The organism is Psychrobacter sp. M13, from assembly GCF_030718935.1.
In the GTDB taxonomy this organism is placed as follows: domain Bacteria; phylum Pseudomonadota; class Gammaproteobacteria; order Pseudomonadales; family Moraxellaceae; genus Psychrobacter; species Psychrobacter immobilis_G.
This window is the reverse complement of sequence record NZ_CP132194.1, coordinates 576,715-634,385: the sequence shown is the minus strand read 5'-3', so window position 1 is coordinate 634,385 and position 57,671 is coordinate 576,715. Positions and strand designations below refer to the sequence as shown.

Here is a 57,671-nt window from a genome sequence, read left to right as displayed (position 1 = left end):
GCAATAAGTTCATGGCAAGCTTGTAGGTGCGTTTCCCGCAAGCGACCTTCCCTGGCAAATCTAATTGAACAAATTCAAGGTTCTGCAATTGATCCAATAACCGATACATACTAGGCACAGGCACATCTAACGTTTCTGCTAAGTCGCTGACACTTAATGGCCGTTGCGAAGCGGCGAGAACCTCTACTATCTGCAAAACGCGCTCAACGCTTGAACCTTTCTTTTTAGTATTACTCATTACTTACTCTAAACCTCTAGCTGATTCTCAGCGAATAAATTTATTTATTATAACGATAAAATTAATCTTTTTGCGTCTTGCTATTACAAAAATATTCTGTTAACTTTTACATATCGATAAAATATTTATCGTTATACGAATTTTTTATCTAAATACCGTCTACTTTGGTGAGTGGTTTGTACTATAAATCAGCGATTTACTAAGACCTCATTTATAGTCATTAATGCAAGGATGAGTCACTATGTCACACAGTATTGTTTTACCCAGAACCATGGAGATTGGACGCGAGGCTTGTCAAAACCTGCCCACGATATTAGCCAGTTTAGGTATAAAAAAGCCGCTCATCATTACTGACGAGATGATGGTCAAGCTTGGCTATGTCGATAATGTACAAGCTATTTTGAAAGCGGTGAATATCGTTGCCGATGTCTTCTCAGACACCGTGCCAGAACCTACCGAAAGCTCTATCGCAGCTGGAGTGTCGCTAGTAAAAGCTCAAGACTACGACGGACTCATTGCCTTAGGCGGCGGCAGTCCTATCGACAGTGCAAAAGCCATCTCTATCCTAGGAAAGTTCGGTGGTGTCATGCGCGATTATAAGTTTCCTCGTCAAGTGAACGAGGCAGGCTTACCTATTGTCGCGATACCAACGACAGCTGGCACAGGCTCAGAGGTGACCCGTTTTACTATCATTACCGATGACGCTAATAACGAAAAGCTGTTGTGCGTGGGTATGGGATTTATGCCCGTTGCAGCCATTATCGATTATAGTCTGACGATGAGCGTACCACCGCGCACCACCGCAGACACTGGCATCGATGCGATGACCCATGCTATCGAAGCCTATATCAGCCCCAAACGTAATGCTTATAGCGATCAACAGTCGCTCGCCGCTTTACGCCTGATTGGGCCCAATATTCAAACCGCTTATCACGATGGCAAAGACGAGACCGCACGTGAGGCAATGATGCTAGGTTCTACCTTAGCTGGTATTGCATTCTGTAATTCTTCAGTGGCCTTAGTACATGGTATGAGTCGTCCAATCGGTGCTTTTTTTCATGTGCCGCACGGCTTATCTAACGCGATGTTACTGCCAACCATTACAGAATTCGGCATAGCGAGTGCGCCCGATCGTTATGCTGACTGTGCGCGCGCACTAGGCGTATCTGATTATAGCGACACCAACGATCAGGCAAACGTTAGCTTGGTGAGTTACCTAAAAAACTTAAATAAAGAACTACAGGTGCCGACACTCGCTGAATTTGGCGTACAAAGAACTGATTTCGATGCGCTTATCGATACCATGTGTAAGCAAGCATTTGCGTCAGGGTCGCCTAATAATAATCCTCGCATACCCAGTTTAGAAGAGATGATTCAGCTATATACCTTACTGTGGAATGATACTAATTCGGTCGAAAATGCACCGAGCTAGTACACCGAGCAGAAACAGTCTTCATTAATTTTTAACTTACTTATTATCCAAACTCTAAAAGGAAACACATTATGCAAACTATTGGACATTTTATTAACGGCAGCCTGTTAAACAATGACAGCAAAACTCAAGATGTTTACAACCCATCGACAGGTGAAATTAGCAAGCAAGTGGCACTAGGCGGTGTAAAAACCATCGGTGAAGCCGTCGCTGCGGCAAAAGCGGCATTTCCAGCGTGGAGCAAAACCCCACCGATGAAACGCGCTCGTGTCATGTTCAAATTTAAAGAGTTATTAGAGCAAAATGCTGACGAGATATGTAGATTGATTGGTGAAGAGCATGGAAAAATTGTTCACGACGCTGCGGGCGAACTACAACGCGGTATCGAGAATGTCGAATATGCTTGCGGCGCACCTGAATTACTCAAAGGCGAGCACAGTCGTAATGTAGGTACTGATATCGACTCTTGGAGTGAGTTTCATCCGCTAGGCGTCGTCGCTGGTATCACGCCCTTTAACTTCCCAGTCATGGTACCGCTGTGGATGTTTCCTATGGCTATTGTGTGTGGTAATACCTTTGTGCTAAAACCCTCTGAGCGTGATCCAAGTGTCACGTTATTTATCGCGCAGCTACTACAACAAGCGGGTGTCCCAGATGGCGTCATCAATGTCGTCAATGGTGGCAAAGAAGCCGTCGATGCCATTTTACATCACCCTGATGTCAAAGCCGTTAGCTTCGTCGGCTCTACCCCTATCGCTGAATACATCTATACCACCGCCGCTGCGCAGGGCAAACGCTGTCAAGCATTAGGCGGTGCAAAGAATCATGCAATCGTTATGCCAGATGCCGACTTAGATAATGTAGTGACCTCACTGTTAGGTGCCGCTTTTGGCTCATCAGGAGAGCGTTGTATGGCTCTGTCTGTCGCCGTTGCAGTCGGTGATGAGACTGCTGACAAAATGATTGCAGCATTACAACCTGCTATTGAAGGCCTCAAGTTTGGTGTGCATTCAGATAAAGGTAACGACTTTGGCCCTGTCATTACAGAGGCACACAAATCTAAAGTTTTAGGTTATATCAAAAGCGCTACCGATCAAGGTGCCAAGCTGGTTATCGATGGCTCTAATGCCTCACCTAAAGGCTACGAGAAAGGGTTCTTTGTCGGTCCAACTTTGATTGATCATGTCACCAAAGAGATGCACAGCTATGAGGCCGAAATTTTTGGTCCGGTCTTACAAGTGATACGAGTACAGACTATGAGCGAAGCCGTACAGCTCATCAATGACCATGAATATGGTAACGGCACTTGTATTTATACTAGAGATGGTGAAGCGGCGCGTTATTTTATTGACAACATTCAGGTCGGTATGGTCGGTGTCAATATTCCACTGCCAGTACCCGTAGCATCGCAAAGCTTTGGCGGCTGGAAGCGTTCATTATTCGGTGATTTGGCTATGTACGGACCAGATGGCGTAAGATTCTTTACTCGTCGCAAAACGATCACCCAGCGCTGGCCTAGTGCGGCACTAAGAGAAGAGAAACAATTCTCTATGCCAACTTAACCGCTATTTTTTATCAGTCGTCTTTTATAAATAACTTTTTATAAGACTTTTTTATTAGCAGAATTTTAAATATCACTTCAATAAGGTAAAACACCATGCAAAATCAAACTTTCGAAAACATCGATTTCAGTGTAGAAAACCAAGTAGGTTATATTTCTATCAATAGTCCACCTGCCAATACGTTAAGTACGACTACAATTAACGGACTATCTGAGTGTTTCAAACAGGCGCAAGCAGATCAAAGCATTAAGGTAATTGTAATAACGGGTACGGGTAAAATGTTCGTCGCTGGCGCAGATATCAAAGAGTTTACCGAAGCGTTTAACGATGCTCAAAAAGGCAAAAAACTCTCACAAGATGCTCAAGCCGTGATGAATACTATTGAGGCCTCTACCAAGCCCGTTATCGCCGCTATCAACGGTGCTTGTCTAGGTGGCGGGTTAGAGCTTGCTATGAGTTGCCATTTGCGTCTGGCCGCTGATGAAGCCAAGTTAGGTCAGCCAGAGCTAAATCTAGGTCTGATACCTGGATTCGGAGGCACTCAGCGCCTTGCTCGTATTACTAATAAAGCTAAAGCATTAGAGCTAATCCTTACAGGTCGATTTATCGGTGGTCAAGAGGCTGAAAAAATCGGTCTAGTTAATAAATCAGTTCCCCTCGCTGAATTAATGGATGAGACCAAAAAACTAGCTGAATCTATTGCTCTTAACAAAAGCGCCGAATCTGTCAAAGCAACGATTATAGCTGTCAATGAAGGCATGGCAACCACCTTAGAAAAAGGACTGGAGATAGAAGCCGAACAATGGGCGCAGCTATTCGAGACAGAGAATATGGTCGAAGGCGTTAACGCTTTTATGGAAAAACGTAAGCCTAACTTTAAGGGGTAGTTCTCTTTTTAGTCGTCAGTAAATTCAATCTAAAGCATGGTTATCGTTATACTGATTGTGATATATAACGGTGATCATGCTTTATTTTTTATAACGATTTTAGAAAAATTTAATCTCGTATAGCGTAAATAAAACAAATCATGAGGTGATATAAATGGTGGTTACATCGGAAGTAAAAAACGGTATGGGTTGGTTAAAAATAAACCGACCTAAAGTCTTAAACGCTATTAATGCAGAAGTCGTTGAACTTCTAACGAACGCTTTAGAGGAATGGCAAGACGATGCTAATGTGCTATTCGTTTGCCTATCTGGCGCAGGAGAAAAAGGATTTTGTGCTGGAGGCGATATGCGCAAATTCTATGATCTAGAAGCCGAAGAGGTCATACCTTACGCGGAGCAGTTTTTCTCTACAGAATACCGCTTAGATGCTCTCATCCATAACTACTCCAAACCTATTATCGCTTATATGAATGGCATCGTTATGGGAGGTGGTGTCGGACTGTCTGTCGGCGCCTCTCACCGTATCGTCACCGAAAAAACAAAATGGGCCATGCCTGAGATGAACATCGGCTTCTTCCCTGACGTAGGCGCAAGCTTTTTCCTCAATCAAATGCCAAGGTACACCGGTCGTTATCTCGCTCTAACCGCTAAGGTTATCAAGGCAAATGACGTTATTTATAGTGGCAGCGCTGATTACACTATAGACAGCAGTGAGTGGGAAACTATAGAAGAAAAACTACTCACTCAAAAGTGGTCACAGAACTCAATCAATAAAGATCTCGATGCCTTCTTTGAATCAAACTCTACTAAATCAGCAGATATTACCGAGCTAAAAGCAAACCAAGATGACATAAATCGTCATTTCCAATATGACACCATCGAAGAGATAGTCGCATCATTAGAAAGTGAAGCCGCTAATGGCAACGAATGGGCCGCACTGACCTTAAAAACCATCCTTGCAAAATCACCTACCTCATTAAAAGTGACCTTACAGCAGCTCATCAATGGTGAAGATAAATCGCTTAGCGAATGCTTGGAGATGGAAAAGGACATGGCCATTCATTTTATGGCTACCCCTGACTTTTATGAAGGCGTGCGTGCGGTACTAGTTGATAAAGATGGCTCTCCAAATTGGCATCCTAACAAATTAGAAGCTTTAACTGAGTCAGATATCGAGCGTTACTTTACAGTGCTTAGTAAAGATATTTAACACTTAACGATCATAAAAAAGGCGGCTAGCGCTATATCGTATGTAGCATTAGCCGCTATGATAAGTATGCTCTGTGAGTAGTAGCAAGCCTTAATGATGTATGGAATACACTCTATCAGCTTTTACTTGGCTCACATCGAGCATTAGTCACTCTTGTTTATCACCGTTTAGCGCTTTATAACTTTGGCAGCTAGATGAGCTGCCATTATCGCAGGCTTGGCTAAACCAACGCTTGGCTTGTTCGAGATCTTGCGCAACTTTTTGGCCTTTGACGTACATAATGCCTATGTTACGCTGAGCATTGGCATAGTTCTGTGCCGCTGATTTTTGCAGCAGCTCAAGCGCTTTGGCATAGTCCTGCGGTACGCCATTGCCCTCTAGATACATGATGGCGAGATTATTTTGACCGACAGCAGCGCCTTTTTGGGCTGATTGCTCAAGTAAGCTGAGCGCTTGGGCATAGTCTTGGGTGACGCCCAATCCTGAGTAATACGCCCAGCCCAAACTGCCTTGACCTATTGCATTACCTTGCTCAGCGGCTTTTTTATACCATAGGGCTGACTGAGCATAGTCTTGCTCGACACCGAACCCTCTCTCATACATATAGCCAAGATTATTCTGACCCAGCACATTGCCTTGAGCCGCCGCTTTGCGCATCCAGTAGACTGCTTGCTTATAGTCTTGCGTGACGCCCAAACCCTTTTGATATAACTGACCAATATTATTTTGCGCGTTTGCATGCCCTTGATCAGCCGCTTTTTTGTACCATTGTAGCGCTTGAGCATAATTCTGCTGCGTACCTGTGCCTGCCTCATACATTACGCCAAGATTGTTTTGTGCGGAGTCATAACCTTGCTCGGCTGACTTTTTGTACCACTTTATGGCCTCAGCATAATCCTGCTGGAACCCTGTGCCCAGATCGTACATCAGGCCGATATTATACTGTGCCGAGGATTCTTCTTGGGCGGCGGCTTTTCGATACCATTCGTAGGCTTTATTATAGTCCCTTACCACGCCTAAGCCGTTGTAGTACAGGATGCCAAGTCTCGTCTGTGAGCGTCTATCGCCTTGAGCTGCCGCCTTTTGATACCATTCGACCGCCTTGCTAATATCTTGCTCGACACCGCGGCCTTGTTGATACAAAATGGCGATATTGTACTGAGCGGAGGCTTCCCCTTGCTCAGCGGCTCGCTGGTACCACAGCGCTGCTTGATTATCATCTGCTGTAACGCCGCGACCTGTAGCGTACAAGGTTCCTAGGTTTTTTTGTGCCAGTGCATTGCCTTGCTGTGCCGATTTTTTGTACCAGTACATCGCTTTGACAGAATCCTGCTCGACGCCTGTTCCTGTCTCATACATATAAGCAAGATTGTTCTGAGCAGAGACATTGCCTTGATTGGCCGCTTTGGTATACCAATACACAGCTTTTGCGATATCTTGTGCGCTGGCTCCGCTGACGTCGTATTTGATGCCGAGGCTAAGTTGGGCGGCGGCATAGCCTCTATCCGCTAGGGTCTCAGTGGTGATTAGGCTAGTCGCCTGCGCTGATACGCAGATTCCCAGCGCTACTCCCATAGCCATCACTTTATAGGTGAGTTTTTGTTTGAATAGAGATGAGGTCATTAGGGTTCCTACAAAATAAAGGCGCAGTACAAATAATTAATATCCGTTTTCAATAATTTAAAATATACGTAGCCTAACCCCAATAAACAATCGTTTATTTTAATAATTTCAAAAATACCTATAATGTGCCCTGCAAAACCTGCACCTTATCTATAGTTATCTCTACTTTAAAACCTAAATAAGACCCCACATAAGATTAGTAACTATATTAGTAAGTATAGTTTTATCAAAAATCCTATTTGAAGAACTTCACTTATAAAAATTATAGTGCTTATTCTACGCTCTGCAAATAAGCGTTTAGCTGAGTGCGATTTGGTACTCGGTGGTAGTTAACGACAGGCACGCCTCCTAAGTGACGCTGACCAACGGCTATTTTTTTATCAATAGTAATCATAGCCACCTTTAGCCCTTGCTTGGTGATCAATAGGTGGTTACGATTACGGGCGACTCGATAGTCGGGAAAATGCTGTTTGACTACCTTTAGGGTCTTTTGTAGCGCATCATTAGCAGATGAATTCATATCTACAGCAGACTCACCTTTTGAGCCCGACTCACCGCGCGATTTGGCTACTAGCCATAAGGCAATACCAACTGCTAGTAGTATGACAAGCCACCAAATTCCGTCTATCATAGAGGGGCATCCATTTTTATTAGAGGGTAATACTATGTTAGCAGAAACCTCGGCAAAATTAACCGATAACCTACAACAAGCTACGCAAATTTTGGCTCAATCGTCACAAATTTGTATTTTGACAGGGGCTGGTATTTCAGCTGAGAGTGGTATTCCTACCTTTAGAGATAAGCAGACAGGGCTTTGGGAGCAGTATCGCGCTGAAGATTTGGCGAGTGCTGAAGCGTTTGAGCGTGATCCAGAGCTGGTATGGTCTTGGTATCAGTGGCGGCGTCAGCTGGTACATGACAAGGCCCCAAACTCGGCGCACCTTGCTCTAGCGCGCTGGCAGCAAGCAGGATCGCACAAGATTACATTAGTTACTCAAAACGTAGATGACTTACATGAACAGGCAAAGCATCATGAACGAACAAGCCGCCATGAGCCTTCAAATGACAGTAAACCATTAGGTAATCTTAATAACATCGACAGTACCGTGCATCATTTGCATGGACATCTATGGCGTAATCGCTGTAGCCAATGCCATAAGCCTTATACTGAGCAATCAGCTCAGCCAAAATCTGATATCGATTTTGATACTAAGCTCATTCATTGTAGTGAGTGCGACGGGCTTATCAGACCTGATATCGTCTGGTTTGGGGAGTCGCTGCCAGTGGACTCTTGGCAAATCGCTGAGCAAGCCGCGGCAAATTGTGAGGTGTTCATTAGCATTGGCACCTCAAGCTTAGTTTATCCTGCCGCAGGGCTGGCGCAACTTGCCAAGCAAAACGGCGCTAAAATTATTGAGATCAACCCCAACCCTACGGCTAACTCATTCGTCGATATTACTTTAGCCGCAAAAGCAGGCGAGGTCATGCCGTTATTGGTAGATAGGATTCTATAAAAACACTATTACTCTATGCACTATACCGCAGCATCGACTTGCGCTAGATAAGTGGCCTTTAGCTCATCACTGATAAACGCTGAGCGAAATGAATTTTTTACTAGCTCAATCACATCCGCTTCTGAAAGGTCTATGTTCTCATACAAGTTAATAAAGTTCTGATTCATATAGCCTTTGAAATAAGCAGGATCATCAGAGTTGACGCTGACATTTAGACCGTAGTCCAGCAGCTCTTTGATATTATGCTCATCATAGCTGTCAAATACTTTTAGCTCTATATTGGAGTTCGGGCAGACGGTCAATGGTATTTGCTCGTCTTTGAGGCGCTGCATCAGCTCTGGGCTATTAATAGACTGGACACCGTGATCAATACGCTCGATATCTAGTAAGTCTAGTGCCTCATAAATATAAGAATAATCCGCTTCCTCGCCAGCATGAGCGACCAGTTTAAAGCCTTTATCCTTAGCCGCTTTAAACACTTCGGTAAATTTCGATGGTGGATTGTCTAATTCTGCTGAATCAAGCCCAACGCCGATAATATCATCTTTAAACTCTAGGGCCTGCTCAAAGGTGGCAAAAGCTTCCTCTTGTGATAAATGCCGCAAAAAACACATAATAATAGCCGAGGTAATACCATATTGTTTTTCGGCATCGGCTAGCGCTTGCTTGATACCGTTAATAACAGTAGCAAACTCAATGCCTCTTTCGGTATGAGTCTGCGGATCAAAGAATATCTCCGTATGGACGATGTTATTCTCTACACATTTTAGGACATATTCCCAAGTCAAATCATAAAAGTCGTCTTGGGTGATCAGAACCTTTGCCCCAGCATAATAGATATCCAAAAAGCTCTGCAAATTCGTAAAGTCATAAGCCGCGCGTAGTTCTTCAACAGACTCATAAGGAATAGTAACGTTATTTTTTTTGGCCAATCTAAACATCAACTCAGGCTCTAGTGAACCTTCAATATGCAGATGCAGTTCGGCTTTTGGCAGTCGTTTGATGAACTCAATCATGATATCTTCGCCTTTTATAAATTTTTATCTAATATGCGTTATTTGTTTTTTGATGCTTAGTTTTTTAATAATTACTTGATATAAAGCACGGTGTCAGACAGCTCATTACCTGCTGGATCATCTTCTAGGTGATAATAATGACGCAATAGCTGTCCGATCTCATCGAGCAAGTCCGTTAAGCTATCCTCGGTGTTTTTGTTGGCAATACCTGCAATGGCTTTATCGCACATCGCCTGCCACACCGTAGGGCTGACATGCGCATTGATGCCCCGATCAGCGACGATATCCAAATAGTGCTCACAGACATTAACGTAGACCAAAACCCCAGTGTTCTCTTCGGTATCCCAAACACGGCAGCGACTAAATAGCTCAACCGCGCGATCATGCGCACTACTATAATAGGCACTACTAATCGGTAGATGATTTTCTATGACCAAAAAAACCTCGCCACGATGACCGCGCTCAGCCTCGGTCACCTTTGCGCTTAGCCGTTGGCGAGTCTCTGTGGTGATCCATCTACTATGCAATAGCGGTACGAAAAGCACTTGCCGCCACCAGCGTGAAAAGCTGGTCGTTGTGGTCTGCGTGCGCAGTGATTCCATTGGGTATTCCTCAAAATAAAAGCAAATTACGTTATCAGTCTAAATATTAATCCAAAGCAGCTAAACCAAAGTCGCTAAAATAGCTGCTATAGCAAGATGGCAAAATAGATAGTCGCTACCAAGAGCCACCAGCACCACCGCCACCGAAACCACCGCCGCCGCCGCCGAAGCCGCCACCACCAAATCCACCGCCGCCGAAGCCGCCACCGCTAGAGCCACCACCTGGGAGGAATATCATCCCACCGCCGCCACGTCCGCCTTTCCCACCACCTCTACCGCCACCTGAACCTCGTGAAATTAAGAATAACCACAGGAAGATAGCCATAATAATGGTCATAAAAAGGCCACCGCCTAACGCTAGCGACCCGACAAAGAAACCCCCAGAAGTCAAGATTGACCCGAATACTCGACCGAATATATTAGTAATAAAACTACCGAATATCATCGCCATGATGAATAGGAAAACAGGAGATGGCACTTCGTCAGAACTACCAGTACTTTGAGCACGCTCAGCGGCTTGTGCATCGGCTTGCGCTAATATCTCTGGATCTGCGGTCAAGCGCGCTTCAATCTGGCTAATACCGTTAGATATGCCCTCAAAGTAGCGACTGCCGTTTTCAGGCTTAAAATAAGGAGTAATATCTTTACGAATGATACGGTTCAAGGCACCATCAGGTAATACGCCCTCTAGACCATAACCCGTTAAGATGTACATATCTCGATCATTGACAGCGACCACAATCAGCAAGCCATCGTCAGTATCGGCCTCGCCTAACTGCCACTTCTCAGCCGCTTGTAGTGAGTAATCAAAGATAGGTATACCACTAGTCGTCGGTACAATGACGACAGCCGCTTGTGCTAAGCCCTGACGATAGATACCTTGTAGCTGCGCCTCTAAGCGCTGCTTTTGTTGTGGATTTAAGATATTGGCTTGATCGACGACTGGACTATTGAGAATCAATTTGTCCACGTCAACACCAGTAGCACTAGAAGTAACAGGCGCTTGATTGGTCGTAGCACTGTTATTAGCCTCTGAGCGCGCATTTGGGTTAATCGAATCGTTGCCTAAGGCATCGTTACCTAAAATAGCTTCGTTAATCGCTTCATTACCCAGCACCGCATCATTGATCGCCTCATTGTTCTCGCCCGCTTTGGCGATAGCAATTAAGTCCTCGACACTGCGATTTTGCTCGTCACTGCCACTGGCGATATCATTAGCGGCAGCAACAGCAACGTCATTCGATGCAGCATGTAGCGCCGTCATACTAGTAGCGCTAAGCGTTAGAAGTAAGGCTGCTGCGATTGCTTTTGAATTGGTCATCTGCTCTCTACCACCTAATATCAGCACTTAAAATCAGTACCTTAAAATTATAATTAGTTATTCCTACTAGAAAATACAGCAAACTTATCGATAATGAGTAAAGCCTACCGCATTATCAGCAAAGCAGACAAAACCATGCTTTATCTGCTCTTATGCTCATCTCGCTGTTATGCAAAAAGCTACTCACCAAATTCAACGTCAGGAGCGGTAGAGATAGCTTCTTCATCAGCTACGCTAAAGTTCGGCTTAGCATCCATACCGAATACTTTGGCGGTGATATTAGTTGGGAACTGACGTACCGTAGTATTATAGCCCTGTACCTCTTGAATATAGCGGTTACGCGCGACAGCGATGCGGTTCTCCGTGCCTTCTAACTGTGCTTGCAGGTCTTGAAATAGCGCGTCTGACTTGAGATCAGGATAACGCTCAGACACCGCCATCAGACGTGATAAAGCGCCTGTCATCTGCTGCTGCGCCTCAGCATAACGCTCCATCGCTTGTGGATCGTTGAGCAGCTCTGGCGTTATAGTAATACCCCCTGCTTGTGAGCGCGCTTGAGCCACACCAGTAAATACTTCTTGCTCTTGATCGGCATACTGCTTGACGACTTTGACCAAGTTGGGTACTAAATCATCACGGCGCTGATACTGGTTGACCACCTCTGACCAAGAAGCCGTTACTTGCTCATCTTGCGCTTGTAGATTGTTATAGCCACAGCCGCTCAGGCCGATAGTAGAGGTCGCTAATACCGCTGATAGCAGCATGGGTTTTACGATAGATTTCGATATCATATAGGTTTCTCCTAATAAATAACTATAAACAGATAAATAATTCGTTTTATAAAATATTATTCAGTATGCAGTGATAGCTTGTAGCAAATAACACTCAGACTGCGTATATGGTGATAATAATGACGATATGGCGGCTGTTTTACAATTCACCGTTACAAAATACAACTTCATAGTTTGTCTTAAAGACAAAAGAAGCAGATTCTGCCTATTTGCAATTTGAGTAAATACCAAGACAGTTGAATTACTCTACGTTTATCTAATTAGCTCAATTTTACTAGCTTTGAGACTGATGAATCAAAAAAATACCTAGCAATTACATTGAAATTATGGCAAATTGCAGTTACGTAGCCGTATGGTTCACATACATTTAGTAAGTAATTGATAACATATTTAATACTCATAGATTCATATTGCTATTTGTAGATTAGATTTAGATATCATTATTAGCGTTATGCATTAGCTTTTAACAGGATTATTATTATCGCATGATGTTTTAAGACATTAGTTTATGATGTTTTAAAGTATTATAGCTTATTGATAACCCTGCGTTATTGTGACTATTACGGCAAAAGGAATTTCCCTGCAGCTCAAGTTTTTATCTATACAGCTTTTATCGATATGATAATAAAGATAATACTAAAGCTTAGCGGACAAATACAGACAACTGATATCCATACTCATCGGTATGCTTCAATGAAGAATAGTTATCTTCACTGAGCGTATCCAATTTGAGACAGTTAAAGGAATATAGATATGGAAGGTTTAGTCAATTTAGCGAACAATATTATTTGGAGCCCAGCATTAATTTATTTATGCTTGGGTGCCGGTCTGTTTTATTCAATTATGACCCGCTTCGTGCAAGTTCGTCTATTCGGCGAAATGATACGTCTGCTATTTAAAGGAAAACCTGATAATGATGGTATCTCATCTTTTCAGGCATTAGCAGTCTCTCTAGCAGGTCGTGTCGGTATGGGTAACATCGCAGGTGTTGCCGCTGCCATTGGTTTTGGTGGTCCAGGTGCCGTATTCTGGATGTGGATTGTGGCCTTTTTGGGCGCATCAACCGCTTATGTAGAATCTACCTTAGGTCAGATTTATAAAGAGCGTGACGTGGTCACGGGCGAGTATCGTGGTGGTCCTGCTTATTACTTCGAGCGAGCGCTGGGTCAAAAATGGTATGGTATTTTATTTGCTATATCCTCGATCATTGCTTGTGGTGTGTTCCTACCTGGTGTACAGGCCAACGGCGTTATCAACGCGGTAGCACAGGTCGCTGGTGAAGGGTCAGTCATGAACTTCATGGGGATTGAGACGGGTACTACTCGTGTTATCGCCCTTGGTATTATCTTATTGGTATTAGCCTTCATTATCTTTGGTGGTATCAAGCGTATCGCTACCTTTACTGAATATGCTGTTCCTTTTATGGCAGTAGGCTATATCGTTCTAGCACTATTTATCATGTTCGCAAACTTTAGTGCCGTTCCAGAAGTGTTTGGTGCAATCGTTGGTGACGCTTTCACTGCTCAAGCAGGTTTTGGTGCTGCTATCGGTTGGGGTGTTAAGCGTGGTATTTACTCAAACGAAGCAGGTCAAGGTACAGGTCCTCACGCGGCAGCAGCTGCAGCGGTCGATCATCCAGCACAGCAAGGGCTAGTACAAGCGTTCTCAGTCTATGTTGATACGTTACTTGTTTGTTCTGCTACTGCCTTTATGATCTTATCTACAGGCATGTACAATATCCAAGGTGAACTTGCTGATGGTCAGTTCTTAGTCCAAAACGTAGCGGCGACTGTTGAGATTAACTCACCTTCATTTACGCAGATGGCGATGGAATCAGTCTACGGTCAGTTTGGTAATACCTTTATTGCGATAGCGGTATTCTTCTTTGCCTTTACGACAATCTTGGCTTACTACTACATCGCTGAAGTCAACATCTCTTACCTTACTCGCTCTATGGGTAAAGGCGCTAGTAAAGCAGGTCAGTTTGTTGTCAAGCTTGTTATCATGTTTATGGTCGCTTATGGTGGTCTTAACTCAGCGGGTTATATTTGGGGTCTTGGCGATGTTGGTGTTGGCTTAATGGCTTGGCTCAACATTGTTGGTATCCTCGTGATCTTCTTTGTTGCCCGTCCTGCTATCGACATCTTACGAGATTACGAAGCCCAGCTAAAAGCGGGTGGTGGTACGACTGCCAAGAGATTCGTCTTTGATCCTAAGAAATTCGGTATCAAGAACGCAACTTATTGGGAAGAGCGTCATGCTGCTGAAGTCGCTTTGCAAGAGAAGGAAGTGCTACGTAAAGAGCCTAGAGTATAATTTAAGCTTAAATAGTTAAACCTAGCAAAACATTAAAAGCCTGAGACCAAAGTCTCGGGCTTTTTTGCAGTCTGCTATTTTTTATGATTGAAGAGGTGTAATGAGTCTAAGGCAAGTTTAACAAACTCTTTAATTATGCAAGGCCAAATGATAAGACTATTATTAGTTTTTAAAGCGAGACGGAAAGCTGTAGCTATCAGTAGTGTTTTACTAGTAGAGAACAATATGACAAATGAGCGATGCACAGAGCATACTCTATGGATAGCTTAATTTTAAAGAATTGAGCAGCCATGAAAAAGCCCAGCGTTAGTGGCTGGGCTCTTATCAGTGTTAACTACTGAATGTTGCTTAGATTAGATATTACTCAGGCATTAATACGGCATCGATAGTGTGAACAACACCGTTGGTTGCCATGATATCAGTACCAGTAATGTTAGCCGTGCCGCCTGATGCATCAGTGATGACATTAGCATCGCTGATATTGATAGTTGCACCATTTACGGTAGCAACATCAGTACCATAAGGAATATCAGCTGCCATAACAACCATAGGTACTACATGATAAGGAAGTACTTTTTTCAACAAGTCAGTATTAGCCAATAGCTCTTCTTTGGTTACGCCAAGCTTCTCTAAAACAGGAGCGAAAGCATCATCAGTAGGAGCGAATACAGTGTAAGTACCAGCATCCATCATCATCGTATCAAGGCCAGCTGCTTGAAGCGCTGCTGTTAAAATAGTTAGATTCTCATTACCAGCCGCGATTTCTGCGATGCTTTGAGTAGCCATAGGATCAGCTTCTACCATTGGATCGGCTTCTGCCATTGGCTCAACAACGACTTCTTCAGTGGTTACTTCTGGCTCAACAGGATCAACAGTTTCTGCATTATTACAAGCAACTAAAGTTAAAGCTGTTGTAGCGATTGCTAGCGATAATAAACTCTTCTTAAACATAGATATTTCCTTTTGAAATTAAATATTAGTCAAACGATTAATAAAAATAAACATTCTGACTTTAAACTATTAACTTTAAAATATTGAAAAGATACCAGCAGCCATTGTGCAAGTAACTCGTGAAGAATAACGGCTAGCAATGCATGCATTACTAAACATGAACAGTGAGTTAGATATCAAAATTGCCAATAAGGATAGCATTCATTATTGGCAACCCAGTAGATCAGCTTATCATAAATATTAACTTATGTTCGACCTATGTAATATAAGCTAATGTATAGATATTATTTATTTTGGTAATAGTACTTTATCGATAACATGGACAACACCATTGTTGGCTGCTATATCTGTTTTTAATAGTTTAGCAGTACGACCATTTTCATCCATCACCATCATCTGCGGAGTTATTACAATAGTATCGTTACTGGCCGTCATAACGCTACCTGGTTTGACGTCTTTGGCGTACATTGCCATATCACCATCAACAACATGACCCGCTAGAATCTTAGTTAATAAAGGCTTATTAGCAAATAACTGAGCCTTAGTCATTCCTGTTTCTTGCAGTGCTTGCATGAATGCAGCATTAGTAGGAGCGAACACAGTATAATGACCATTAGGATCAGATAACATGCTGCCTAATCCTGCTGCTTGTACTGCTTCAACCAATACTGAAAAATCAGGATTGCTTTGAGCAACTTGCACAATGTTCATTTTAGCCATAGATTGACTGTGCATTGGCGCTTTCATTTCTGCTTTTTGCATAGGCATCATGTTATTACAAGCAGATAGCCCAGCTATTGAAAGTGCTAGCGTTCCAATGGTGGCAATTTTAGTAAATTTCATAATCATATCCTTGATAAAAAAATTAGTCTTACGAGAATTTTTGATATAAAAGCAAGCTCGCATAGCTTTTATTGACTTCATTATTAAACTATTTATAAGTAAAGCTAATGTAGGAGCTATCCTTCTGAACTTAAATTAACATACAAAGTAAAGATGTTATCTTGTGATTACGCTACTTTTTGTAATATCCATGTAACTACAGTTGTTAATTAGAGAGCTTAGATCACTATGCTTTACATAAAACACTATTAACGAATTACTTATTAGTCGAATATTGATTATAGGTTGTCCCTATTCACTAATCATTCCATGCTAAAATATTCAGTATTTGTTGCTCATTATTTAAGCCCTCTCCCCTTTAAATCTGACGATATAAGCTATTTCCTATGACTGATTCAATAACGGCTGTGCCTGCCACCGATAACTCTCGCCCTAACGATTTTATATTGACGCCGCCAGAGGTGTTCCCATTCAAAGAGGCACAACTGACAGCACGCGCGCGTATTACTGAGCAGATGGCAAAACGAATTTTGATGCTTGACGGGGCGATGGGCACTCATATCCAGAATTATAAGCTGGAGGAGTCGGACTATCGCGGTGAGCGCTTTGCTGATATCGAGCAAGACGTGCGTGGTAATAATGATCTGCTCGTGCTAACCCAGCCGCATATGATTAAAGAGATTCATCTGGCGCACTTAGAGGCAGGTGCTGATATTATTGAGACCAATACCTTTAATGGTACACGGCTGTCGATGGCCGACTATGATATGCAATATCTAGTGCCTGAGCTCAATAAAACCGCAGCAAAGCTTGCACGTGCGGCCGCTGATGAATTTACTGCACAGAATCCTGATAAACCGCGTTTTGTCGCTGGCGTCATTGGGCCAACCTCGCGTACTTGTTCGCTATCACCTGATGTCAATGATCCTGCCTTTCGTAATATCACCTTTGATGAGCTGGTGCTGAATTATCGCGAATCAACACTTGCGTTGATAGAAGCAGGTGTCGATATTATTCTTATCGAAACTATCTTTGATACGCTCAATGCCAAAGCGGCAATCTTTGCGGTAACAGGCGTCTTTATTGATATCGGTTTTGAGCTGCCGATTATGATATCAGGCACGATTACTGATGCTTCGGGTCGTACGTTATCGGGGCAAACTGCTGAAGCCTTTTATAACTCAGTGCGCCATGCCAAACCATTATCGGTTGGCTTTAACTGTGCGCTTGGTGCCGATGCGCTCAGACCACATATTCAGACACTATCTAATATCGCCAACATGTATGTGTCTGCGCATCCTAATGCTGGCTTGCCCAATGAGTTCGGTGAATATGATGAGAGCGCGAGAGAAACAACAGCATTGCTTGAGGGTTTTGCTAAAGCGGGTATCTTAAACATCGTTGGCGGCTGCTGTGGTACAACCCCTGAGCACATTCGGCAAATTGCCAATATGGTCGCCAACTACCCACCGCGGGTGATTCCTGAGATTGCCCCTGCCTGTCGATTGTCTGGACTTGAGCCGTTTAATATTACCGCCGATAGCTTATTCGTCAACGTTGGTGAGCGTACCAACGTTACAGGCTCTAAAAAGTTCCTACGTTTGATTAAGACCGAAGCCTATAACGAGGCGCTGGATGTGGCGCGTGACCAAGTCGAAGGCGGCGCGCAGATCGTCGATATCAATATGGATGAGGGCATGCTGGACTCCAAGCAGGCGATGATTCATTTTGTGAACCTCGTGTCTGGCGAGCCTGATATCAGCCGTGTGCCTTTAATGATTGACTCCTCGAAATGGGACATCATCGAAGAAGGTCTCAAACGTATCCAAGGTAAGTCCGTCGTCAACTCTATCTCCTTAAAAGAAGGTCATGCTGAGTTCGTCGAGCGCGCCCGTCTCTGCATGCGCTATGGTGCGGCTATCATTGTTATGGCCTTTGATGAAGACGGACAAGCCGATACCTTTGAGCGCAAAACTCAAATCTGTCAGCGCAGTTATGATGTATTGGTCAACGAAGTGGGCTTTCCGTCAGAGGACATTATTTTTGACCCGAATATCTTTGCGGTCGCCACGGGTATCACTGAGCATAATAACTACGGCGCGGACTTTATCAACGCGACCAAATGGATAACTGATAATCTGCCCAATGCGATGGTATCAGGCGGCGTCTCTAACGTCTCGTTTAGTTTCCGTGGTAATCCGATTCGTGAGGCGATCAACTCCGTATTCCTTTATCATGCGATTCAAAACGGCTTAACTATGGGTATTGTCAACCCTGTCATGCTGGAGATCTATGATGACATTCCTGTCGATGCTCGCGAGGCGATTGAGGATGTCATGCTTAATCGCAATCAAGGTGAGAGCGGACAAGATGCGACTGAACGGCTGATGACTGCTGCCGAAAATTACCAAGATGGCGGCAAGAAAAAAGACAGCACTGTCGATATGACTTGGCGCGAAGGATCAGTAGAAGAGCGTATCGCTCATGCTCTTGTCAAAGGCATTACCACCTTTATCGAAGCCGATACCAAAGAGGCGTGGGAGAAATACCCCAAACCACTAGAGGTCATCGAAGGGCCATTAATGGATGGTATGAATATCGTCGGTGACTTATTCGGTGCGGGTAAAATGTTCTTACCGCAGGTCGTCAAATCCGCACGCGTGATGAAGCAATCGGTCGCTTGGCTGAACCCGTATATCGAAGCTGAAAAGGTCGAAGGCGAAACCAAAGGTAAAATCCTGATGGCGACCGTAAAAGGCGATGTCCATGATATCGGTAAAAATATCGTCGGCGTGGTACTCGGCTGTAATGGCTATGATATTATCGATTTGGGCGTGATGGTAGCGTGCGAAAAGATCCTCGATACCGCGATCGCGGAAAAAGTCGATATCATTGGCTTATCAGGGCTGATCACCCCAAGTCTCGATGAGATGGTTTATGTCGCCAAGCAAATGCAAGAGCGCGGTATGGCCTTGCCATTAATGATCGGTGGCGCAACGACTTCCAAAGCGCATACGGCGGTCAAAGTCGAGCCGCAATATCAAAACGATGGCGTCATCTATGTCTCTGATGCCTCACGCGCCGTCGGTGTAGTCACTAAGCTACTCTCCAAAGACAACCGCCAAGCGCTCATCGATGAAACTCGCGAAGAATATATCAAAGTTCGCGAGCGCCTAGCTAAGCGCCAACCCAAAGCCGCCAAGCTCTCCTATGCTGAATCAATCGAGGCAGGTTATAAAGCTGATTGGGAAAACTATATGCCGCCTGTGCCTAATAAGTTAGGTCAAGTTATCTTTGATGATTATCCGATAGAGAAGTTAATTCCCTTTATTGACTGGACACCGTTCTTTATCTCGTGGGGTCTGGCAGGTAAATACCCTAAGATTCTGCAAGATGATGTGGTTGGTGAGGCCGCGCGTGACTTATACAGTAATGCAGAAGATATGCTCAAAAAAATGATTGATGAAAAGTTAGTCATTGCCAAAGGTGTCTTTAAGATAGCGCCAGCACGGCGTACGGGTAGCGACACGGTTACTGTCTACGACAAAGCACCGACTGAGGGCGGCACAGCAGAATACCAATTTGAGCATTTACGTCAACAGAGTGACAAAGCCAGTGGCACGCCTAACTATAGCTTGGCAGACTTTATCTCGTCAGTCGATGCCTATACCGATTATCTTGGTGGCTTTACCGTCTCAATGACAGGTACTGAGGCGATCGCTGAAGCATACAAGAGCAACGGCGATGACTATAATGCGATTATGGTACAGGCGTTATCTGATCGCTTAGCCGAAGCCTTTGCTGAGCATCTGCATAAGTTAATCCGTACCGACTATTGGGGCTACCTGCCTGAAGAAGAATTAAGCAATGATGAGCTGATCAAGGAAAAATACGTCGGCATCCGCCCTGCCCCTGGCTACCCTGCCTGCCCTGAGCATACGGAGAAAGGCAAGCTATTCGATTGGCTCGGTACGGTTGAGGCTATCGGTACAACGCTAACGGAGAGCTACGCGATGTGGCCTGCGTCTTCGGTTAGTGGCTTTTATTATTCGCATCCTGAAAGTGTGTATTTTAATGTCGGTAAAATTAGCACCGATCAGTTAGAGAGTTATGCGGAGCGTAAAGGCTGGGATATGAAAACCGCTGAGAAGTGGTTAAATCCGAATTTGTAGGCTGCGTACGTATATTTATAGGAAAAGGCGCTTTTCTTGAAAAGCGCCTTTTTTAAAGCTAAATCAAACACATTAGACCGTCAATCCAATGGTTTCTCTGGTGGTGTGAATAACATATCATCAAGCATACGACCAAGGATTGTTTGTACAAAGGCATTGTGTGGTCCGTTCCCACTAGCTTTTTCCTCAGTTTCACTATGATCAATCAAAGTATCATCTACCTGAAAATTCCACATATACCCTAATTTACTTTTGGCAGTCTCTGCCGTAGCCCAATCGAAAGGCCATAATCCTGTTGTATAGTACTGAAACTCATTTTTTCCATGTTCTTTATTTTCATAAAGGTGGCGTGTGGCACAATCCTCAAGAGTTGTAGGTATCTCAAACCAAGGTTTATTATCTTTCAAAATTACTTCAGCATCTTCAAACTTACAATTAATTAAATCTGCCTCTGTGTTTTTATTATTGTTATCGACAGGGCCAACTATACCACCTGCAGAAGTAACCCAATGAGAAAGATACGGCATATAATGACCTACGGTATCATTCACCCCTGAATAAGGCTTATCAGTAAGGTCTTGTAAGAGGAATCGAGCTCTTGGAAATGTCGTTTTAGTACTATTATCATCTTCAGAGGTTAAGTTTATCCATAGAGGACGCTGTAAACTCTCACCACGCCCAGGAATATCACTATATATTTTGTCAAATGCATCCGCTCCTATTGCTGGATTGAGATTAGCAAGTAGTGACTTTTTTCCTAGAGGCCAGTCGGCAATAGACTTTGTATTGGCTAGATCATCTATAAATGCTCGAGACAATAACCTGCCACCAAAAGAATGACCCATAATCAATGAATAACCTGAGTGAGTACTTTTTTCAACGTGATTAGTTAACTCTATCAAGTCGTCTCGCACTTCTCCTTTCTCACCAATAAAATCAGCTGCACGAGCTCTATCAAGTGGAGTTAAAAAATGAGCGGGACGGTACTTATATTTAGCGCCACGCCAACCAACGTAAACACCAATTACATTCATATCAGGATTCTGAAAGCTACGACGAGCCAGTAGGTATGGAAATGCTTCTGTATCAAAATTCTCCTCTACTCCATCAGTGTTGGCATTATTATTCCACCCATGCACATAAACAACTAAATAAACGGGCTTGTCAGAAGTGTCTATAGCATTCTTAATAAGATTTAACTGCTTATTTTCCTCAAATTTCTTACCATCTTCGTTATATTCTAAATAAAACCGACTAAAAGACGTTTTATTTATTATATCTTTATCATAATCAAGTTGATCATTATCATCCAAATAAGCTTTAAAACCATTTTTAATAACTATGTTGGTGACAGGATTTATATCCACTGGATGATAGGCTTGATCAGGAATAGTCGCACAGGAACTTAAAATAAAGCAGCAAAAAAAAGCAAATATATATTTCATAATAAACATCCTTGTATTTATTTTACTGAAATGAATTATAAGCTCCTTGTCAAACTACAATTTTTATCAGGTATAGCTAAAGAAGCTATTCAATATATTCAATATATGACATATATAAATATACAAAATTTTTATAAGAAAATAAAGAACTTATTTTATTAAGATAAATTATGAATATAGTAATTATTAATTCAATCGTGAATATTTCAAACTAGTCATTTTCATTTTCGTCTGCCAACAATACCCAAAACAACAAACCATCTGCTCCCCTTTCTTACGCCTATCAAAACGACTTTGACCCGATTAACTATAAAACCCCAATCACTCCAACGGCTTCTCTGGTGGGGTGAATAACATATCATCCAGCATACGCCCGAGGACTGCCCGCACATCCGCAGAGTGACCACCTTTTCTGAGAACAGACTCAGCAGACCCCTGTTCCAGCAGGGATTCATCCATCCTTACATTCCAGATATGGCTCGCCTCTTTTGCTGGGTTTTCATAAAGCGCTATCAGCTCAGTTATATTAGAACGCTGCTCTTCGTTGGTAATGCTCTTATTTCCATATAGATACAGAGCTTCACTACAAGCTTTATTGGCTTGGGTTCGATGACTATTGTTATTACTATTGTATTTTGACTCGCGTGAAGGTACTGCAAACCAGCTATCATTATCAGGGCTACAGTGACTTTTGCCAGATAACTTATCTTTTTCAGCGATGATAAGCTCATAGGAGAGATAAGGCTCATAATGCCCTATCGTCTTGTGAGTTTGATTGACATTAGCAGGTTCAGTCGATAGGTTTTGCCCAATAAAACGCGCTAGCGGATATAGACGGCGGGTAGTAAAGTCATCTTTGGAGGTTACATTCAGCCAAATAGGTCGTTGCAAGCCCACCTTATTCTCAGCAGCTTTATTAAATACTTCGTCAAAAGCTTTTGCACTTATAGCAGGATTCAAACACATCAATAGGGATCGGCTCCCTAAAGGCCAATCATCAATAGACTCTATATGGGCTAAGTCAGCCATAAAAGCCCGCGATAACAGCCTACCACCAAAAGAATGTCCTATAATCAGCGAGTATCCTGAATGGGTACTTTTTTCAACATGCTTGGCCAAAGCAATCAGATCACCTCGTACTTCCCCATAACTGCCAATCGTATCCGCTGTACGAGCTCCATCCAGCGGCGTCAAAAACTTCGCTGGAAAATATTTGTATTTGGCGCCACGCCAGCCAACATAGACACCTATGATATTCATATCAGGATTCTGAAAGCTGCGACGAGCAAGTAGATAGGGGAAAGTGACCGTATCGAATTCTTTTTGCACGCTAGTGGTGTCTGCATTGTTATTCCAGCCATGCACATAAACTACCAAATAAATCGGCTTGTCAGAAGTATCTATAGCACGCCTGATAACAGCCATCTGCCTATCACCCTCAAACTTTTGACCCCTTTCGTTATACTCTAAATAAAATGAGCCAAAAACCGTTGGCTCAATTTTGTCACCCTCTTCTATGCTCGCGTCGTCACTTTTATGGGCTGACAATCCATTTTTGATGACCATAGTAGTGACAGGGTTGATATACGTATCTAACTCTACATCGGAGCAAGCCTCTCTATTTAGGCAGTCAATTTTATGATAGGCCTGATCAGAAATAGTCGCACAAGAACTCAATATAAAGTAGCAAAGAACAACGACTATATATTTCATAAAAAACATCCTTGTAGTCATTTCATCAGCAAAAACTTATCAGTTCCTCGATTCGTTTATTTACATCAAAGATAAAATAGATTTCTTCATGATCCGTACAGTAAGGTAGACGTGTGGCACTCAAAGCCAGGTTTCCCTTTATATTCAATATACCGAATTAATAGCAACTCATCTACAGATATTTTTTTAAGATGCAATATGTGACTTTTTCTCCGCTCTTTATCTCGATAAAATTTAAAAATAAGTATCAGTATCAGTCTGTTAGCTTAATTGCTATTCATTAAATGCTTTATCTTCAGAAGACATCCTATCCTATTCAACAGTGTTAAAGATATTTAATATATTCATATAAACGCATATTGACAAACGTTTTAAAAATGATACCTTGTTATATAAGCGCTTCAATATTTTACTTTTTAAGACAAAAATAAGGTGATGACGTAGCGCTTTTAGTTTATCTAGGTTTGCATTTTTCATTCAAGGAGAGAAAGAAAATGAAATTATTTAAATTAACCCTGCTCGCCATTACCACCGCGCTCTTTTTGCAAGGGTGTGATGATGACGATGATGGATCTTCGACTACACCCCCCGATCAATCAGATATAAAGGCTGAAATCCTTGGGGTTTGGACTGGTAACGATACCGATGATGAGCTTTTGACTATAGCTTTCTTAGACGATGGAACTTACATTCATTTAGAAGCTAATGAAAGACCTGAAATTGCTAAGATGCAATCTTTAAGACAAGTAGTGACTAATTCAGAAGGAGGTATGGAATGGGGTAAATATACTATTGATGATGATACTGGAGAGTTGACCACGACCCCCGTCTTTGATAACAATGGTAGCGCTGGACTGTCAGACTCTATCACACGCTATGCTCGGGTTTCAGATGGCACGCTCACGCTTGAAATAGACGAAAATGATGACGGTATAATAGGTAGCGATGAAGTTTTCAGTTTTTCAGAAACCAAGTCTGAAGGCCTCTTAGGTGCTTGGGGCAGTGATGATATCGATGAAGGCTTGCTAGGAGTGGCATTTTTTGAAGATGGTACTTATGTACACGTACAAGTCGATGAAGAAGACAGATCAATTAACAATCCTAAAAACGGCATGGAATGGGGAACTTACGTTATTGATGATGTAACTGGGTCACTCACTACCACTCAACTGTTTGATAACAATGGCGAATCTGGATTGTCCGATCCGCTCGTTCGATATGCTCGAATCGTGAACGGTAAGCTAATCATTGAAGTTGATGAAGACAAAAATGGCACTATAGATAATGACGAGATATTTGGCTTTTCAAAACTTACCGCTGATAACAACCCTACAGATCAAGTAGATTCAAAAGATCTATTAGGGCTTTGGGAAAATAAAGATACAGACAATGAGCTATTAACCTTAGCATTCTATGATGATGGCACCTACCTTCATGTGGAGGTTGATGAAGAGATACCTTACGATACTTCCAACGATGAGTTATCTGGTTTTGAGTGGGGTAAATACACTCTGAACAATAGGACAGGCGCATTGACGATCGTTCCAATCTCTGACAACAACGGTGATACTGGCTTATCAGACCCAGATATGCTACCAGACCCCCGTAATCATTATCTCTCCCTTTCTGGTGATACACTAACGCTTAAAGTTGACGAAAATCAAAATGGTGTTATAGATGATAATGAGTCTTATCATTTTTCTAGAGCAAAATCTGAGAATGAATTAGGAGTCTGGACAAACATTGATGCTAATAATGAAAATGAGCTACTGACCTTTGCATTTTTTGAAGATGGTACCCTTGCACATATAGAAGTCGATGAAAAGCCACCGTTTGATTCTACGGACTCAGACCCAAAACAATCTGGTATGACTTGGAGCGGATATACAATAAATAATCAAGGTGAACTCACAATGGGTTCGAGAATCTTTAGTTCACCCGGGGATACTGGGTTATATGGCTCTCCATATATCTCTATTAATGTATCTGGTGATAACTTGATACTTGTCATTGATGAAAGCGAACAGGATGAAAACGAGGATCTACGAACTTATAATTTCAAACGTCATTAAATCCCAAAAATAAAATTCAGCTTATCAAGGGATAGGCTGAGTTTTTTATTTTGCGCTAATCATTTTTTGATTTAGCCCGCCGACAACGCTCAGAACAATAAATCACCTGCTCCCAGTCCTTCTCCCATTTCTTGCGCCAAGTAAAAGGTCGCAGGCATACAGGGCAGATTTTTTGTGGTAGGTTGACCTTTTTATGTGCCATGACGTTCCCTTTTATTATTTTCATAGTTATTTAGAAGGCTAATATTGTGTTAATAGGATAGCTTTCTAAACTGGTGCGCGGGGCGCACCCTACTCGTCAATTGCAAAAATTTTGTTACCGAGATATAAAATGCTGGGTTAAAAACCCAGCATACAACCGACCATAAATTTCAAACACAATTTTTTGCATTATTTTTGATGCTCTAAACCTTCATATTTCTTAACCCTTCGGCATTGGTCTGAACAATAAACCATGCTTTCCCAGTTTTTATCCAACTTTTTAGTCCAGCTAAACTCGCGCTCGCAGACAGGGCATTCTTTTTTGCGGACATTCTTCTTTTTATGCGCCATGATTTTCTCTTAATAAATTATTTATTGGTTATGCTCATTAAAGATAGTATTCAGTCGATTTAAGCACTCTACGATCATTTTACCAGACTGCTCTGTACTAGTATCAAGTGCCAGCTTCTCATCCATACGCGTGGTTAGTGGCGCTAATGCTTGCTTCAATGCATTTGCCATTAGCTCAGTTTGCTGTGCAGTATCAGTCGTATGATTGGTAGTATTTGCCACCCCGCTATCGAGTAGACTTTTTGATAAGCTATCGCCGATATTTTGCGCCATATTTTTTGACATAGACCCTGCCAGCTGCTCGGCGGCTGTGATCAGCTTGATGACCAGCTGTTGTTGTAGCGCTTGGTTTTGCTGTAGGTGCTCGCCCTCTATCTTATGATCGTGACGATAGATCTGAGTGAGCTTATCTAAACTCTGCTCAAAGCCATTATCGATACTCTTGCTGACGACATTGGCGTTATTCACAAAACCAGTGACAAGACTTTTGACACAATCATCCGCTAGCAACTTTTGCGCTTCTAACTGTGCGGCTATCCGCACTTGCTGCTCTGCTTCTTTTAAACGCGCCAGTTGCCCTGGATCGTTTTGAATGAGATATTGATCGAATTGGCTATTGATGGTCTTAAAGCCACCAACCACATCGACCAGTTGCGCCACGATGCGCGCGCCAACATCACCGTCTGCGCCGCCCATAGCTTTGTTACGTAGGAAGTCCGCTTTGATCTGCTCCCAACGTTCCGCTTCTGCCTCATCCAGCTCACCACGCATCTCGCCAAGCTTAAGTAAGTTGCTCTCAGCCCCTTGAGTTAAGAGCTGTGACTCGCCTAGGTAGTGATCGTCAATCAGCTGATTTAGCTCATCTTTGTTCATGACCGCTGATAGCTTTTCGGTCATCTTATTCATATTACGATAGCTGCCCTGCAACTTAAATATCGGCTCAACCCGATATCTATCATCTTGTGATGCCGAGGCGATATAGGCTTGGTTCACATCGAGGATCACTTCTTGCACGGTGAACATATGGCGCAAGATGGCGATAATCTCATTGATCTCAGAGGTGCTATACGGATAGCTCAGCTCGCTACTTTGTGCCTGTAGCAAATTAGTATTGTCAGCTTTTGCCATTTTTATTAAGCGATGGACGTCGCTTAAATCACGATTAGCTAAGGGCGCAAGTACGCTATTTGAGGTTAACGAGTTCTCGATATAACTGAGGGCAAACACCTCTTCCATACCGCTCATGATATCGCCTAAGTTATAGATATCGGCACGGTTAGCGAGCATATCAGGAACTTTAAAGGCTTCACCGCTTTCAGTGTACGGGTTACCTGCCATAACGACGCAGAACTTTTTGCCGCGCATATCATAAGTTTTAGTCTTGCCTTGCCAGACGCCATCGATACGACGCGTACCATCACCTAGTGAGATAAATTTCTGCAAAAACTCGGCATGGGTATGTTGAATATCATCAAGATAGAGCATGACGTTATTGCCCATCTCAAAGGCTAAGTTAATTTTATTTAGCTCCTCACGCGCGGTAGCATTAGGCGCTTTGGCAGGGTCTAGAGAGGTGACATCATGACCTAATGACGGACAGTTGATCTTCATAAAGATTAAGCCCAGACGGTTCGCCACGTACTCCATCAAAGTCGTCTTACCATAACCTGGTGGCGATATCATCATCAGGATACCCATCAAGTCGGTACGCTTATCCTCACCGACGCTGCCCATCTGCTTGGCGAGGTTGTCACCTATCAATGGTAGGTAGCTCTCATTAATTAGGCGGTTACGCACAAACGAGGATAATGGACGCGCCATGAATTCATTAAGTCTTAGCGTCTCTTTGGCGTCATTTAATATCTCTGAGCGTAACGACAAGTAGCGCTTATAGCTAGGGATGACCTGTGCATCATGATAGTGCAAGCGATTTAAGAAGTCATCAACCGCAAAGGTGAGCGTTTGGCTGTGGATGCGCTCATGCTCACCTAATAAATTATCTACTTTTATCTCAAGTGATACCTTGCCTGTGCTACGCTCAAAGCTCTGCGCTTGATTGAGTGGATTATTGAGGCTGGTTAGTGATGTTTGAGTAGCTTGGGTAGACAAGCCACTAGTTATAGGCTTATTGGTTTTATTAGCGCTCGCACCTGAATCCAGCACCCCTTGCATAAGCGTTTCGCGCTGGCTATCGGTTAGCTGCGTCAATAACATGCTGATCGCTTCAGGTATATAATGACGACCGCTCTCCAGCTGCTGCTTACGCTGTGCCTCCTCTTCCTCCATAGTAGCGATTTGCGCTTCGCTGAGCGGGTTGCCCTGACTATCCACATTAGCATCAACGTTGCTATCAGCGGTTGACTCGCCTGCCACCTCGCTACCATAGGTTTTATCTAGTAGCGCATTAAACCAAGTGGCTAGTAACTCATAAGCAGATTTAGGCTGGAAGCTTAACTTGGCCACTGAGGTTTGCAACTGCTCAAAGCTGGCACTGCCTTTATTCACAGTACTGCTTGCTGCTTTATTTAGCGTTTTGTTTAACTGCTCACATAGCTGTTGGGCTTTTTGGCTGGTTTGCCACTGTATTCCTTGGGCTGCATTATGCTCGGCGGCTTGACCCATCACGCTGACCAAATATTCACAAGCCAGCTGTACGTGACTTTGGGCGAATATACTACTGTCTGCGTCACCTTTACTATCGTTACTACTATTATTATCAATATCATTATAAGCGGACACAAAGTCGCTCATCACTGTACTTATATCATCGATTAGTAAGGCTTTGGCGGTATCACTACCTAAGCTGCGACGCAACTGCTCAGCGGTAATCGCGCGATCCAGCCAATTATTAATACGCGTCAATGTCTGCTCATTTAGCCATTGGCTGTAATTGTATTGATTTAATGCAGGCAATCCTAAAGCTTGTACTAGCCTGAGCTGCCAGTAAAACAGCTGGGCTAAAGCACGTACTTGCGGGGTATAAATCAGCAAGCCCGCTTCGCGTAGCGTTGGCAATATCTGCATGAGCAGCAAGGTGGCATCATGATCATGGATGCCTTTCTCATAGCCAAGCTGATAACGCGGCGTGGCATAGGCTTTTACTAGCTTAGATAATGAACTGTCATCATCTAGCTCGCCACTGCTATCTATAGTATTCGCTGTCTCGTCATAAGCTTGATAAAGTCGCGCTTCCGTTAGGCCATCGTTATTATTCTTGGCGCTTTCAATAATGCTATAAGCTAAGTACTCGGCGCGGTAAACTTGCTCGGACTCGGAGGCGATATTCATATCCCAATAAGGACGTAATGCGTTTAGCTCAGCGTTATCGAGCACTTCGTAATAGTCCGTACCCGTTAAATGTAGGTTAAGAATACGCTGGCCGTTGGTTTGCTGGCGACTGAGCAGGGTTAAATCCAATGGCTGAGTATTGACCGAAAAGCGGTGTTTGCCAAGCTTAATGATTTGACCGCCATCTTCAAATAAGTCTGACTTATCTTTTAGACTCTTGTAGCTCTCAATTTGAATGGCTTTTAGTCGCGCATCGATATCATCCGCTTTGACACTAAAGCCCATCTCTTGCAGGCTCTTAGCAATGGCGCGTACCTTTTGTACCAGTCCATCGGCGGCAAAATAAGTATTGAGGCCATCTTCATCTTTAAAGCCTGTGACTCCAGTGCTTTGAGTGCGCTTTTTTATGCTCTCTAGCATACGCAGAGCGCCATCGCCTAAATTCTGAGCTTTGCGGTTACGCGCATCGAGCAGCTGCTGTTTATGATTCTCAAAGGTCTCATAAATCTCTTCGCGTTTGCTGATGATATCTGCTAAAAACTGATCACCACCGCCCGTTTCTGGATCAGCAAATTGACCTTCAAGCTCCTCTAACTGTACCAGCAGCTTGGCCATTTGCTCATCTGATTTTTCAGGAGTATTGGCGGTAGATAAGGCATTGGCTATCGACTGACCAAACAGCCTAAACTGCGCGCCGAACTGCGCAATAGCTTCGACTGAGCCTAAGTTTTTGCGCTTATGATTCAGCTTAGCTTTAGTCTGATTGAGACGCGAGTAGATAGCAGATATATCATCGATGATTTGAGTACGCACCGTCGCATCAGCGACATCAAGCGTGCCGAGTAGCTCAGTTAATAGATCTAAGCCTTGCGCGGTATTATCGATAGTCTCTAACACGGGTTTGAGCTCAGAATTAGTCTCGCTCGTCTGCAAACGCTCGTTGACGTCAGTCAAAATACCCTCGTAACTCGATAATGCATCATCGCCACTAAGATATTTTACGGTTTGCTCAGCAAGCTCGCTCTCTGCGCTCTCAAGCTGCTCTTGTAGCGCTTGCAACTTATCACTATCTAAATAACGTAAGTTCTCTAAGCTGACTAAATGACCCTTTTGTCGCCTAAGCGCTGATAACTGCTCGACATAGTCGCTTGCAGACTCAAAGGTAGTGATTTTAATCTGCCGAGTAATCTCATTTTGCTTGGTTTCGGCATCGGCTAAGGCGGTCTGCGTTTGCTTTTGGACGCTTTGAACTTTGGCAAATTCATCAATGACCAGCTCAGCGGTCGCTGTGACCTCTTTGATACTGCTGGCGACCTCGGCAAGCTCAGGCTCGTTTAGCCAATAATAGCTGTCAAACAGTCGGCTAGTATTATCGGCAAGCTCTTCATAAAGCTTTTGTGAGACGCTTTGATTATCAATCAAGCGGGTGATGCTATATAGATCTGAGATACCGCGTACTAGCTCTTTATTACCGATTTTGCCATAAAAGTTGGTGCTCTCGGGTAGCTCGCTAATATACTCATCTGAGGCATAAGGGGTATGCCATATTTGCATCGGATGAATACGTGATGGCTCAGTTTGGGCGCTAAACAGTACCAATTGACCGTTCTCAGCCAGCGCCATGCCGTTGCAATAAATTGGGTTTGCCAATTGTTTTTTGATTAAGTTATAAGGGAATAATCCAGTAACCCCAAGCGCCATATCATAAAATAAATACAACACATCCTCACCATTAGGCGAGACAATTTTGCGCTTAAACTTCAAGTCTTTAGCGCTAGCTTCTTGGCTCTCAAACAGCTTATGCTCACCCGTTTGTAAGTAATAGCCACCAGGGAAAATAATGCCGTGATCCTCAGGCAGCTGTACACACGACTGGCCGATAGCGTCTAGGCGCAGTACGGTCTCAGTCAAAGTGTTATAGACAAAATAGCGATAATCTGTTTCTCGATACGGCAGTATTTTGAGTAATATTAAGCTGCCCACTTTGGCATAAGCTATCTGAGCGTCGGTCAGCGACTGCGTGGTATCCGTTACCGATTCTTTGTAGATCCCCAATCCTGATTGGGTGTTATCCTCGATCTTAATGGTTAAATCACCGCCGATAGTCTCGACAAATACCGTATCTAAGATATTCATATGTGGGTGCTTGCCGTTGACCATCTGCTCGCGGGTAGTATCAATCCATTCAAAATCATAAGCGGGTGGCAGCTCAATATCACGCTCGCCGCGATTGTCCACGTAAGCGACTTGTGCAGACTCTGGCGTGCCTTCACTAAAGTCTAAGGCAAAGCGAAACACCCGAATATCCGTGATACGCTCACCGATCTGAAACGCCAATAGCAGCTTGCTGTCTTTGACTGTGATCTGAATCAGACGGGTTTGTTTATAATAGCGATATAGCTCATTGAAGTCTTGTACAAAGGCGGTCTGATCTAAAAAAGTATCTTTTAGCTCTACTTCTTCGAGCTGATACTCTTCTTCGCCACCTGCTGGCTCAAGCAAGCGATATAGCGAGAGCACATCTTTGATATTGCTGGCGCGCTTAAGCCCCATAAACACGTTGTAGCCAAACAGCAGATACTCGCCGACTTGCACCATATCTTGCGCGACGCAGTTGTATTCAGTACGAATACGGGTGCGGGCAATGACTTGCATTTGCGTGCTGCCGAACTCTTCAAGTCGCGCGTTATTTAAGGTCGCCGTTTGCTGCTCTAAGCGACTGCCCTGCTCGGTTAAGCGCTTTTTAATCAGCTCATAAGCATTGCCTGAGGCAACGGCCTTGTCCGCTTGGTCTTGTTTGCCAGTGCTACTTAAATCGTTTGGGTTTGGTGTATCTGCCATTACTCTTCTTCTCTACTTTAATTTTTAGGCGATAAGGAAAATTTTGCAAATGGTTGTTAAATTTTGACTAGTCTAAAAAAACATAAACCCTGTTAGAAAAATAAGGGCGCGTTGATCATTCTTTTAGAGTAGCCAACTTAGTGTTGCTTTAAATTTAAGCTGGCAGAATAAATAGCAATTTGAATGACCATTTATTTATACGATTAATATTTGTAGCGTGGGTGGTAACCTTAAAAAGCGTTAAAAATTATACGGCAACTTTAGATTTTGTAGCGTGAGTCTTAACCCATGGATTCATTCCTATATTCTGTGAGTTACCACCCACGCTACTTGACTCTATCTATTTAAAAGCTACAAACTAATCATTATGTTCAGCAGACTTATCATTTGACGGATTACTCTGATTGCTTAACTTACTCGCCATCATCGTATTGATAATACCGCTTAGCGTATCTGACTTACCTGCAAGGCCATCGATGGCTTTACCGATAGAAAGTGACTTGGCAAAGTTATCAAAGAAGTGCGCCTCACCACCAACGATATCGATTTTGGCCTTTTGTAGCGCTACTGCTAACACCTCAGCATTCTCTTTAGCGATCTCTTTACCCGCCTCAATAGACGCCATCGCTTCTTGTAGCGCCGTTTCGAGACCCATACGGAACTCTTCGTGCTCACGAGCCTCACGACTCATGCTACCCATCGCATTGAACTTCTCGACTAGACCATCCGCTTCGGCTTGGAAATGGGCGCGAGTAACTTCGGCTTTAGCAAGACCAACTTCACGCTCAGCTTGCGCGTTCGATTGACCACGAGCGGCGATAACTTCGGCGTCTGCCATGCCGATATCTCTTTGCGCCTTGGCGTTTGACTCACCGCGAGCGGCGATAACTTCAGCGTCCGCCATACCACGTTCGCGATCCGACTGGGCTTGCGCTTGACCTGTAGCCTTGATGACGTTCGCTTTGGCAACGCCTTCTTTTTCAAGCGACGAGGCTTTAGCTTCTTGAATAGCCGCCTCAGCAAAGCCATGGGCAGACTCTTCAGCTTTAATACCTTCAGCCATTCTCACTTTTGACTCAGCGTCTTTAGCAGCCGCTTCCAAGTTCGCATTAGCAAGGGTAGTGATTTCAACGGCTTTGTGCTTAGCTGCCATCTCATCGGCTTCGGCCTTTTTGACTTGACGGACTTTGATCTCTTCGGCGTCTGCTTCAGCCGCTAAGACACGAGTTTGTTTCGAGCGATCGGCTTCGCTCACTTCACGGACTTCTTTGATGCGCTCTTCTTCTTGCGCGACTGTTTTATCGACGGCGATACGCTCACGAATAACGTTGGCGATTTCCTTTTTCTCAATCTCAATGGCTTTTTCAGCTTCAATACGCTGCAAGTCGACTTCACGCTCACGCGAGACGATTTCTAAATCCTGCGCGCGCGTTACTTTTTCTTCTTCAATGATGACTGCTCGCAGACGATTCTGTCCAGCAACTTCGATTTCACGTTGTTGATTCTCGCGCTGAATAGCCAAATCCTGCTCAACTGAAATAATAGCGGTTTCAGACTTTTTACGCTCTTCTTCTTCAATCTTACGAGTTTCAGCTGTTTCACGGGCTCTCACAGAAGAGATTTCACGATGCTGTTTGGCCTCGGCATCAGCTTGTTGACGCTCAAGCTCCAGCATTGCCTCCACAGTCTCAACGTTTTTCTTTTTAACCGCAAGCTCTTCATCACGCTCAAGCTCATTAGTGATAACGTTTTGAAAAGCGGTGAGCTGAGTGATCTTTTTGATACCTTCAGCATCTAAGATATTGCTTGAATCAAGCGATGATTTCGGCGTTTGCTCAAGATAATCAATCGCCACATCTTCTAGGATATAACCATTTAGATCATTGCCAATCTCTTTGACGATACTGTCACGAAACTCGCTACGGTTCTCAAATAGTTTGACAAAATCAATCTGCTTACCGACGGTTTTTAGCGCTTCAGAGAACTTCGCATTAAATAGCTCGTTGACCGCGACTTTGTCCGAGGCACGCTCAACGCCAACTGATTTGGCAACCTTTAACACATCTTCTTCGGTCTCATTGACCCGTAGATAAAACGCGACGGTAATATCAGCACGCATATTATCGGCGCAAATAAGACCTTCTTTACCACGGCGATCGACTTCTAAAGTAATCAGCGAGATTCGCATTAATTCTTTTTTATTAATGATTGGCCAAATAATACCGCCATCAAAACGTACGTCGATCTTACTCACGCCGTTGATGATTAGTGCTGTGCCCTGCTCAACCTTATAATAAAAAGCTTTGAGCATCAAAAGCGCTATCATAAGAAAGACAAACGCCAGCACGACTATGACGCCGACGATAATAAGTGTGTCCATAACTATTCCTTTAAGTTAAACCGTCAAACTAAATTTAAGATTACTAATTATTTATTTGCTTATAGATAGACAGATAGATCAATAGATTGCGTGCTTTTATTCATATAATCAGTCTTTAACCGCAGTAACGCGGTAGGCGTTGGATTCATCTAGGTACTCTACTAATACTACTTTATCGCCTTGCTGCAGGGGTTGTTTATCACTACTGATATCCGGCCGGATTCTAAGGATGAGTCCTGCACCACCATCGCCAAGCACCGCTTCGCCATGAATATCTGTCACTGACAAGGTGCGCACGATAGCGATTTTACCAATATTATTAGCGGCGATGCGCTTAGGAATCTTGGCAAACTTTTTACGAATTGGCGAAATAATAATGCCCGTTAGCCACATAGAAACGACGAGTACTAGTATTAATGCCCCTGTGCCAAAGACATAGTACAAGATGCCTGAATCAAAATACTGATGTAATAGGCTAGTATATAGATAGCTGAGTAGCCAACCGATCAAACTGACTAAGCTAAGTATGATGATCAGCGGTACGCCGTAGAGACCGAATTTGAGCAGTAGACCAGAAAAAACGCCTGCTGAGGATAAATCACCACTATTGTTACTCACATCTGCGCCAGCATCGCCCCCCACATTACCTAAGTCTACCGCGTCCATATCTGCCATGCCGAGCAAGGATACCAGCCAATATAAGGTGACAAACATTACTAAACCCGTAAAAACGAAAGTCGGATATAGACTGATTTTGGTCATAAAAATTAAGAAAGACTCTTGCATTGTGTATTCTCTTTTTGTCACCTGACTCTATAAGTTATAAGATATTCTGAGTGGTGATTTTACACTGAATAAAATCAACTTATGTTTCTTAGTTAGTGATTATAGCGAAAATAATTCAATAATACTTATCAATCGCAGCTAGTTATATTCAAAAGATTTGTTTTTAACGTCCCCATACGGGCGAACGTACCAAGCTATGAGATTGACTATTGCCAAGTTTGCTACTAATAATATAGCTACTGCCACTAGCCAAAGAGCGTACTACTAAGCTACTACCCGTCTGTCCATTTATTTTGCTATTTTGCATAGCGTAGACCACATACTGAGCGCTCGGTGAAAAGCGTGCTGGCTCATCGAGTCCTGTCTCCGCCAAATTGACTACTTGTTTATTGGCTAAGGTAATAACGGCCGCTTGACGACCATTGAGGTAGCTCATTAGTTGACCGTCTAGACTTAACTGAGGACTAGCGGCATAGCCATTTGCCGATAGTAGTGCAGCATTGCCAGTTGCAAAGGTATAACGATAGATACTAGGTCGTCCTGATCGTACTTTGTCACTGACATAGACAAAGCTCTGTCCATCAGGCGCATAGCTTGGCTGCACCTCTGTGCTGGACAGTGTCGTCAGCTGCTTAGTTATGCCAGTCGTTAGCGAGCGCTCATAGATATCCGCATTACCACCGACTGATGAGCTATACAGCAGACGCAGGCCATCAGGTGAAAAGCTAGGGGATAAATTACTGCCTTTAGCATCGACGACTAGCTCACTGCTTTGCTTACTGCGATCATAGATATAGATAAAAGGATAGTGGCGCGCAGGCTGCTTACTATAAGCCAAATGCTGACCATCAGCTGACCACGCAGGCGCATAAATATAACCATTGAGCTGATCGATCAGTCGTCTATCGCTACCATCAGGACTAATACTGTAAAGAGTAGAAATCTTCGCTGCGCCAACGCCTTGCTCCTCAACATAAGCGATACGCCCTTGGCGATCTATCACTGGCATTTGCGCAGTTAGTGGATTGCTTGTCATACTATTGTTAGATACGGCTTTACCAGTCGTCATAGTCTGACAACCTGTTAGAGCCAGAACAGTGATTATTGTCGTCACGCTCAGTGTTATCGAGCTATTGATTGTGCGGCTAGTATTAGTCATGTCAAATCTCGTGAAGCCAAGAATTTATGAGCAACATGCGTTCAGGTTTTATTTACGAGCGCATTATTGGTAAAGCCTAGTGTAGCCTAAAAGTCAGCAAATTTTGAATAAAAAAATGCCTCACTAATTAGTAAGGCATTTATAAACAGTCTTATACTAAAACAGTATTAAGCTAAATAAAAAATACGGTCAGCTTATTTGTTAACTGCTTTAAACTGTGCAACTTGATTAGCATTGCTGATGGTTAGCATAGGCACATTGTTAGCGCCAGTACTGAAGCTATATTTACCTTGAACCGTCGCCATAGTAGCGGTATCAAAGCTCGCTTGTGGCTCAGGGCATGCCATCATAGTGCTTAACACATTATTAAGTTGTACATTGCCATTTACAACGCTGTACTGTGCACCCATGTTGTTACAAGTGTTTTTGAAGGTAACGCGGTTTTCACCATTATAGTTATTAAAGCTTAGCATTAATGGCTTTGCTGGATCAAAGAATAACTGAGCTACTTTTTGTCCATTACTACGCTTAGCATCAACCAATTGCCAATCATAAGATTGTAGCGTGTTAACTGTGATAGGTTGAGTCACTGGTGCAGTCACCGTTGGGCTTGTCTGACAACCTGCCAGCGTCCCTACTGCCAATACACTAGCCATCATAACTTTGGTCACGTTTTTCATATAAAACCCTCTAATTATTAAAAGACAATTAAATTGAATGTGTATGTCTGTTAAACAATGCCGCTATTATGGACTGGCTAATCATTATTGTCATGCAGCCTTATGTATGTTCTTTATTCACACATTGTTTTGACGTATAGGTGTTTTGCTATCAGCTATTGCCACTCATAGCATTACCTGCTAACTGTTTGACGCCACTCTCAACTTAAAACAGCCCTTAATTTTATTAGCCTTAAATCGGCTTAAAACAAACCTATAATTTATAGCATCATTGAAATCAATAACTTAAAAAATTAGGAGTAAGGTGGTTTAATAATTATTTATCATTTGCATAAAAACCCCATTTGTTAAAATGAGGTTCTTATTGGCAAAGCCTAAGATTTTTTCGTGATTATAGCTATTAACCACTATCTGATTTAACAGTCATCTGGCCTTACAATTAAGCTATTTATCATCTTATATGACATCTGTACCCGTTATGTCTGGCTGCTGAGTCGGCTGTTTGGTAAGCGACTGACAACCTACCAGTAAACTTGCCATTACAATACCTGTCATTAATACTTTGGTTATGTTCTTCATAAGAGCTCCTGAGGGGATTAAATTAATCATTAAGTTAGATCCATCTTTACCAAAAGCTATGTCACTGATGCCTTATTGACGTCAAAGGCATAGCTTTGTGCTACTTAATATTTAGCATTTAATACAGTAGCTTTATTTCTGAGTTATTGCTATCCCTTATTTGGCTTTTTTGTAGGGAGATTAGGAGAGTTATTACTTGTCTGCTTGCATAGCGCCATAAGCCTCTAAGCGCTTACGCTCAGCATCATTAAATAGCTGCTGCTCTAACTGCGTAATCTGCGCTCGAGCTTGTGCGTTGTCAGAATTTTGTGTCAGTATGCCTTGCTTTTGGGCTTGATACTGATCAAAGCGCTGATCGAAGTTGGCATCCTCGACATCGACAGTCGCTAACCTGCCAGCAGCGGCCTCGCCAACTAACTTACGGCGCATATTATATAAAGCTTCAGCACTAGCGCCTTGTGCTTTCATCTGCTCAGTGCGGGTTATCAGCTCGTTTAAGTTAGCTTGCTGCTCGATGTTTGCTTTGATAGCATTATCAGACATACGGCTGATGTAGTCTTGTCTTGCGGCGGCCTTTTGGGTGCTAGAGAGCTGATCATCCTGCTCAATAGTGAGCATACTAATACTATAATCATCATAAGTATCGTCTGAGCCAAAAAACGCAGTAATCGTTGCCTGATCAAAATTCTGCTGGCGAGCTTTGGTAATATCTTGGCGACGCTGGGCAATCATATTGAGATCAAGTTTGCCATCTTGGGTGGCTTGCAATTGCAAGTTACCGTAGCTCGCTTCTATTTTTGACAGCTGTTTTAGGTAGATGACGTATTGATTAAAGATTGCAATGGCTTGGCTGGCAGCAGGTTCTGGGGTGTGATGACGGATGTAACTCTCCACACGTGCAAGAATAGTCGCCTCATCCTCCTCTCCTAGCGCCGATAAAAAATAGTCAAACAAGCGCCGTAACCCTTCGGTGACAACCAACTGTTTGTTTTCATCGATGATAATCTCACCATCAACTTGTGTCCCCTGTAATGAGGATGGCAGCCGCTCTAAACCAGTGGTAAATTCAGTATTGTTCTGCGTCGATGAGACCTCTAGTCCTTTATAAGGATCAGACATATCTGTCATTGCGTTGCTAGATCCGTTATCGACTGTCACTGAGGTGCCTGTCACGACATCGGCATCACTTTGATCAGGTCTGAACCACAGAATAACGGCTACCGTGATAGCAACGATGATCGCGATAGTGATAAGCGAAAAATAGGGAATGCGATGTTTATTGGGCATGATCGAGATACCTTATTTTATAAATTAGGTACAGTACGGTTCTAAAGTTTCAATGATATAAGCGCCGTTATGTATGAAGTTTGATATATAAAAATCAGGGTCAACTCAGTTGACCCTGATTTTTACAACAGCAATAGATTCAAAGCGGTAGTCTGCTTATGATTTTAAAGACTCGCGTTTTTGAGGCGATTGACCTGCGCACGATAGACAGATTTGGGTTCAGAGCTACCCCATGCTGTCAGACCTAATACTTGGTCTGCTGAATCTAAATGATTCATTCTATAGTCATCACGGATCACGTAACCTAAACGACTTGAGCATTTCGAGACTAATCCATCATTAGCCTCAAAAAGAAACGGTACGCTGGTTGCTGCTAGCAAATAATCGCTGGGATCGAGCGCACTTGTCAGTTGTCCAACACCACTGAATGAGTAGTATTTGATGCCGTTGACTGCAGTGTCGGCTGGCTGACCACAATAACTCGTTGGCATGGCGGCTGGGAATTTTGCATTGAAGGTAGCAGCGCCGCTAGTAGATAAAGCGACCAACGTTTGCCAACCATCTTGCTCTTGTATTTCGTTATAGCTAATACCAGAGCCGATATCGGTAAAGCCGCCAATCAAGTGAAACAGACCCGCAACCAGTTGCGTGCCTAGATTGAGCTGATCGCCAGAGTTATCATCGTTACTTGGCTCAAGCGTGGCTTTGACAAAATCTGCCGTTTTTGAGCCTTGCTCTGGGCTTGAAACGGCCGTTACTGAAGCGACGTATCTTGGGGCAACACCAGCGACATAGCGAATATCAATACCGCCTTGACTATGTCCCAATAGATTAACTTTAGACTTGCCTGAGATCGCTGAGATTGTTTTGACTTGCTGTAGTAGCTGCTCACCACGAACTTCACTATTATTAACGGCTGACGTTTTGGTGGTATATACCTCTGAGCCACCTCTTACTAGCGCTCCAGGGATGCCATTAAAGTAGTCAATGACGCCAAACATTGACGTGAAGCCGCCAAGTCCATGCGCCATAACCACAGGATACTGAGTTTTGGTATAGCTTGAGGTAAAATATTGACTATCGACCAGCTGGCAACCATTCGCATTGGCGCAGTTATAATGCTGTCCAGCGGCTTGAGAAGAAGTGGTTTGCATCGTCATGAGGAGTAGACCAGTACCTAGAGCACCTAAGGTCGGTAAAAATTTACTTGGTGAGATCGCAGCAGAAAAATAAGCGTTCAGCTTCATAGCAACTTCCTTGTCGTTGTAACGGTATGGTAGTTTTTGTACGAGCCTATTTAAAGTACGACCATTTACAAAGCAAATAGCACATAGGGTATCAAAAACAACTATCAATCCATTTGATAGTGATGCTTACATTACTTGTAAATTTCGTAACATTCAACTGATAATCTAGCTTAGTGAATATAAACAGATGACCGTTTAGTCAATTATAAACATCTGATTAGTAAGCTTCTTTTGAGATCTATATTAAAGTCATCGTTATAGCATCAATTATATAAATCATGCATATATGCTATAATTTGATGTGTTCGATCAACTTATATTTTCATAACGATAAGATTAATAATAATGATTAAAAAAACTTTAATTCAGTCTCCAGAGGCTATCGAAAAAATGCGTATTGCTGGTAAGCTTGCCAGCGATGTACTTGTGATGTTAGATGAGCACGTCAAGGTAGGTATCAGTACCGAAGCGCTCAATCAACTCGCTCATGATTATATCGTTAACGTACAAGAGGCTATCCCTGCGCCTCTGAACTATAACGGCTTCCCAAAATCTATCTGCACCTCGGTCAATCATGTGGTGTGTCACGGTATCCCAACAGAGAGCAAACTGCTCAAAGACGGTGACATCATCAATATCGATGTGACTGTTATCAAAGACGGCTATTATGGAGACACCTCAAAAATGTGGATCGTCGGCAATGGCTCTATCATGGCTCAGCGTATCTGCAAGGTCGCGCAAGAGGCACTATATGCGGGTATGAGTGTCGTAAAGGATGGCGCGCGTTTAGGTGATGTTGGCGCCGCTATTCAAGCGGTGGTTGAACCTGAGCGTTTTAGTATCGTTCGTGAGTTCTGTGGTCATGGCATCTCTAATGAGTTTCATCATGAGCCACAAGTCATGCACTACGGCAAAAAGGGCACTGGCTTTGAGCTTAAGACGGGCATGACATTTACCATTGAGCCGATGATTAATGAGGGTAAATGGCAGACTAAAATCTTGCCAGATGAATGGACGGCAATTACTAAAGACCGTAAGCTCTCCGCACAGTGGGAGCATACGATGGTCGTCACTGACAATGGCTGTGAGGTATTCACTACTCGCCCTGAAGAAGATTTGAGTTTTTTGACGCAGTAGCTATACAGAAACTGATAGTATAAAGGATCGCTTAGGTGGTCTTTTTTTTGGTAGTCTTTTTTTTAATTTTATTTTATGCTAATTTTTGATTCACTCGATCATCAAAATGGAAATTATTCATGTTCACTTGCGATGTTGCTTCGATTTATATTACGCCATTACCTGCGTTAATACCGCCTGATGGGACAACAAATACGCCCTTGTTAGTGGTTAGTGATCCTACTAGAGCCTCACTGCTTGGCATTCCTGAATGGCTTGCTCAAATAAATGACGACATCAGCCGAGCGCTTGAACGTGGTATTAATATTCGTCAGCTGGTAGCAGCACGCGCCTGTGCCATTGATGAGCTGCTCATTGCGATGTTTTGTTGGTTCAAGCTTGATGAAACTGATTTAGCATTTTTCGCGACTGGCGGTTATGGGCGTGGTGAGTTATCTCTACACTCTGATATCGATATTTTATTATTGTCCCCACAGGATATGAGTAATGAGGTTAGCGCTAAAATAAACGCTTTGGTAGCGATGCTGTGGGATGTTGGACTTGAGCCTGCTTTAGCGGTACGTAGTATCGCTGACTGCTTGGAGGCCGCAACAGACCATACGGTCGCAAGCACCCTGCTTGAGGCACGGCTTTTAGTAGGCAATGAAGATCTGCAAGACACGCCAACTGATATCGTCAACCAGCTTTGGTCACAGCTTGATTTTTATGAGGTAAAAATAGCTGAGGCTAAGACGCGCTATCTGCGTCATAATGCCACGGAATACAATCTCGAACCCAATATAAAGACCGCACCAGGTGGTCTGCGTGATATCCATATTATCGGCTGGGTAACTAAACGCTACTTTCGAGTTGGTAAGCTTTATGATTTAGTGCAACAAGACTTTTTGACCGAAAAAGAGTTCGATGAGCTCAGCTTCTCTGAAAGCTTTTTATGGCAAATACGGCACTATTTGCATGAGATGACGGGACGCAACGAGAATAAATTATTATTTGATTATCAGCGTGATATCGCCCAGCGTATGGGTTATGAGACCCAGCCCGATGATGAGCCAAATGCGGCGGTTGAGCGCTTCATGCGCGATTATTATCGCTGTGCGATGCAGATATCGACGTTGTCTGAGATGCTCATCAATCACTACTATGAGACGATTATCGAGCCTCTACTCCCCTCTGATGAGCGACCTACCAAACAATTATTAAACGCGCATTTTAATAAAATAGGCAATCAAATCGCCATCTCGCATCATCGGGTTTTCGCCCAACACCCTGAATCAATTTTAGAGATGTTCTTATTGATGGGTCAATACGGTATCAAGAATATCCGTACACATACTCTACGCGCGCTGAAGATTGCTGCGCGTGGTATCGATCAGACCTATCGGGATAACCCTGAGCATCAAGCGCTGTTCTTAGCCAATCTAAAAGAACAAAACTATCTGTTTCATCGGTTGCGGGCGATGAACCGTTATGGAGTGCTCGGCAATTACATTCCCGCTTTTGCGCAAGTGACGGGGCTTATGCAATACGATCTATTCCATCGCTATACCGTCGATGCGCATACGCTGTTTTTGATTCGTATTTTGCATCGCTTTACCGATCCGAGCTTGCAGCAAGAGTTCCCACTGGTCAGCGCTTTGTATCAACGTATTGAGCGCAAAGAGATCTTGGTACTAGCCGCGATGTTCCATGATATTGCCAAAGGTCGTGGCGGCAATCACAGTCTGCTTGGCGAAAGTGAATCTATTGAATTTTGCTTAGCTCATGGTATGAGCGAGGCCGATGCCAATCTAGTGGGCTGGCTCACGCGCTATCATTTATTGATGTCGTTGACCGCTCAAAAGAAGGACATCTCTGATCCTGAAGTGGTCTCCGTGTTTGCCGATCTCATTGGTAACGTGACCCACCTCAATCATCTGTATGTATTGACCGTTGCGGATATGAATGCGACGAATCCTCAGCTTTGGAATAGCTGGCGGGCAACCCTCATGAAGCAGCTCTACTCGCAAACGCGACGTATACTGCGGGCTGATATCGATGCGCCAACCAACCGTCAAGATATGATCAGTGCCACGCGCAAGCAAGCGCAGGCTTTGCTAGATGACGTCGATAATCAGCGGATGAATCGTGATGAAGTGCTCAGTCTATGGGATGACCTAGGCGATGAGTACTTTTTGCGTGAGCTTGCTGAGGATGTCTTATGGCATACTGAGGCGATCCTAAATCATCCTCCAGTTGGGCGTGCCTCTGATGCCCAAAGTACACCTTTGGTGGTATTACGTGAGCATAGAGAGCTGGCATTAGATGCGGTACAAGTGTTCGTCTATACTCAAGATCAGGCGAATTTATTTGCGGTGACTATGGCAGTATTTGATCAGATGAATCTGGATGTATTAGATGCACGGATCATTACCGCAACGCGCGACTTTGCGCTAGACTCTTATGTGCTATTAGATCGTAGTGGTACGCTACTGGCTGATGCTGATAGTCAACAGGAGCTCAAGCAGCGACTCATCGATGCTTTTAAGAATCCAACCGTGCCTAAGCTGACCCAAAAGCGCTTGCCACGTCAGCTACGACATTTTGAAGTACCAACGCAGATTAGCTTTGAGTTTAATGAGGCTTCTAATCAGCATATTATGAGTTTGCAAACCCTTGATCAGCCAGGATTACTTGCCCGCGTTGGACAAGTATTTTTACAACAAGGGATTGAGGTACATGCAGCGCGTATTACCACCTTAGGGGAGCGTGCTGAGGATATGTTCTATCTCAGCGATCAAGAAGATGCGCCTTTGACGCCAGCCAAGCTTGAAACGCTAAAGCAAGCATTGATCGATTGTTTAAGCGTATTATCTGATTGCCTAGAGTGATTGACTACCGCTAATATAGGGCGTGTCCCTAATCTGAATGTATAGGACTAAATGGGCTAAAAAAGGCTAAATGTTGGCAGGGCGGTGTCAAATAGCTCATCAATATCTCGATATTAATAGCGCTATTATCCTAGCCCTGCTGCAATTTCGCTCATTTTTATCACCATTTTCAAATTGAGGACACGCCCTAGTAAGTTCTAAATACAATAGCGCTCATACAAGGCTTTTATAAAGTATTTCATCGGCATGCAGAGTAAGCTCATCATCAGCCAAATCAAGGGGCAAGGCAAGCGTGTCTCTAGCGTGCTGCGATAGAGATAAACGCCCTCTACCTACCTCTTGCTGTAGCAAATGATATAAGCTGACTAAGTGCAAATGTGAGGCGTACTGTTGATGGATAAGCTGTAAAGATAGTGGAGAGCTACTGTGCACCTTATCAAAGAGGCTATCAGTGGCTAATATCGTCATCTCGTTGAGCGTTTGCTCAGTTGCTAACTCCTCTTTATGGATTTTTATCTGCATTTTTTTAGCCATGCGCTCTTTCAATAAAAGCATGATTAAGAAAATAGAGGTTTGTAGCGCAAAGATAGTCAGGTATTGCCACAATGTTAATTGCACCGATAACAGCTTGCTGAGCAACATAACTATAATCGCGACGACGACATAACTGACTAGCTGCCACAGTAACCACATCATTAAGCTTTTTTCACCATACCAAAAAATCTGCCGCTCTCTAAGTACAATAAGACGCTGACGTAAAAGCCACCACTGCTGTTCGTGATGTCTTAGCTGTCTATAAAACTCAACATTACCCATATCAGTACTCAAAATTTTAATCATTAAGATAAGGTGTCTTAATGATTACTGCTAAATAAACTTTCTTGACCATAACTTTTCGTTATAATTTATGTCTGCTAATTATAATAAGCCCAATTATGAATAACAACTTGCATGCCCTCCACCCTTACCCTTTCGCCAAGATGAGTCATTTACTTGTCGATAGCACGCCAAACCCCGCCTACAATGAGATTAAGCTCGGTATTGGTGAGCCAAAACACACACCACCAAGCTTTGTGCTGGACACATTAAAAGAAAATTTGGACAGTATAGCTCGTTATCCGACGACTATAGGCAGCTTTGAGCTGCGTCAAACCATCGCTCATTGGCTTGAGAAGCGGTTTTTTTTGCATCATGTCAATCCCAATAGCGAAGTATTACCTGTCATGGGCACGCGTGAAGCGATCTTTAGTTTTGTACAAGCAGCGATTGATACGAGTCGCCTAAACCACAAAATTAGCCACGAAACGAATCAGCCAAATAGTTCACTGCCGACGTCAAAAGATGTGGCGCACGTTGAGCCGAGACCTATCGTAATAATGCCCAACCCTTTTTACCAAATTTACGAAGGTGCAGCCATTCTAGCGCAGGCAACGCCCTACTTTATACCTTGCAGCTCAGAAAATAGCTTTAAAGAAAACTATCGCAGCGTTCCTATAAGTGTTTGGGAGCAGACCCAACTACTATTCGTCTGTAGTCCTAATAATCCAACGGGCACCGTGATGACTATGGAGGATTGGGAACTGCTGATTCGCTTATCTGATCAGTATGATTTTATTATTGCTAGTGACGAGTGTTATAGCGAGCTGTATTTTAATGAGCCACCTATTGGCTTATTACAAGCTTGCGCTAACCTAAGCCGTGATGACTTCAAAAACTGTGTGGTCTTTCACTCTTTATCAAAGCGCTCAAACTTGCCAGGTTTGCGTTCAGGCTTTATTGCAGGAGATGCTGACTTGCTTGCGCCTTATTTACAATATCGTACTTATCAAGGCTGTGCCATGCCGATACCGCATCAGCTCGCCTCTATTGCCGCTTGGCAAGATGAGAGACATGTCATACAAAACCGCGCACTTTATAAAGAAAAATTTGCGTTATGGATGCAGGAGCTAGGTCAGCTTTTAGATCTGCGTATGCCTGAGGCTGGGTTTTATTTTTGGATAAAAGTCCCTGAAGCGTTCAATGGTGACGATGAAGTTTTTGTCAAAGCTCTGTATGAGCAGGTGCATATCTATGCTTTGGCTGGCAGCTACTTATCCCGTGAAGTGCAGGGCTATAATCCTGGCAAAGGCTATGTCCGTATCGCTCTTGTGGCTAGTATTGAAGAGAATCTAGAGGCCATTCGTCGCATACGTATGCTACTTAATAATTAATACTAATCATAGAATGACTCAGATCACAAAGTGGACTAAATCATAAGGGCGTTTGAATCATAAAAACTATAACCACAAAGTTATTAGGGATAATGCTATAGTTAAGCTTTATTCCTTTTTATTCCTTTTTATTACTATAGCTACTGCTACTTATTAGTATAGCTTCTGCTACTACAGACCTCAATTCTACAAAAAGCGCTCAAGGATGCTGCTATGCCCACTCTTGATTTTGCTCAACCCCCCTTTGACGTATTAAGCCCAGCTGAGCGTCAAAGTCTCAAAAAGCATACGCAAGTACGCTACCTTGCTGCTGAGGAATACCTATCAGCTGCAGATCTGCATTATTTTTTTATTGTCCTCAAAGGTCAGATCGAGCAAACACTCAATGACGAACTAGTCACCGCTTATTCAGGTAGCGATCACTCCGACCACCTCAACAGTAATGATTGGTTCGATAGTAGACGAACGCCAGAATTGCCTGCTGATGATAAAGGTGATGACAAAAATTACCATTATCGGGCCAATGAGGACACCCTACTACTACAAGTAGAAGGCAGTGCCATTGACAAAATCAGTGCTCAAAACCACCTTATCCGTCAGTTGTTATCCGATAAATTGCCTGAGCGCCTCAAGGCATTAAAACAGCGCCGTGGCTCTCAAGGCTTAGGGGCAGCCAGCTATACTGAGCAGCAAGAAGTTCAACAAATCATGCTCCAACCTGTGACTGATGTGACCTTGTTGCCCGTACATATTATTGACGCAAGCCAAAGCCTATATCAAGCTGCACAAGTGATGACGCAAGCGCGGCTCAAGCATGTATTAGTGCGTCCTACTCATCATTTATTAAATCCTGATAGCACTGATCGTGAGCTAGGTATTTTGACTGATACTGATATCTGCCGCGCGGTCAGCCAGCAGCAAGATATGACGGTCACACCTTGTCAAGACTTTGCCAGCTTTAATCTACGTACTATTGATGCTGATCACGAGATTGGCGATGCTCTTTTGACTATGACCCGCTATCGTATTCATAGGCTGCCTGTTATTGATGATAGTGGCAATGTCGCAGGCATATTGGGACAAAGCGATGTATTAGCTTATCTTGGTCATCACTCACAGCTTATCAGTATTCAGATTGAGCAAGCCGATGATATTGCCAGTATCGGTACTGCCGTCGAGCTGATTGGACGCTATATTCGCGCTCAACAACAAAACGGAGTCAAGATCGGTATTGTCAGTCGCATGGTACAGACCCTCAATGCGCAAGTCTTTACAAAGCTGTGGCAAATTATCGTCCCTGAGGAAGTCATGCAAAATACCTGTGTGATCGTCATGGGCTCAGAGGGACGTGGTGAGCAGATCATGCGTACTGACCAAGATAATGCCCTGCTCATTCGTGATGGCTATTCACATCCAGATTTAGCGCAATTTGCGGATACCTTTAATAGCCAATTAGCAGACTTTGGGTATCCCTTATGCGATGGCAATATTATGATGACCAATCCGATGTGGCGACAGCCGCTCAAGGATTTTAAGGCTCAGCTAAGCTTATGGTTTCGAAACACCGATCCTATACACAGTATCTATCTATCAGCGATACTCGATGGCGAGTATGTCTGCGGCGATGAATCGCTGCTCACACAAGTACGCGATCATCTAAAAGTAGCCCATCGTCAGTCCGATCCTATGTTTATACGTCAATTCGCGCGTGCAGCTCTGCAGTTTGGTGATGGTAATCAGTGGTGGCAAAGGTTTGTACCGCTACTAGGTAAGCCTGACACCAACACCGTCGATCTCAAAAAGTCTGGTATTTTTCCATTGGTACATGGTATTCGCGCTCTAGCCTTAGAGCGAGATATCTTGCATGTGCCCAGCAGCAAAAACCGTCTAAAAGCCTTAGTACAAGCGAGTGTCATGACCCAAGAACGCGCTGATACCTTAAATGAGGCGCTAGAGTTTTTTATGGCGCAGCGCTTGGATGTGGCGTTACTCACGGACGATAAGTATGCGCGCCATGTCGATCCGATGACCTTGTCTGCCCTTGAGCGCGACGTCTTAAAAGAGTGTTTAAGCGTAGTCAAAAGCTTTAAAAATCAGTTACGTCAACATTATCAGCTAGAGATTGGTAATTAACGATTCGGTAGTTAACAGTAGTCTTGGTCAGTGCCACGGTCGAATAATCAAATACGCCTTAGCTTTAAACCTATGGCAGCTATAACGGAGGATATTATGGGCTGGTTTTCACAAGTAAAATCTTCATGGCAAAAAAACCAGCTACAGCGTCCTGAGCTTGCCTCAATGTTTGTGCCGCCATTAGCAGATCAATGGGTAGCCATTGACTGTGAGATGACAGGGCTCAATGCCAAAAAGCATCATATATTATCAGTAGCGGCTATTCACATTAATGGCAATATGATCGATACGGGTAATGGTCTGCATCTGGTTTGTAGTCCACCAGCTATGCCTGAACGCGATACTATAGTCATTCATGGTTTGCGCACCACTGATGTGGTTCATGGTATGAGCTATGATGAGATGCTAGCGCTACTATTGCCCTTTATTGGTAATAGAGCTATCGTTGGGTTTTGTCCGCAAATAGATATCACATTTTTAAATCCTTTGATTAAGCAATACATGGGTATGGCGCTACCCAATCAGGTGCTCGATGTACGCTATCTTTACGCTCAGCGGATGGGCGATAGTAATCCAAAAGTACCCAAATCATCACAGCAACTGCCCAAGATACTAGCGCATTATAATATTCCAGAGTTTGGTAATCATGATGCCTATAATGACGCGATGATGACGGCAATGGCTTTTTTGCATGTTCGTTCAAAACGTTTATAGGTAAAAGTCTTCTGTAATTAGCATGCTCCCGCTTACGCTATTGCAAGATAGCTATAGCGACTTATGCTATCATGGCAGGCTTTATTGACTAGACGAATCTTTTTCATGCCCGCTCTTTTGAACCCTCTTTATCGACGCTCGTTATTGATGACTGGCGCTGTGACTGCGATCTTTTCATTACCTCTATACGCACACGCTGCATTGCCTGAGTCGATACAAAGCGCGCTTGATGGCGCGGCTCTAACCTCTGATAACATCAGCATACTTATTACCCCAGTAGGTCATAAGAATAGCAGCCGATTGCCATCTGTAATTACTGTCACTGATCAGTATAAACCTAATATCAATGTGTCTAGTACCAATGCGTCTAGTACCAATACGGCTAACATTAATGCGCTAGATAAAGCTGTCACACCTTTAATTATAATCGAAAAACAAACTATCGAGCTGCAAGAGCAACAGTTACAGGCTTACACTGATGATGCCTATACCCATCAAAGTCTAGTAAGCATGCCACCTATAGTCCCTAAAAGTGGTAACGATTATACCGATAGTAGCGTTAATGACGATGGCAATGTTTCCAGCAATGATGACGTATCAAAGGACTCCATAGCCACACCTTTGCCGTTAGTCAGTCACTATCCTGATAGCGCGCGCACCCCTGCCAGTACTATGAAGCTAATACCGAGCTTTATCGCCTTAGATACTTTGGGCGCTGATTTTGTCTGGTTTACTCGCATCTATCATACAGGTCTGATTATCGGTAATCGTCTGCAAGGTGACTTGATCATCCAAGGTAGTGGCGATCCCAAAATGACTCATGAGCGCTTAGAGCAGATGCTTTATCGAGTTGGGCAAGCAGGTATTCATCATATTGACGGTGATATCATCGTAGATAGTGCAATATTTAATAATGTCACTAAAGACCCAGCTAGCTTTGATCGCGCGCCACTGCGACCTTATAATGCCAGTCCTGATGGGTTCTTAGTAAATTTTAATAGCGTCAGTATTCGTAGTCATTCGCTAGCTAATAATCAAGCGCAACTGAGCTATGAGCCGCAGCTTGCAAACTATCAGCTGCCAAGTAAAGTCAACACACGAGAGGCATCTTGTTCAAGCGCCCGTTATAGCCTAGCGCCAAAATGGCAGACTGATAAGCTCACCTTTGATAATCCATTACCAGAGCGCTGCGGTGAGCATGTGTTTTATGTGGCCTACCCTGATGCCAAGGACTTTGCCTCGCGTGTTATAGCCGCCAAATGGCAAGCTTTAGGCAATACTTTGACAGGTACAGTGCGTGCTCAAGAAAAGCCGTATACTGCTACTTCTAATGCCACAAATAGCATTTATCCCAAAGACCAGACCATTAGTAACAGATCGCATAACCGTCTCTTGGCGACGACTGTATCGCCACTGCCATTAGTGAGCTATCCCTCGCTCAATTTGACCCAGCAAATTTATGATATTAATCACTTCTCAAACAATGTGATGACCGAGCAAGTTGCCTTATCGATTGGCAGCTATGCACCGTTTAACGTAGCGATAAGTACTACTGCTAGTAATAGCGCAGGCTCGAACACGACCAATTCAAAAAAGCAAAAGCTAGCCGCTACTAGCCTATATCAGTTCGATAAACCGAACACAACTGACTATCCACAGGCGCTGCAAACGATGACGCAGTGGTGGCAGACTCATCTGATAACGCCGCCGCCCTTTATGACCAATGGCTCAGGATTATGCCGCGAGTGCACAGTGAGCGCGGCCAACTTAAGTGAGCTGCTAGGCTATGCTTATAACCATTCGAGCTTTGATGCTTACGTCGACTCACTGGGAGTCGCTGGGGTCAGTGGTACGATCAGTCATCATAGTGCGCGACTGCCTGACTCAGGTGCTATCGGACGGGCTTGGATTAAGACAGGCACGCTCAATAATGTCACTGCAATGGCAGGCTACGTAAAGGGTCAATCAGGGCAAGACTATACGGTGGTTGGTATCATTAATGCCGAACAAGCCATCAATGCCGATGACGCAAGAGTGGTATTAGATACGATGCTTGACTGGACAGCTCAGCACTAGCGCCTTCTCTACTCCCAAGCTAGATCGACAATCAACCACACTATATCGACTACAAATAGCTATTGATTATAAGTAGCTATTTATAATTAATAGCTATCAATAAAACCCTGTTATCCTGCTATATAGGCAATGTTATGTCACACCTTTCCCTCAATAAATTAAAAGCGAAAAACATGCCCAATCAGCAACTAGCCAGTACAGCGCTGACACTCTATGTCGGCTTTTTCGCGCTTGGGTTTATCATCGCCAGCGCTTTATTTATGATGATACAAAGCAAAATCACCCTAAACTCGCAATTGATTACAGGGCTATCTATCGTTATAGCTGCTTACGTCGCTATCTATAAATTTGTCAAACATCAACAGCGTGCACTGACTGCCAAGGAGATAAACCGATTGACCGTTCGTAGTACTGCTATCATTTGGCTACTAGCGGCACTGTACTTTTTATGTCTGTGGCTCTTGGTGTTCGATGCTGTCAGTCGCGAAGTATTAATAGATATGACGCGCCAGCAACCCATGCCTTTATTATTCGCGCTGGCTATGATAATTGTCTTTACGCTACTAGTCACTCGCCTAAGCCTATGGGCTATTAATCATCTATTAGCGCCAAAACACTAGGAGCTGTTTGATTCTTTACAAATAAAGACTGCACTCTTTATTTATAAGCTAGCGCTATTCATAAGCCAGTTTTGTTTAGTCTGTACCCTTTATTCAACGCCGCTACAAAACTTTTGCACTACTTTGGTATAAAATCCGTTACGCTCATTTTAAACAGTGATATTTTAAAGTATCAGCATAAGGAGAAATATAATGGACATGTTGTTTTTTGACGATATTGAAAAGCTAGCACGGATTATTCTAACGACTGTTATGGTATATATCTTTATAGTACTTATTACCAAGATATCTGGCAAACGCTCAACCTCTCAGCTGAATAACTTTGATTGGATAGTCACAGTGATGATCGGCTCAATCGGTGCTAGTACTATTTTGCTAAAAAACGTCCCTTTTATTGAAGGTGTCGCCTCCATTATAGTGCTATATGTATTGCAATTTTTAGTGACTAAATACGCCTCTATCTCACCACAATTTAGTAGTTTTATTTTATCCGATCCAAAGATTGTCTTTTATCAAGGGCAGTTTTTACCAGAAGCCATGCAAGACGAGCGTTTGACCCGTCAAGAGATCGAGAGTGTTATGCGCTCAAACGGTATTCATAGCTTTGATGAGATAGAAGCTATCGTCTTTGAATCAGATGCTACGCTCAATGTCATTACCAAAGATAAAGAAAAAGGCAGTGCTGGTATTTCAGAGACGCTAAAACCACTGACTGATTAAAGCGTCATAAAGTGGCTAGAGACTGCCTTGTTTAAAGTCAAAGTCTAGAGACATTATTTAGATTTAATACTTAAGAGTACTATTTAATGCTTAAGAGCACTGTTTAGAGTCAATAAAGCTACTTTATACGTTGCCACGTTTGCGTACGTCCGAACATAGGTGAACCAACATAACCTCGTAGCTTTAGCGATTGACCATTATCACTTAAGTTTATCTTGCCTGAGTATATCTTACCCGTTTCAGGATCGACCAGCTTACCGTTACTCCATTGATTGGTGCCGTCTGCACGCATACCTGTCAATATCTGTAAGCCCTCAATGGGTTTATTCTTCAGACTACCTGTACATTTTTCACAATTGGCTTTAGCCTTCTTGCTATCAAGCACTTTAATGATTTTTCCTGATACTTGATCGCCGCTTTCACTCAATTGAATAATAGCCTTTTTCTCACCTGTTTTTTCATCGACCGTTTGCCATTGGGTATTATTTAAAGAGGCGGCAAATACCGCAGTAGAGAGCAGAGTACTAGTAACTGCAATGAGTAGACTTGGTATAATACGTTTCATAAACGATTCCTTTCGTATAATAAAAATAAAAAATAAAGATTAGGGCGTGTTTAGCTCTAAGTACAATCAGCGCTATTATTATAGTAAATCTCTCAAAAAAACAACGATTTATTGTGGACGAGTGATTCATTAGCGCCTGTCAATCAACTCAATTTTAAAAATGACTATCAATTAAAAGTGGCTATCAATATGAAATTAAGAATTTTGACCGTAGGCAATAAGATGCCCAGCTGGATACAAAGCGGCTTTGATGAATATCATAAACGCATTCAGCCCATGCTAACGACAGAGATCGTCGAGCTTGCAGCTGCTAAACGCGCCAAAAACCCCTCTGATGCTAATTTGGCACAGTACCGTGACAGTGAGGGCAGCACTATCTTAGCCACGCATAATAGCGCTAATAACGAGCAATTATGGGTGCTAGATGTCAAAGGCAAGATGCTATCGACCGAAGGCTTGGCGGACAAACTATCTGAGGCGATGCAACAAGGTGATGATGTAGCATTAGTGATAGGCGGCGCAGACGGTGTTTCACCTGAGGTCTTGGCAAAGGCCGATATTAAATGGTCGCTATCTGCTTTGACGCTGCCACACCCATTGGTGCGAGTAGTATTGATGGAGCAGTTATACCGGGCGATGAGCATCAATAACAATCATCCCTATCATCGAGGCAATTAGCACGTTCCTTATTTAAAGCAATAGTTTAACAAAATAGTCCAATAAAAATATCTACCCAACCTATGATTGAAAAATGGCTCTGCGCCCTAATAAATGGCACATGAGCTATTCAAAACCTAGTAAGTCCAAAGTGTCACTTTCTCCTTTATCAGCGCTACCGATCACAGGTGCTGCCGCTTGGGCAGATATGCCTGTTGGCTTAACCAATGCGGCACACTTGCCTGCGCTTTTTATCTCGCATGGCGCGCCAACACTTGCTCTTGAGCAGTCAGCAACTACTAGCGCTCTAGCGCGTATCGGTCAGAACCTACCTAAGCCGCGCGCGATTGTAATCATGTCAGCACATTGGCAATCGGCTAAGCTTGAGATTAGCAGTAACCCTAGTCCTAAGACGTGGCACGACTTTTCGGGATTTAACAGAAAGCTGTACGAAATACAGTATCCTGTAGCGGGTAATACGCTGCTGGCTGAGTCATTAGCGCAGCAACTGAGCGAGCGCGGCATCACTTGTAGAGTGAACCCGATACGAGTCTGTGATCACGGAGTTTGGGCACCGTTACGCCACCTCTATCCTGAGGCTGATGTGCCTATTGTGCAAATATCGCTACCGCAAAATTACGATAGCGTAGCTTGTTATCAGTTAGGAGCGCAGCTGGCGCAATTGCGCGATGAGCAGATTATGATTATTGGCTCAGGTAATATCACTCATAACCTACAAGCGATGCGCTGGGATGCTGATAGCATCGACAAACAAGCCAAAGACTTTAAGCTGTGGTTATTGCAACAATTAAAAATCGATATTCCTACAGCTTTAGACTGGCAGCAGTATCCTCAATACAAAGATATCCATCCTAGCGATGAGCACTTATTGCCGTTGTTCTTTGCTTTAGGTGCGGGTCAACGGGTTTCGGTTGTGCATCAAAGCATGGCGCATCATAGCTTAGGTATGGATATTTATCGTTTTGATTAAGGGTAATGTCTAACTATTGTTAAACCTATCTAAAATCCTATTTCTCAAAAGCAGGTTTGGTAAATAGACCTGCGCGTTCCAGCTCTCCTGCTAAGCTAAACAAAGTCGCCTCATCATTCATACGCCCGATGAACTGCATACCAATAGGTAGATCTTTTTTACTCATGCCAAGCGGTACGGACATCGCGGGTAGCCCTGTAATATTGCTGAGTAAAGTAAAGGCCATTTTGCTCAATACTGGATGGCTAAGCTTCTCAATCGCGCCCGAATTAAAAGCAAACTTACCCATGTTAAGACCTTTATTGAGAACGCCTGAGCTACGCATTAATAGCTCATCCATACGGCTCGGTGGTAATACGCCATGCTTGACCGCAGAGGTAGGCACTGTCGGCGATAATATCATATCGTACTGCTCAAGCAGCAGGCCTGTCTGATATTGACTATTATGCCAGCCATGCTTGGCATGCACTAAATCCACCGCGGATAATGAGCGTCCTAGCAATGCCATGTTATAGGTTTGTGGCTCTAAATTTTTGATATGCTCTGAGCCAAAATTACGCTCAATGTTATCGATAGTAAAAGCAGTATGCGCGCACACCACGACGATAAAGTCGTGCCAGAACTGCTCTATATTGATAGTAGGCTCAGCAGATACCACTCGATGACCCATGGACTCTAGCTGCTTAACGGTTTGCTCTAACACTGCCAGTACTTCTTTATCGACTACTGTATTAGCAATCAGAGGCCGCTTTTGTAGTGCAATAGTCAGTGGCCGAGGGGCGCGCATTGCCGCTTGTAGGAACGTCCCATCAGGTGGCGCTATTACATATGGCGCGCCAATTTCCGCGCCACTAGTCGCATCTAGCATCGCCGCGCTATCACGCACGCTTCGGGTTATCACGTGATCAGTCGCCGCACCATCCCAACTTTCACCAATCGCAGGTCCCATTGGGTTACGACCTCGGCTAGGCTTCATGCCAAATACCCCGCACCACGCCGCTGGAAAACGTATTGAGCCGCCACCATCACCCGCGCCTGCCATCGGTACGATACCACTAGTAACGCTTGCTGCGCTGCCACCCGATGAGCCGCCCGTGCTATAGCCTTTTTTGAATGGATTATGAGCGACGCCATGCGCCTTGGGCTCAGTAGTGATAATCAGACCAAACTCTGGAGTATTGGTTTTACCAAAAGTGTTGACCCCTGACGCTTTCATACGTTTAACAATTTCGCTGTCTTGCTCTGAGATAATATTGACACTACGACTGCCCATGGTCAGTGGCTCACCCTCAAGACTGAACGATAAGTCTTTAAGCAAATAAGGCACGCCAGTGAATGCTCCCGTTGGCAATCCTGCCTGCGCCTCAGTATACGCTCGCTCATCAAAGCGGTGAATAATAGCGTTGAGCTTTGGATTGAGTTTATTCGCTTGATGAACCGCAGCATCGAGTAATTCTTTAGCACTAACTTGTTTAGAGCTGACTAACTCTGCCAGTCCTAATGCGTCGTATTGGGTGTATTCTTTAAACATAATTTATCGTCCTTGAGTATTAATATTTCAATAGTTTAAGCGTAACTAAAACTTTCAATAAAACTATAATAGTTATTCTATATAAAAAAAACGAGCTACTTTCGTAACTCGCTTTTTATAATTTGTTAAAAATTAACTCCTGTAAGCGCTACATCAATAACTCACGCTTACCACTTTTGCCCATAGAGCTGACCAATCCTGCCTCCTCCATCGAGTCGACAATACGTGCAGCGCGGTTGTAACCAATGCTAAATTTGCGCTGAATGGACGATGCGGAGACTTTACGGGTTTCTATAATGAAGGCGACTGCGTCATTATACAGATCGTCATCTTCACCAGACGCGCCGCCTGAGCTGCCGCTACCTGAACTAGATAGCTCAAAGTTGCCTGCCATATTATCAATATAATCAGGAGCGCCGCGCTCACGCCAGGCATCACAGACGCGGTTGACTTCTTCATCACTGACATAAGCACCGTGGACGCGATCAGGTTCGATCTGTCCTGGCCCTAAGAACAGCATATCGCCGTTACCAAGCATATCCTCAGCACCGCCACTGTCTAGGATCGTGCGCGAATCGACTTTTGAGTTAACCCGTAGCGCTGCTCGCACTGGAATATTGGCTTTGATCAGACCAGTAATAACATCGACTGACGGACGCTGAGTCGCAAGTATGAGGTGAATACCAGCTGCCCGTGACTTCTGCGCTAGCCGTGTAATCAGCTCTTCAGCTTGCTTACCGACCTGCATAATCATATCGGCGAACTCGTCCGCGACGATGACAATCATAGGTAGCGTTTTAAGCTTAGGCGCTTGATCAATACTGACATTATCATTAGGTCGCCATAGAGGATCGAGCATTGGCTTGCCCGCTTTTTCAGCAGCACGTACCTTTTTATTAAACTCATCTAATTTACGCACTTTGAGCAAGCTCATCAGCTGGTA

43 protein-coding genes (2 of these 43 only partly in view) are annotated in these 57,671 nt (G+C 43.5%); 18 read left to right on the top strand and 25 right to left on the bottom strand.

Going from position 1 to position 57,671, the window contains the following annotated elements; genetic code table 11:
- Positions 1-238: the 5' end (the start) of an IclR family transcriptional regulator gene (locus Q9G97_RS02680; RefSeq protein ID WP_201571861.1), read on the bottom strand. 533 nt of this gene lie to the left of the window's left edge; the window shows 238 of its 771 coding nt (coding positions 1-238); its start codon is at positions 236-238; its stop codon lies off the left edge, out of view.
- Between the two features lie 241 nt (positions 239-479).
- Between Q9G97_RS02680 and Q9G97_RS02675 the strand changes: the two genes are divergently transcribed.
- The 4 genes from Q9G97_RS02675 to Q9G97_RS02660 all read left to right on the top strand — a co-directional run bounded on the left by Q9G97_RS02675 (position 480) and on the right by Q9G97_RS02660 (position 5,329).
- Positions 480-1,670 (top strand): iron-containing alcohol dehydrogenase, encoded by a 1,191-nt coding sequence (locus Q9G97_RS02675; RefSeq protein ID WP_305899625.1) that lies wholly within the window; start codon positions 480-482, stop codon positions 1,668-1,670.
- Positions 1,671-1,741: 71 nt separating this feature from the next.
- On the top strand, positions 1,742-3,232 hold the full coding sequence (locus Q9G97_RS02670; protein WP_305899624.1) for a CoA-acylating methylmalonate-semialdehyde dehydrogenase: 1,491 nt from the start codon (positions 1,742-1,744) through the stop codon (positions 3,230-3,232).
- Between the two features lie 95 nt (positions 3,233-3,327).
- The gene (locus tag Q9G97_RS02665) at positions 3,328-4,119 is read left to right on the top strand and encodes an enoyl-CoA hydratase-related protein (RefSeq protein ID WP_305899623.1); all 792 of its coding nucleotides are present in this window, start codon (positions 3,328-3,330) and stop codon (positions 4,117-4,119) included.
- Between the two features lie 154 nt (positions 4,120-4,273).
- Positions 4,274-5,329, top strand: coding sequence for an enoyl-CoA hydratase/isomerase family protein (locus Q9G97_RS02660; protein ID WP_305899622.1), 1,056 nt, complete (start codon positions 4,274-4,276; stop codon positions 5,327-5,329).
- 147 nt (positions 5,330-5,476) lie between these two features.
- Here Q9G97_RS02660 and Q9G97_RS02655 read toward each other — a convergent pair whose 3' ends face one another.
- Positions 5,477-6,952 (bottom strand): SEL1-like repeat protein, encoded by a 1,476-nt coding sequence (locus Q9G97_RS02655; protein ID WP_305899621.1) that lies wholly within the window; start codon positions 6,950-6,952, stop codon positions 5,477-5,479.
- Positions 6,953-7,223: 271 nt separating this feature from the next.
- Positions 7,224-7,583, bottom strand: a complete 360-nt coding sequence (locus Q9G97_RS02650; protein ID WP_305899620.1) for a hypothetical protein — start codon at positions 7,581-7,583, stop codon at positions 7,224-7,226.
- Between the two features lie 34 nt (positions 7,584-7,617).
- Between Q9G97_RS02650 and Q9G97_RS02645 the strand changes: the two genes are divergently transcribed.
- Positions 7,618-8,466, top strand: a complete 849-nt coding sequence (locus Q9G97_RS02645; RefSeq protein WP_305899619.1) for an NAD-dependent deacylase — start codon at positions 7,618-7,620, stop codon at positions 8,464-8,466.
- 20 nt (positions 8,467-8,486) lie between these two features.
- Here the strand turns inward: Q9G97_RS02645 and Q9G97_RS02640 are convergent, their stop codons facing one another.
- The 4 genes from Q9G97_RS02640 to Q9G97_RS02625 all read right to left on the bottom strand — a co-directional run bounded on the left by Q9G97_RS02640 (position 8,487) and on the right by Q9G97_RS02625 (position 12,196).
- Complete coding sequence (locus Q9G97_RS02640; RefSeq protein WP_305899618.1) at positions 8,487-9,482, bottom strand: adenosine deaminase; 996 nt, start codon at positions 9,480-9,482, stop codon at positions 8,487-8,489.
- A 71-nt stretch (positions 9,483-9,553) separates the two neighbouring features.
- Positions 9,554-10,084, bottom strand: a complete 531-nt coding sequence (locus Q9G97_RS02635; RefSeq protein WP_305899617.1) for a TPM domain-containing protein — start codon at positions 10,082-10,084, stop codon at positions 9,554-9,556.
- Between the two features lie 115 nt (positions 10,085-10,199).
- Complete coding sequence (locus Q9G97_RS02630) at positions 10,200-11,405, bottom strand: YgcG family protein (protein ID WP_305899616.1); 1,206 nt, start codon at positions 11,403-11,405, stop codon at positions 10,200-10,202.
- Positions 11,406-11,584: 179 nt separating this feature from the next.
- Positions 11,585-12,196: a LemA family protein gene (locus Q9G97_RS02625; RefSeq protein ID WP_201571823.1), complete on the bottom strand. Its 612-nt coding sequence runs from the start codon at positions 12,194-12,196 to the stop codon at positions 11,585-11,587.
- A 753-nt stretch (positions 12,197-12,949) separates the two neighbouring features.
- On the opposite strand from Q9G97_RS02625, the gene Q9G97_RS02620 reads away from it, so the two are divergent.
- A complete protein-coding gene (locus tag Q9G97_RS02620) occupies positions 12,950-14,512 on the top strand; it encodes a sodium:alanine symporter family protein (protein ID WP_305899615.1) in 1,563 nt (520 codons plus the stop codon).
- Between the two features lie 360 nt (positions 14,513-14,872).
- On the opposite strand, the gene Q9G97_RS02615 is transcribed toward Q9G97_RS02620, so the two are convergent.
- Complete coding sequence (locus tag Q9G97_RS02615) at positions 14,873-15,463, bottom strand: fasciclin domain-containing protein (RefSeq protein ID WP_305899614.1); 591 nt, start codon at positions 15,461-15,463, stop codon at positions 14,873-14,875.
- Between the two features lie 288 nt (positions 15,464-15,751).
- Positions 15,752-16,306 carry a fasciclin domain-containing protein gene (locus Q9G97_RS02610; RefSeq protein ID WP_201571816.1) on the bottom strand — a complete coding sequence of 185 codons (555 nt, stop codon included), beginning with the start codon at positions 16,304-16,306 and terminating at the stop codon, positions 15,752-15,754.
- Between the two features lie 386 nt (positions 16,307-16,692).
- Between Q9G97_RS02610 and metH the strand changes: the two genes are divergently transcribed.
- Entirely contained in the window at positions 16,693-20,478 is a 3,786-nt protein-coding gene (metH, locus tag Q9G97_RS02605; RefSeq protein ID WP_305899613.1) for a methionine synthase, read from the top strand.
- Between the two features lie 80 nt (positions 20,479-20,558).
- On the opposite strand, the gene Q9G97_RS02600 is transcribed toward metH, so the two are convergent.
- A complete protein-coding gene (locus Q9G97_RS02600) occupies positions 20,559-21,923 on the bottom strand; it encodes a hypothetical protein (RefSeq protein WP_305899612.1) in 1,365 nt (454 codons plus the stop codon).
- Between the two features lie 321 nt (positions 21,924-22,244).
- Positions 22,245-23,636: a hypothetical protein gene (locus Q9G97_RS02595; protein WP_305899611.1), complete on the bottom strand. Its 1,392-nt coding sequence runs from the start codon at positions 23,634-23,636 to the stop codon at positions 22,245-22,247.
- Between the two features lie 494 nt (positions 23,637-24,130).
- On the opposite strand from Q9G97_RS02595, the gene Q9G97_RS02590 reads away from it, so the two are divergent.
- Positions 24,131-25,708 (top strand): hypothetical protein, encoded by a 1,578-nt coding sequence (locus Q9G97_RS02590; RefSeq protein WP_305899610.1) that lies wholly within the window; start codon positions 24,131-24,133, stop codon positions 25,706-25,708.
- Positions 25,709-25,763: 55 nt separating this feature from the next.
- Here Q9G97_RS02590 and Q9G97_RS02585 read toward each other — a convergent pair whose 3' ends face one another.
- From Q9G97_RS02585 to Q9G97_RS02540, 10 genes are all read right to left on the bottom strand, one after another.
- Positions 25,764-25,910, bottom strand: coding sequence for a DUF2256 domain-containing protein (locus Q9G97_RS02585; protein ID WP_305899609.1), 147 nt, complete (start codon positions 25,908-25,910; stop codon positions 25,764-25,766).
- 188 nt (positions 25,911-26,098) lie between these two features.
- On the bottom strand, positions 26,099-26,260 hold the full coding sequence (locus Q9G97_RS02580) for a DUF2256 domain-containing protein (protein ID WP_201571802.1): 162 nt from the start codon (positions 26,258-26,260) through the stop codon (positions 26,099-26,101).
- 21 nt (positions 26,261-26,281) lie between these two features.
- Positions 26,282-32,389 (bottom strand): DNA repair ATPase, encoded by a 6,108-nt coding sequence (locus Q9G97_RS02575; RefSeq protein ID WP_305899608.1) that lies wholly within the window; start codon positions 32,387-32,389, stop codon positions 26,282-26,284.
- 358 nt (positions 32,390-32,747) lie between these two features.
- On the bottom strand, positions 32,748-34,769 hold the full coding sequence (locus Q9G97_RS02570) for a flotillin family protein (RefSeq protein ID WP_305899607.1): 2,022 nt from the start codon (positions 34,767-34,769) through the stop codon (positions 32,748-32,750).
- 108 nt (positions 34,770-34,877) lie between these two features.
- Entirely contained in the window at positions 34,878-35,555 is a 678-nt protein-coding gene (locus tag Q9G97_RS02565; RefSeq protein ID WP_305899606.1) for a hypothetical protein, read from the bottom strand.
- 163 nt (positions 35,556-35,718) lie between these two features.
- A complete protein-coding gene (locus Q9G97_RS02560) occupies positions 35,719-36,714 on the bottom strand; it encodes a Xaa-Pro aminopeptidase (protein WP_305899605.1) in 996 nt (331 codons plus the stop codon).
- A 194-nt stretch (positions 36,715-36,908) separates the two neighbouring features.
- Positions 36,909-37,394, bottom strand: a complete 486-nt coding sequence (locus Q9G97_RS02555) for an META domain-containing protein (RefSeq protein ID WP_305899604.1) — start codon at positions 37,392-37,394, stop codon at positions 36,909-36,911.
- A gap of 456 nt (positions 37,395-37,850) precedes the next feature.
- On the bottom strand, positions 37,851-37,973 hold the full coding sequence (locus Q9G97_RS02550) for a hypothetical protein (protein WP_305899603.1): 123 nt from the start codon (positions 37,971-37,973) through the stop codon (positions 37,851-37,853).
- Positions 37,974-38,165: 192 nt separating this feature from the next.
- Complete coding sequence (locus Q9G97_RS02545; protein ID WP_305899602.1) at positions 38,166-39,260, bottom strand: lipase secretion chaperone; 1,095 nt, start codon at positions 39,258-39,260, stop codon at positions 38,166-38,168.
- A 164-nt stretch (positions 39,261-39,424) separates the two neighbouring features.
- Positions 39,425-40,507, bottom strand: coding sequence for a triacylglycerol lipase (locus Q9G97_RS02540; protein ID WP_305899601.1), 1,083 nt, complete (start codon positions 40,505-40,507; stop codon positions 39,425-39,427).
- A 345-nt stretch (positions 40,508-40,852) separates the two neighbouring features.
- On the opposite strand from Q9G97_RS02540, the gene map reads away from it, so the two are divergent.
- Entirely contained in the window at positions 40,853-41,644 is a 792-nt protein-coding gene (map, locus tag Q9G97_RS02535) for a type I methionyl aminopeptidase (RefSeq protein WP_305899600.1), read from the top strand.
- Between the two features lie 119 nt (positions 41,645-41,763).
- On the top strand, positions 41,764-44,511 hold the full coding sequence (gene glnD, locus Q9G97_RS02530) for a [protein-PII] uridylyltransferase (protein WP_305899599.1): 2,748 nt from the start codon (positions 41,764-41,766) through the stop codon (positions 44,509-44,511).
- Positions 44,512-44,724: 213 nt separating this feature from the next.
- Here the strand turns inward: glnD and Q9G97_RS02525 are convergent, their stop codons facing one another.
- Entirely contained in the window at positions 44,725-45,339 is a 615-nt protein-coding gene (locus Q9G97_RS02525) for a hypothetical protein (RefSeq protein ID WP_305899598.1), read from the bottom strand.
- A gap of 107 nt (positions 45,340-45,446) precedes the next feature.
- Between Q9G97_RS02525 and dapC the strand changes: the two genes are divergently transcribed.
- The 6 genes from dapC (at position 45,447) to Q9G97_RS02495 (ending at position 52,984) form a co-directional block, all read left to right on the top strand.
- Positions 45,447-46,721: a succinyldiaminopimelate transaminase gene (dapC, locus tag Q9G97_RS02520; protein ID WP_305899597.1), complete on the top strand. Its 1,275-nt coding sequence runs from the start codon at positions 45,447-45,449 to the stop codon at positions 46,719-46,721.
- A 213-nt stretch (positions 46,722-46,934) separates the two neighbouring features.
- Positions 46,935-48,854, top strand: a complete 1,920-nt coding sequence (locus Q9G97_RS02515) for a DUF294 nucleotidyltransferase-like domain-containing protein (RefSeq protein WP_305899596.1) — start codon at positions 46,935-46,937, stop codon at positions 48,852-48,854.
- 72 nt (positions 48,855-48,926) lie between these two features.
- Complete coding sequence (locus Q9G97_RS02510; protein WP_305899595.1) at positions 48,927-49,568, top strand: 3'-5' exonuclease; 642 nt, start codon at positions 48,927-48,929, stop codon at positions 49,566-49,568.
- A gap of 105 nt (positions 49,569-49,673) precedes the next feature.
- On the top strand, positions 49,674-51,644 hold the full coding sequence (locus Q9G97_RS02505) for a D-alanyl-D-alanine carboxypeptidase/D-alanyl-D-alanine-endopeptidase (protein WP_305899594.1): 1,971 nt from the start codon (positions 49,674-49,676) through the stop codon (positions 51,642-51,644).
- Between the two features lie 134 nt (positions 51,645-51,778).
- Positions 51,779-52,264, top strand: a complete 486-nt coding sequence (locus Q9G97_RS02500; protein ID WP_305899593.1) for an ABZJ_00895 family protein — start codon at positions 51,779-51,781, stop codon at positions 52,262-52,264.
- 192 nt (positions 52,265-52,456) lie between these two features.
- Positions 52,457-52,984 carry a DUF421 domain-containing protein gene (locus Q9G97_RS02495; protein ID WP_305899592.1) on the top strand — a complete coding sequence of 176 codons (528 nt, stop codon included), beginning with the start codon at positions 52,457-52,459 and terminating at the stop codon, positions 52,982-52,984.
- 118 nt (positions 52,985-53,102) lie between these two features.
- Here Q9G97_RS02495 and Q9G97_RS02490 read toward each other — a convergent pair whose 3' ends face one another.
- On the bottom strand, positions 53,103-53,549 hold the full coding sequence (locus Q9G97_RS02490) for a DUF2147 domain-containing protein (protein WP_201571740.1): 447 nt from the start codon (positions 53,547-53,549) through the stop codon (positions 53,103-53,105).
- A gap of 189 nt (positions 53,550-53,738) precedes the next feature.
- Here Q9G97_RS02490 and rlmH point away from each other — a divergent pair, with 189 nt between their 5' ends.
- Together rlmH and Q9G97_RS02480 are read left to right on the top strand one after the other, a co-directional pair.
- Complete coding sequence (rlmH, locus tag Q9G97_RS02485) at positions 53,739-54,227, top strand: 23S rRNA (pseudouridine(1915)-N(3))-methyltransferase RlmH (protein ID WP_305899591.1); 489 nt, start codon at positions 53,739-53,741, stop codon at positions 54,225-54,227.
- A gap of 187 nt (positions 54,228-54,414) precedes the next feature.
- A complete protein-coding gene (locus tag Q9G97_RS02480) occupies positions 54,415-55,197 on the top strand; it encodes a class III extradiol ring-cleavage dioxygenase (RefSeq protein WP_201573711.1) in 783 nt (260 codons plus the stop codon).
- Positions 55,198-55,234: 37 nt separating this feature from the next.
- On the opposite strand, the gene Q9G97_RS02475 is transcribed toward Q9G97_RS02480, so the two are convergent.
- A complete protein-coding gene (locus tag Q9G97_RS02475) occupies positions 55,235-56,728 on the bottom strand; it encodes an amidase (protein WP_305899590.1) in 1,494 nt (497 codons plus the stop codon).
- A gap of 148 nt (positions 56,729-56,876) precedes the next feature.
- A protein-coding gene (locus Q9G97_RS02470) for a DNA translocase FtsK 4TM domain-containing protein (RefSeq protein WP_305899589.1) crosses the window boundary here: on the bottom strand, positions 56,877-57,671 show its 3' portion. It continues 2,514 nt past the right edge of the window; only the last 795 of its 3,309 coding nucleotides appear in the window; the start codon falls outside the window, past its right edge; its stop codon occupies positions 56,877-56,879.

Coding starts and splice junctions, on each gene's coding strand:
- Q9G97_RS02490 (WP_201571740.1), bottom strand. CDS start 53,549: ATGAAACGTATTATACCAAGTCTACTCATTGCAGTTACTAGTACTCTG.
- Q9G97_RS02635 (WP_305899617.1), bottom strand. CDS start 10,084: ATGGAATCACTGCGCACGCAGACCACAACGACCAGCTTTTCACGCTGG.
- Q9G97_RS02480 (WP_201573711.1), top strand. CDS start 54,415: ATGCCTGTTGGCTTAACCAATGCGGCACACTTGCCTGCGCTTTTTATC.
- dapC (WP_305899597.1), top strand. CDS start 45,447: ATGAATAACAACTTGCATGCCCTCCACCCTTACCCTTTCGCCAAGATG.
- Q9G97_RS02595 (WP_305899611.1), bottom strand. CDS start 23,636: ATGAAATATATAGTCGTTGTTCTTTGCTACTTTATATTGAGTTCTTGT.
- Q9G97_RS02540 (WP_305899601.1), bottom strand. CDS start 40,507: ATGAAGCTGAACGCTTATTTTTCTGCTGCGATCTCACCAAGTAAATTT.
- Q9G97_RS02610 (WP_201571816.1), bottom strand. CDS start 16,306: ATGAAATTTACTAAAATTGCCACCATTGGAACGCTAGCACTTTCAATA.
- Q9G97_RS02545 (WP_305899602.1), bottom strand. CDS start 39,260: ATGCCCAATAAACATCGCATTCCCTATTTTTCGCTTATCACTATCGCG.
- Q9G97_RS02675 (WP_305899625.1), top strand. CDS start 480: ATGTCACACAGTATTGTTTTACCCAGAACCATGGAGATTGGACGCGAG.
- Q9G97_RS02475 (WP_305899590.1), bottom strand. CDS start 56,728: ATGTTTAAAGAATACACCCAATACGACGCATTAGGACTGGCAGAGTTA.
- Q9G97_RS02670 (WP_305899624.1), top strand. CDS start 1,742: ATGCAAACTATTGGACATTTTATTAACGGCAGCCTGTTAAACAATGAC.
- Q9G97_RS02505 (WP_305899594.1), top strand. CDS start 49,674: ATGCCCGCTCTTTTGAACCCTCTTTATCGACGCTCGTTATTGATGACT.
- Q9G97_RS02575 (WP_305899608.1), bottom strand. CDS start 32,389: ATGGCAGATACACCAAACCCAAACGATTTAAGTAGCACTGGCAAACAA.
- Q9G97_RS02650 (WP_305899620.1), bottom strand. CDS start 7,583: ATGATAGACGGAATTTGGTGGCTTGTCATACTACTAGCAGTTGGTATT.
- Q9G97_RS02560 (WP_305899605.1), bottom strand. CDS start 36,714: ATGACTAATACTAGCCGCACAATCAATAGCTCGATAACACTGAGCGTG.
- Q9G97_RS02550 (WP_305899603.1), bottom strand. CDS start 37,973: ATGAAGAACATAACCAAAGTATTAATGACAGGTATTGTAATGGCAAGT.
- Q9G97_RS02510 (WP_305899595.1), top strand. CDS start 48,927: ATGGCAGCTATAACGGAGGATATTATGGGCTGGTTTTCACAAGTAAAA.
- Q9G97_RS02625 (WP_201571823.1), bottom strand. CDS start 12,196: ATGATATCGAAATCTATCGTAAAACCCATGCTGCTATCAGCGGTATTA.
- Q9G97_RS02660 (WP_305899622.1), top strand. CDS start 4,274: ATGGTGGTTACATCGGAAGTAAAAAACGGTATGGGTTGGTTAAAAATA.
- Q9G97_RS02665 (WP_305899623.1), top strand. CDS start 3,328: ATGCAAAATCAAACTTTCGAAAACATCGATTTCAGTGTAGAAAACCAA.
- Q9G97_RS02495 (WP_305899592.1), top strand. CDS start 52,457: ATGGACATGTTGTTTTTTGACGATATTGAAAAGCTAGCACGGATTATT.
- Q9G97_RS02630 (WP_305899616.1), bottom strand. CDS start 11,405: ATGACCAATTCAAAAGCAATCGCAGCAGCCTTACTTCTAACGCTTAGC.
- rlmH (WP_305899591.1), top strand. CDS start 53,739: ATGAAATTAAGAATTTTGACCGTAGGCAATAAGATGCCCAGCTGGATA.
- glnD (WP_305899599.1), top strand. CDS start 41,764: ATGTTCACTTGCGATGTTGCTTCGATTTATATTACGCCATTACCTGCG.
- Q9G97_RS02640 (WP_305899618.1), bottom strand. CDS start 9,482: ATGATTGAGTTCATCAAACGACTGCCAAAAGCCGAACTGCATCTGCAT.
- Q9G97_RS02620 (WP_305899615.1), top strand. CDS start 12,950: ATGGAAGGTTTAGTCAATTTAGCGAACAATATTATTTGGAGCCCAGCA.
- Q9G97_RS02590 (WP_305899610.1), top strand. CDS start 24,131: ATGAAATTATTTAAATTAACCCTGCTCGCCATTACCACCGCGCTCTTT.
- Q9G97_RS02615 (WP_305899614.1), bottom strand. CDS start 15,463: ATGTTTAAGAAGAGTTTATTATCGCTAGCAATCGCTACAACAGCTTTA.
- Q9G97_RS02555 (WP_305899604.1), bottom strand. CDS start 37,394: ATGAAAAACGTGACCAAAGTTATGATGGCTAGTGTATTGGCAGTAGGG.
- Q9G97_RS02500 (WP_305899593.1), top strand. CDS start 51,779: ATGTCACACCTTTCCCTCAATAAATTAAAAGCGAAAAACATGCCCAAT.
- map (WP_305899600.1), top strand. CDS start 40,853: ATGATTAAAAAAACTTTAATTCAGTCTCCAGAGGCTATCGAAAAAATG.
- Q9G97_RS02645 (WP_305899619.1), top strand. CDS start 7,618: ATGTTAGCAGAAACCTCGGCAAAATTAACCGATAACCTACAACAAGCT.
- Q9G97_RS02565 (WP_305899606.1), bottom strand. CDS start 35,555: ATGCAAGAGTCTTTCTTAATTTTTATGACCAAAATCAGTCTATATCCG.
- Q9G97_RS02655 (WP_305899621.1), bottom strand. CDS start 6,952: ATGACCTCATCTCTATTCAAACAAAAACTCACCTATAAAGTGATGGCT.
- Q9G97_RS02515 (WP_305899596.1), top strand. CDS start 46,935: ATGCCCACTCTTGATTTTGCTCAACCCCCCTTTGACGTATTAAGCCCA.
- Q9G97_RS02570 (WP_305899607.1), bottom strand. CDS start 34,769: ATGGACACACTTATTATCGTCGGCGTCATAGTCGTGCTGGCGTTTGTC.
- metH (WP_305899613.1), top strand. CDS start 16,693: ATGACTGATTCAATAACGGCTGTGCCTGCCACCGATAACTCTCGCCCT.
- Q9G97_RS02580 (WP_201571802.1), bottom strand. CDS start 26,260: ATGGCGCATAAAAAGAAGAATGTCCGCAAAAAAGAATGCCCTGTCTGC.
- Q9G97_RS02600 (WP_305899612.1), bottom strand. CDS start 21,923: ATGAAATATATATTTGCTTTTTTTTGCTGCTTTATTTTAAGTTCCTGT.
- Q9G97_RS02585 (WP_305899609.1), bottom strand. CDS start 25,910: ATGGCACATAAAAAGGTCAACCTACCACAAAAAATCTGCCCTGTATGC.